The organism is Acidobacteriota bacterium (genome assembly GCA_016184105.1).
Taxonomy (GTDB): domain Bacteria; phylum Acidobacteriota; class Vicinamibacteria; order Vicinamibacterales; family 2-12-FULL-66-21; genus JACPDI01.
In genome coordinates this window covers 1-57,671 of sequence record JACPDI010000057.1, presented here as the reverse complement: position 1 = coordinate 57,671, position 57,671 = coordinate 1, and the positions used below count along the sequence as shown (strand labels likewise).

At 68.4% G+C, this 57,671-nt stretch carries 49 protein-coding genes (1 of these 49 running past the window's edge); 30 read left to right on the top strand and 19 right to left on the bottom strand.

Annotation, left to right across the window (positions count from 1 at the left end; translation table 11 throughout):
* A protein-coding gene (locus HYU53_18275; protein MBI2223140.1) for a HAMP domain-containing protein crosses the window boundary here: on the bottom strand, positions 1 to 3,021 show its 5' portion. Its footprint begins 786 nt before the window's first position; 3,021 of the gene's 3,807 nt are visible here — the first part of the coding sequence; its start codon is at positions 3,019 to 3,021; the stop codon falls past the left edge of the window.
* On the opposite strand from HYU53_18275, the gene HYU53_18270 reads away from it, so the two are divergent.
* Positions 2,974 to 4,140 (top strand): hypothetical protein, encoded by a 1,167-nt coding sequence (locus tag HYU53_18270; GenBank protein ID MBI2223139.1) that lies wholly within the window; start codon positions 2,974 to 2,976, stop codon positions 4,138 to 4,140. The genes HYU53_18275 and HYU53_18270 overlap by 48 nt on opposite strands.
* Positions 4,137 to 5,393: a PLP-dependent aminotransferase family protein gene (locus HYU53_18265; protein ID MBI2223138.1), complete on the top strand. Its 1,257-nt coding sequence runs from the start codon at positions 4,137 to 4,139 to the stop codon at positions 5,391 to 5,393. The genes HYU53_18270 and HYU53_18265 overlap by 4 nt, the downstream gene beginning before the upstream one ends.
* Here HYU53_18265 and HYU53_18260 read toward each other — a convergent pair.
* Positions 5,305 to 6,426: a PQQ-binding-like beta-propeller repeat protein gene (locus HYU53_18260; protein ID MBI2223137.1), complete on the bottom strand. Its 1,122-nt coding sequence runs from the start codon at positions 6,424 to 6,426 to the stop codon at positions 5,305 to 5,307. The genes HYU53_18265 and HYU53_18260 overlap by 89 nt on opposite strands.
* An 82-nt stretch (positions 6,427 to 6,508) precedes the next feature.
* On the opposite strand from HYU53_18260, the gene guaA reads away from it, so the two are divergent.
* The 15 genes from guaA to HYU53_18185 all read left to right on the top strand — a co-directional run bounded on the left by guaA (position 6,509) and on the right by HYU53_18185 (position 24,022).
* Entirely contained in the window at positions 6,509 to 8,047 is a 1,539-nt protein-coding gene (guaA, locus tag HYU53_18255) for a glutamine-hydrolyzing GMP synthase (GenBank protein ID MBI2223136.1), read from the top strand.
* 11 nt (positions 8,048 to 8,058) lie between these two features.
* On the top strand, positions 8,059 to 11,556 hold the full coding sequence (dnaE, locus tag HYU53_18250; GenBank protein ID MBI2223135.1) for a DNA polymerase III subunit alpha: 3,498 nt from the start codon (positions 8,059 to 8,061) through the stop codon (positions 11,554 to 11,556).
* Positions 11,557 to 11,558: 2 nt separating this feature from the next.
* On the top strand, positions 11,559 to 12,557 hold the full coding sequence (locus HYU53_18245; protein MBI2223134.1) for an acetyl-CoA carboxylase carboxyltransferase subunit alpha: 999 nt from the start codon (positions 11,559 to 11,561) through the stop codon (positions 12,555 to 12,557).
* Position 12,558: 1 nt separating this feature from the next.
* Positions 12,559 to 14,328, top strand: a complete 1,770-nt coding sequence (gene recJ / locus HYU53_18240) for a single-stranded-DNA-specific exonuclease RecJ (GenBank protein ID MBI2223133.1) — start codon at positions 12,559 to 12,561, stop codon at positions 14,326 to 14,328.
* Positions 14,329 to 14,381: 53 nt separating this feature from the next.
* Entirely contained in the window at positions 14,382 to 16,046 is a 1,665-nt protein-coding gene (locus HYU53_18235) for a hypothetical protein (GenBank protein MBI2223132.1), read from the top strand.
* Positions 16,031 to 16,501 (top strand): hypothetical protein, encoded by a 471-nt coding sequence (locus HYU53_18230; protein ID MBI2223131.1) that lies wholly within the window; start codon positions 16,031 to 16,033, stop codon positions 16,499 to 16,501. The genes HYU53_18235 and HYU53_18230 overlap by 16 nt, the downstream gene beginning before the upstream one ends.
* Complete coding sequence (gene lptB / locus HYU53_18225) at positions 16,502 to 17,227, top strand: LPS export ABC transporter ATP-binding protein (protein ID MBI2223130.1); 726 nt, start codon at positions 16,502 to 16,504, stop codon at positions 17,225 to 17,227.
* Between the two features lie 16 nt (positions 17,228 to 17,243).
* Positions 17,244 to 18,671, top strand: coding sequence for an RNA polymerase factor sigma-54 (gene rpoN, locus HYU53_18220; protein ID MBI2223129.1), 1,428 nt, complete (start codon positions 17,244 to 17,246; stop codon positions 18,669 to 18,671).
* Between the two features lie 22 nt (positions 18,672 to 18,693).
* Positions 18,694 to 19,236: a ribosome-associated translation inhibitor RaiA gene (gene raiA / locus HYU53_18215; protein ID MBI2223128.1), complete on the top strand. Its 543-nt coding sequence runs from the start codon at positions 18,694 to 18,696 to the stop codon at positions 19,234 to 19,236.
* Positions 19,237 to 19,262: 26 nt separating this feature from the next.
* Entirely contained in the window at positions 19,263 to 20,246 is a 984-nt protein-coding gene (gene hprK, locus HYU53_18210) for an HPr(Ser) kinase/phosphatase (GenBank protein ID MBI2223127.1), read from the top strand.
* Positions 20,243 to 21,184, top strand: a complete 942-nt coding sequence (gene rapZ, locus HYU53_18205; GenBank protein MBI2223126.1) for an RNase adapter RapZ — start codon at positions 20,243 to 20,245, stop codon at positions 21,182 to 21,184. Before hprK ends, rapZ begins: the two co-directional genes overlap by 4 nt.
* Positions 21,185 to 21,265: 81 nt before the next feature.
* On the top strand, positions 21,266 to 21,676 hold the full coding sequence (locus HYU53_18200) for a PTS sugar transporter subunit IIA (GenBank protein MBI2223125.1): 411 nt from the start codon (positions 21,266 to 21,268) through the stop codon (positions 21,674 to 21,676).
* Positions 21,676 to 21,948, top strand: a complete 273-nt coding sequence (locus HYU53_18195; GenBank protein ID MBI2223124.1) for an HPr family phosphocarrier protein — start codon at positions 21,676 to 21,678, stop codon at positions 21,946 to 21,948. The genes HYU53_18200 and HYU53_18195 overlap by 1 nt, the downstream gene beginning before the upstream one ends.
* Entirely contained in the window at positions 21,939 to 23,669 is a 1,731-nt protein-coding gene (ptsP, locus tag HYU53_18190; protein MBI2223123.1) for a phosphoenolpyruvate--protein phosphotransferase, read from the top strand. Before HYU53_18195 ends, ptsP begins: the two co-directional genes overlap by 10 nt.
* The gene (locus tag HYU53_18185) at positions 23,666 to 24,022 is read left to right on the top strand and encodes a cupin domain-containing protein (protein MBI2223122.1); all 357 of its coding nucleotides are present in this window, start codon (positions 23,666 to 23,668) and stop codon (positions 24,020 to 24,022) included. The genes ptsP and HYU53_18185 overlap by 4 nt, the downstream gene beginning before the upstream one ends.
* Positions 24,023 to 24,101: 79 nt before the next feature.
* On the opposite strand, the gene HYU53_18180 is transcribed toward HYU53_18185, so the two are convergent.
* From HYU53_18180 to HYU53_18150, 7 genes are all read right to left on the bottom strand, one after another.
* Entirely contained in the window at positions 24,102 to 24,536 is a 435-nt protein-coding gene (locus tag HYU53_18180) for a single-stranded DNA-binding protein (GenBank protein ID MBI2223121.1), read from the bottom strand.
* A gap of 26 nt (positions 24,537 to 24,562) precedes the next feature.
* Positions 24,563 to 25,372, bottom strand: a complete 810-nt coding sequence (gene ybgF / locus HYU53_18175) for a tol-pal system protein YbgF (protein MBI2223120.1) — start codon at positions 25,370 to 25,372, stop codon at positions 24,563 to 24,565.
* Between the two features lie 11 nt (positions 25,373 to 25,383).
* Entirely contained in the window at positions 25,384 to 25,959 is a 576-nt protein-coding gene (pal, locus tag HYU53_18170) for a peptidoglycan-associated lipoprotein Pal (protein MBI2223119.1), read from the bottom strand.
* A gap of 9 nt (positions 25,960 to 25,968) precedes the next feature.
* Complete coding sequence (gene tolB / locus HYU53_18165) at positions 25,969 to 27,345, bottom strand: Tol-Pal system beta propeller repeat protein TolB (GenBank protein MBI2223118.1); 1,377 nt, start codon at positions 27,343 to 27,345, stop codon at positions 25,969 to 25,971.
* On the bottom strand, positions 27,342 to 28,124 hold the full coding sequence (locus HYU53_18160) for a TonB C-terminal domain-containing protein (GenBank protein MBI2223117.1): 783 nt from the start codon (positions 28,122 to 28,124) through the stop codon (positions 27,342 to 27,344). Before HYU53_18160 ends, tolB begins: the two co-directional genes overlap by 4 nt.
* A gap of 75 nt (positions 28,125 to 28,199) precedes the next feature.
* Positions 28,200 to 28,661 carry an ExbD/TolR family protein gene (locus tag HYU53_18155; protein ID MBI2223116.1) on the bottom strand — a complete coding sequence of 154 codons (462 nt, stop codon included), beginning with the start codon at positions 28,659 to 28,661 and terminating at the stop codon, positions 28,200 to 28,202.
* Positions 28,662 to 28,664: 3 nt separating this feature from the next.
* On the bottom strand, positions 28,665 to 29,360 hold the full coding sequence (locus HYU53_18150) for a MotA/TolQ/ExbB proton channel family protein (GenBank protein ID MBI2223115.1): 696 nt from the start codon (positions 29,358 to 29,360) through the stop codon (positions 28,665 to 28,667).
* A 158-nt stretch (positions 29,361 to 29,518) separates the two neighbouring features.
* Here HYU53_18150 and recN point away from each other — a divergent pair, with 158 nt between their 5' ends.
* The 6 genes from recN to HYU53_18120 all read left to right on the top strand — a co-directional run bounded on the left by recN (position 29,519) and on the right by HYU53_18120 (position 37,399).
* A complete protein-coding gene (recN, locus tag HYU53_18145; GenBank protein MBI2223114.1) occupies positions 29,519 to 31,174 on the top strand; it encodes a DNA repair protein RecN in 1,656 nt (551 codons plus the stop codon).
* 27 nt (positions 31,175 to 31,201) lie between these two features.
* Positions 31,202 to 32,596 (top strand): tRNA (N6-isopentenyl adenosine(37)-C2)-methylthiotransferase MiaB, encoded by a 1,395-nt coding sequence (miaB, locus tag HYU53_18140; GenBank protein MBI2223113.1) that lies wholly within the window; start codon positions 31,202 to 31,204, stop codon positions 32,594 to 32,596.
* Complete coding sequence (locus tag HYU53_18135) at positions 32,586 to 33,074, top strand: bifunctional nuclease family protein (protein ID MBI2223112.1); 489 nt, start codon at positions 32,586 to 32,588, stop codon at positions 33,072 to 33,074. The genes miaB and HYU53_18135 overlap by 11 nt, the downstream gene beginning before the upstream one ends.
* Positions 33,075 to 33,183: 109 nt before the next feature.
* Positions 33,184 to 33,939 (top strand): ParA family protein, encoded by a 756-nt coding sequence (locus HYU53_18130; protein ID MBI2223111.1) that lies wholly within the window; start codon positions 33,184 to 33,186, stop codon positions 33,937 to 33,939.
* 25 nt (positions 33,940 to 33,964) lie between these two features.
* Positions 33,965 to 34,762, top strand: coding sequence for a ParB/RepB/Spo0J family partition protein (locus tag HYU53_18125; protein MBI2223110.1), 798 nt, complete (start codon positions 33,965 to 33,967; stop codon positions 34,760 to 34,762).
* A 300-nt stretch (positions 34,763 to 35,062) separates the two neighbouring features.
* On the top strand, positions 35,063 to 37,399 hold the full coding sequence (locus HYU53_18120; GenBank protein MBI2223109.1) for an LptF/LptG family permease: 2,337 nt from the start codon (positions 35,063 to 35,065) through the stop codon (positions 37,397 to 37,399).
* 73 nt (positions 37,400 to 37,472) lie between these two features.
* On the opposite strand, the gene HYU53_18115 is transcribed toward HYU53_18120, so the two are convergent.
* From HYU53_18115 to xerD, 3 genes are read right to left on the bottom strand one after another with little or no spacing between them, the layout of a single operon-like run.
* Complete coding sequence (locus tag HYU53_18115) at positions 37,473 to 39,119, bottom strand: CehA/McbA family metallohydrolase (protein MBI2223108.1); 1,647 nt, start codon at positions 39,117 to 39,119, stop codon at positions 37,473 to 37,475.
* A gap of 23 nt (positions 39,120 to 39,142) precedes the next feature.
* Complete coding sequence (locus HYU53_18110) at positions 39,143 to 40,294, bottom strand: methionine adenosyltransferase (GenBank protein MBI2223107.1); 1,152 nt, start codon at positions 40,292 to 40,294, stop codon at positions 39,143 to 39,145.
* Positions 40,295 to 40,337: 43 nt separating this feature from the next.
* A complete protein-coding gene (gene xerD, locus HYU53_18105) occupies positions 40,338 to 41,222 on the bottom strand; it encodes a site-specific tyrosine recombinase XerD (GenBank protein ID MBI2223106.1) in 885 nt (294 codons plus the stop codon).
* Between the two features lie 84 nt (positions 41,223 to 41,306).
* Between xerD and murQ the strand changes: the two genes are divergently transcribed.
* Positions 41,307 to 42,287, top strand: coding sequence for an N-acetylmuramic acid 6-phosphate etherase (gene murQ / locus HYU53_18100; GenBank protein MBI2223105.1), 981 nt, complete (start codon positions 41,307 to 41,309; stop codon positions 42,285 to 42,287).
* On the opposite strand, the gene nagB is transcribed toward murQ, so the two are convergent.
* From nagB to HYU53_18085, 3 genes are all read right to left on the bottom strand, one after another.
* Positions 42,230 to 42,964 (bottom strand): glucosamine-6-phosphate deaminase, encoded by a 735-nt coding sequence (gene nagB / locus HYU53_18095; protein MBI2223104.1) that lies wholly within the window; start codon positions 42,962 to 42,964, stop codon positions 42,230 to 42,232. The two genes, murQ and nagB, sit on opposite strands and share 58 nt — an antisense overlap.
* Positions 42,965 to 43,024: 60 nt before the next feature.
* Positions 43,025 to 43,972 carry an ATPase gene (locus tag HYU53_18090; protein MBI2223103.1) on the bottom strand — a complete coding sequence of 316 codons (948 nt, stop codon included), beginning with the start codon at positions 43,970 to 43,972 and terminating at the stop codon, positions 43,025 to 43,027.
* A gap of 81 nt (positions 43,973 to 44,053) precedes the next feature.
* A complete protein-coding gene (locus HYU53_18085) occupies positions 44,054 to 47,350 on the bottom strand; it encodes a TonB-dependent receptor (protein ID MBI2223102.1) in 3,297 nt (1,098 codons plus the stop codon).
* 131 nt (positions 47,351 to 47,481) lie between these two features.
* Between HYU53_18085 and HYU53_18080 the strand changes: the two genes are divergently transcribed.
* The 4 genes from HYU53_18080 to HYU53_18065 all read left to right on the top strand — a co-directional run bounded on the left by HYU53_18080 (position 47,482) and on the right by HYU53_18065 (position 53,359).
* A complete protein-coding gene (locus tag HYU53_18080; protein ID MBI2223101.1) occupies positions 47,482 to 48,780 on the top strand; it encodes a family 10 glycosylhydrolase in 1,299 nt (432 codons plus the stop codon).
* A 4-nt stretch (positions 48,781 to 48,784) separates the two neighbouring features.
* Positions 48,785 to 50,293: a sodium/solute symporter gene (locus HYU53_18075; GenBank protein MBI2223100.1), complete on the top strand. Its 1,509-nt coding sequence runs from the start codon at positions 48,785 to 48,787 to the stop codon at positions 50,291 to 50,293.
* A complete protein-coding gene (locus HYU53_18070; protein MBI2223099.1) occupies positions 50,290 to 51,348 on the top strand; it encodes a beta-lactamase family protein in 1,059 nt (352 codons plus the stop codon). The genes HYU53_18075 and HYU53_18070 overlap by 4 nt, the downstream gene beginning before the upstream one ends.
* A gap of 229 nt (positions 51,349 to 51,577) precedes the next feature.
* Positions 51,578 to 53,359 (top strand): Na+:solute symporter, encoded by a 1,782-nt coding sequence (locus tag HYU53_18065; GenBank protein MBI2223098.1) that lies wholly within the window; start codon positions 51,578 to 51,580, stop codon positions 53,357 to 53,359.
* 36 nt (positions 53,360 to 53,395) lie between these two features.
* On the opposite strand, the gene HYU53_18060 is transcribed toward HYU53_18065, so the two are convergent.
* Positions 53,396 to 54,010 (bottom strand): hypothetical protein, encoded by a 615-nt coding sequence (locus tag HYU53_18060; protein ID MBI2223097.1) that lies wholly within the window; start codon positions 54,008 to 54,010, stop codon positions 53,396 to 53,398.
* A 121-nt stretch (positions 54,011 to 54,131) separates the two neighbouring features.
* Here HYU53_18060 and HYU53_18055 point away from each other — a divergent pair, with 121 nt between their 5' ends.
* Both HYU53_18055 and HYU53_18050 read left to right on the top strand, forming a co-directional pair.
* Positions 54,132 to 55,406 (top strand): PKD domain-containing protein, encoded by a 1,275-nt coding sequence (locus HYU53_18055; GenBank protein ID MBI2223096.1) that lies wholly within the window; start codon positions 54,132 to 54,134, stop codon positions 55,404 to 55,406.
* 173 nt (positions 55,407 to 55,579) lie between these two features.
* A complete protein-coding gene (locus HYU53_18050) occupies positions 55,580 to 56,122 on the top strand; it encodes a Uma2 family endonuclease (protein ID MBI2223095.1) in 543 nt (180 codons plus the stop codon).
* Between the two features lie 27 nt (positions 56,123 to 56,149).
* Here the strand turns inward: HYU53_18050 and HYU53_18045 are convergent, their stop codons facing one another.
* The 3 genes from HYU53_18045 to HYU53_18035 form a co-directional block, all read right to left on the bottom strand.
* Positions 56,150 to 56,548 carry a prepilin-type N-terminal cleavage/methylation domain-containing protein gene (locus HYU53_18045; GenBank protein MBI2223094.1) on the bottom strand — a complete coding sequence of 133 codons (399 nt, stop codon included), beginning with the start codon at positions 56,546 to 56,548 and terminating at the stop codon, positions 56,150 to 56,152.
* Entirely contained in the window at positions 56,548 to 57,015 is a 468-nt protein-coding gene (locus HYU53_18040) for a prepilin-type N-terminal cleavage/methylation domain-containing protein (protein ID MBI2223093.1), read from the bottom strand. Before HYU53_18040 ends, HYU53_18045 begins: the two co-directional genes overlap by 1 nt.
* Positions 57,012 to 57,671 (bottom strand): hypothetical protein (locus HYU53_18035; GenBank protein ID MBI2223092.1); only part of this gene is annotated, 660 nt, incomplete at its 5' end. The genes HYU53_18040 and HYU53_18035, both read right to left, overlap by 4 nt.

Sequence of the window (57,671 nt, the reverse complement as noted above, 5' to 3'; positions counted from 1 at the left end):
ATCCCCCCTCGCGATCCGGTGGGCGGCGCGCGTCAGCCGGCGGATCGGATCGGCGATGCGCTCGGCCGTCGGCAGGCCGATGGCCGCCCCGACGATGATGAAGACCAGCACCGCGAGCAGCAGGCCCCGATCGAGCTCTTCGATCTCGCGCTCGATCTCCTGCTGGCGCGACGCCAGCGGCACCGTCACGACGGCGTCGCGTCCCGTGGCGCGGACGGGCGCCGCCGCCACCAGGTACCGCAGATCGCCCACGGTATCCTCGCCCACGAACGTGGGGCGGCGCTGGAGGACGAGTTCGCGGTACACGTCCTCCGGCGTGCGCGTGGGCAGCAGGCCTGAGGCGAAGAGATCGCGCTGGCTGGTGGCCAGCAGCGACGCCCCTTCGAACACGTTGACGTCGCGCCCGATCATCTGGCTCACCTCGACCATCAGGTCGTCGTTGATGGGTGGAGCCGACAGCCCGGCCAGGCGCAGCAGCGCGGCCAGCTCCTCGAGCGCGTGCTGCGCGATGGTCGCCGTCCGCGCCGCCTCCGCGTTGACGTCCACGCGGAGCCGGGTCGCGAAATACGTGCGGATCACGAGCGCGAGCGAGAGAACGGGGATGACCGACGCGGCCACGAACGCGATCAGCAGCTTGCGATAGAAGCTTGCGCGGATGTCGCGCAGCAGCGCGCGTCGCGTCCACGCGCGGCCGCGCGCGACGCGGTTGAACACCCCCATCGCCGCCAGCCCCAGCAGGTAGAACGCCGCGGCCAGCATCGCCAGCTCGGCGAGGTGCACCAGGTGATCGAAGGAACTGAGCGCCGGGTACCCGACGGCGTAAATGCCCGACCGATCGTTGGCGAAGTACACGTGCCACGTCTCGTCGCGCCCCCCCAGGCTCGCCCAGAAGCCCGCGCGCGACCGGTACGATCGCTCGAACAGCGCGTCGTCCAGGGCCCAGACCTGGACCCCGGAGGTATAGACCGGCAACAGGCTCCAGCCGTAGATCACGAGTGCGATCTGCCGCGGATGCCCGGGCTCGCGTGACGGCCGCTCCGCCCGGAAGACCGCGCGATACGGGCTCTCGGGCGAGATGAACGGCAACGCGCTGTAGTCCAGCATCACGTGGAGGACAATGGCGCCGGCAGCCTTCCCGCCGGCATCGCAGAGCGCACGTTCCGCATGCAGGGCGGCCCGCTCCTCCGCGCCAAACGGCCGCGCCTCGCCGAACAGGCGCCAGGTGCAGCTCTCGCTCCGCGTCGTCTGCGCGCTGGCCTCGTACTCGGGGAAGTTGAGCGCGAAGCGGCTCACAAGGCGGCCGTCCGCGGCGTACAGCTCCACCGACGACGTGAGGCGCCGCCGCGCGAGCGCGGTCTCGCTCCAGACGACGAACGCGGGCTCGGTGCTCACGCCCGGCACGTCCGCGCGGACGAGCCCCGGCAGGTTCGGGATGCGATCGATCTCGCGCTCCGCTTGCTCGAGCGTGCCGAGCAGCGCCTCGCGGTGGCGCAGCGCCTCCAGCGAATATTGCGTCTCCACGAGCTTCCGCGTCATCGCCTGCGAGCTGTCGAGCAGCGCGGGATAGACGACCAGCGCCGGCACGAGGAACGCCGGCGCAAAGGCGAGCAGGCGTGCGGACGGCCCGGCGCGGCGGTACCGGGTGGTCACGCGGGGTGCGAGCAGGCCTGCGAGGCCGGCAATCGCGAGGCTCAGGAAGAACGACAGGGACAGGCGCGCGCCCTCCTGAAGCGCGAACAAGGCGACGGCGATCGCAGCTGCGAGCCACAAGGCGATCGGCACCAACGCCGGCCGCGAGCGGCGGGCAACACGCCACGGCGCGAGCGACAGCGCGAGGGTCACCGCGGCCAGCCAGAGCGCCGCGGTCTGCAGGAGAATCACGCCGAAGAGCGACACGAATCGCTCGCCGGACCACGGATGCAGGGACAGGCTCAGAGAGTCGATGCCGGTCAGCACGACGCTGCGGGCCAGCAGCGTGTCGCACGCCGCCAGCACCCCCGCCGCCACGGCACCGGCCGCCACCTGCTGGAGCGCGAACCGGCCGCGCCACTCCGCCGGGCTCCGCCGCGCCGGGCGAAATGCCGTGCGAGCCCGGCCGGCAAGGCTTCCGGCGAGCGCGGCGATGGCGAGCAGGAGCGCGGCCGTCAGCCAGAGATCCAGCGGCGACCGCAGAACGAGCGCGAACGCGCCTTCGACGGTCGTCGTACCGGTCTCCAGCCGAGGCAGGGCCGGCCACAGAAGGAGCCGGGCAAGCACGAGCACGCCGGCAGCCGCGAGGGCCGAGGTCACCGCGGCGCGCCGCGTCCGGGCGAGCGCGAGCGCGTCGGCCAGCCGGCCGGTCGCAAGCACCAGGACGGCGGCCATGACGACGAGCAACGTGCCCCATGCCGCGCGCGTGTCGGCCGCGATGGCGCGGGCGAGATCCTGCCGGCTCGCCGATGCGACGATCAGCGGCTCGCCGTCGGGGTTCGCCACCGTGAAGGACAGATCCCCGACCTCCGCGTGGGCGGGCCGCGCCGGGCGCAGCGTGACGTCGCCGGCGGGAGTCGAGAAGCGGAAGGCATCGGAGACGAGACTGCCGACGCGCGAGTCGGAGATGACCTGCTCGACGACCACCGTTCCGAGACGGCGGCGCGTGGCCGCGTCGACGATCGGTTCGAACCGGACGATGCGGAAGCCAAGGGCGGTCGCGGTGGCCGCCGTGCCGGCGGGGGAGATCGTGGCAACCGCGCCCAGCTCCGAGGCACGGCCGTGCCAGGCGCGCGCGGCGCCGGAGGCGTCGAGGATGGTGATGGCGAGCGAGGGAGCGGGGTGATAGACGCGCTGCTCGATCGCCCGAAACAGTTCCTGCGGCTCCTCCGCGCGCACGAGCAGCCCGCGGGCGACGTCGCCACGGCGCGCGAGCGCGGCCGCCGCTTCCGACGTCGCGGAAAAGGCCGCGCCGAGCCGCGCGCGGACGTCGCGCTCGATGCGGTGCCAGCGCGTGTCCGGCGTCCGGCCCGCCACGACGAGCGGGCGCACCCCGGCGGCGAGCGTCGAGGCGAGTACGACGGCGACAAGCGCGATGAACGCGCCGCGCGCAGCCGTGCGGCGCGCAGGCGGAACGGCGGTCCGCGTCACTGGAAGCTCGATACTCCGAGTATACTGGCTTGTCTGGGTCTGAAGCCTACGCTCAAGCGCGGCGCGCTGCTCGCAGCGGCAAACTGGCCGCTCATCATCGTCCAGTTCATCGCCGACTCGATCTTCAAGATCGCGCTCGCCGTTCCCGTCATCGGCGGCGTCCTGATGGTCGGGCTGATGCTCGGCGGGGACGTCTCGGACCTGATGGCGGGCGATCTCCGCGAGCGCGTCACCGGCGTGGCCGCCGAACTGCTCGCCACGCCCGTCGCGCTCGTGCTCTTCCTGCTGGCGTTCGGCGTGGTCCTGATTGGCGGCTCAGCGCTGGTATTCCTGGTGAAGGGAGGCACGGTCACCGTGCTCGCGCTCGCGGAGCGCGGGGCCGGGCCGATCGAGGACGGGACGGTCGACCTGGACCTGGTGGCCCGCGCGCGCCGCTTCAGCATCGAACGGTTCATCGAAGGGTGCGAGCGGTTGTTCCGCCGGTACTTCCGGCTGGGGCTGTCGCTGATCGTGGTGTACGGCGTGACCGGCGGCGCGTACCTCCTCGTCGTGCTCGGCGGGTACCGCTTCGCAGGCAATCCGGGGATGTTCGTGGGCTGGACGGTCGTCGCGACGCTGTTTTCCGGCGCGCTGCTGGTCTGGATCACGATCGTCAATCTCTTTTACCTGCTGCTGCAGATGATCATCGCCGTCGATGATGTCAGCGTCCGGACCGCGTTCGGCCGCGTCATCCATTTCCTCGGCGGCGCGTTCCGCGAGGTCGCGGGCGTGTTCGGTGTCGTCCTCCTGCTGGTGCTGGCCGCGACCGCCGTCTCGATCGTCGCGGCCGCGGGGCTTGGTCTCATCGCGTTCGTGCCGTTTGCCAGCGTCATCGTCGTCCCGCTGCAGCTCGTCGCGTGGCTGCTGCGCGGTCTCATCTTCGAGTTCATCGGGCTGACCGCTCTCGGCGCCTACCTCACACGGTATCGCCGCTTCGCGGGCCACGCGCCGGCCCACCCACAGTGGATCCGAACCGCATGATTGACTACGACACGTTCCTGTCGCGTGCCTCCCTGGGCATGAGGGAGTCCGCGATCCGCAAGATGGGCACCGTGCTGGCGCAGGCGCGCGACATCATCTCGTTCGCGCCGGGCTATCCGGATCCGGCCGTCTTCGCGTGGGAGGAATTCCGCGCCATCAACGCCGAGTTGCTCAGCGGCAGGGACGGCAGCGTGCTGCAGTACGGGCCGACGCGCGGGCACAAGCCGCTGCTGGAGGCCCTCATCGAGATCCTCGCGACGCGGAGCATCACGACCAGCATCGAGACGCTGCTCGTCACGACCGGTTCGCAGCAGGGCCTGGACCTGGTCGCGCGCGTGCTGCTCGACCCGGGCGACGTGGCCCTCGTGGAACTGCCGGCCTACACGGGAGCGATCACCGCGTTCCGCAACATGCAGGCAGAGCTCGTGGGGGTCAAGCAGCAGGATGACGGCATCGACCTCGAGGATCTCGCCGCCGTCCTGCACCGGCTCCGCTCGGCAGGCCGGCGCGTGCGATTCCTGTACGTCGTGCCGAACTTCCAGAACCCGACCGGGCTGCTCATGGCCCCGGCCAAGCGGCGTCAGCTGCTCGAATGGGCCGCCCGCGAAAACATGCTCATCGTGGAGGACGATCCGTACCGGGAGATCTTCTTCAACCAGAGCGCCGGAGACGGCGTCATTCGTCCAATCAAGGCGGACGACACCGACGGCCGCGTGATTTACCTGAGCAGCTTCTCAAAAACGCTCGCGCCCGGATTCCGCGTGGCGTGGATCACCGCGCCCCCTGCGATCGCGGCCCGGCTGGAGATCGCGAAGCAGGCGGCGGACCTCTGCACGGGCGGGCTGGATCAGCGCATCGTGTTCGAAACGTGGAAGCGCGGCATCCTCCAGCGGCAGATTCCGGTGTTGCGCGCGCACTATCGCCAGAAGCACGACGTCATGGCGGAGGCCCTGCGCAGCGAGCTGGCCGGCGCCGTCACGTGGCCGGATCCCCAGGGTGGATTCTTCCTCTGGCTGACGCTCCCGAACCAGATGGACGCCGACCTGCTGCTGCACCGATGCGTGCAGCACGGCGTGATCTACGTGGCGGGCGCGGCGTTCTACGTCGACGGCGCGGGGGCGGAGACCGTCCGGCTGTCGTTCTCCGCGCCGACACACGACCGGATCAGGGAAGGCGTGAAGCGCCTGGCAACGGCGATCCGGGAGGAAATGGCGGAGCGTCGGGAGACAGCGGCCGGCCGGGTATTTCCGTGAGCGGCACCGGCGCCGGCTCGGGCAGTCGCATCAGGCCGTAGACCCGCCAGTCGCCGGTCGTCGCGCCGGTGACGATGACGGCGCGCGCGCCCGAATCGGCCGGCGCGAAAACCGCGGGCGCGGCCAGCTCCGCCGGGGCCGTGAAGCGCCCCGCCAGCGTGCCGTCACGCGGGCGCACGGCGCGCAGTTCGTTGCTCGCCGACACCACGAGCAGATCCTGATCCAGCACGGGGCCGCGCAGCGGCCGCGTCTCCATCGGGTGCCGCCATCGCTGCACGCCCGAACCCAGGTCGAGCGCCCGGACGATGTTGTCGAGCGAGGCGAAGTAGACGCGCGAGCCGTCCTGCACGGCCGGCGACATCACGTCGGCGTTCGTGCGCCATCTCCAGCGTCGGTCACCATCGCGCGCGTCGAGCGAATACAAGAAATTGTCCACGCACCCGGCAAACAGGCGGTCTGCGACCGCGGTGATGGGGCCGCAGGCGGCCGGAAGCGTGACGCGCCAGGCGATCGTGCCGTCGCGGATGTCCAGCGCGACGATCGAGCCGTCGACGAGCGGCGCGTACGCGCGATCGCCGTCGATGCTGAACGGGGCGCGGGGCGCGGCGGGCAAGGTGCGGCGCCACACGACGCGCCCATCCGACGCGCGCAACGCCAGGACGTCGGGACCGGCGGCGGCCACGACCCAGCCGGCGCGCGCCGAGGGGATCGCCACGACGTCTCGCGCGAACACTCGCCAGATCACCCGGCCGGTGGTCGCGTCCAGCGCGAGCACTTCGTCGGCGGTCGCGGTAAACACGCGCCCGGCGTCCACCGAGACGCCGCGGGTGAGCGGCAGCAGGGCGGACCACAGTTCCTGCCCGTCAGCGAGGGAGAGCGCGAGAACGCGGCCGGCGCGCAGCGGGAGATAGACGCGGAGCGAGTCGGCGGCAGGCGCGGCGAGCAACGGGCTGGCGAGTCGCGCCGACCATCCAATGCCAAGCGAGAGGAAGTCGCTGCCACCCTGGGCGGCAAGCGGCAATGCGGTCAGCAAAACGATCGCCGCCCCACATATTGTGGTTCGGCCGTAGCGCAGCACACCTTATAATAACGGGATACCGTTCGGTCCCAGCCCAGTGTCCCATCAAACGATCGTCGTTCTCGATTTCGGCTCGCAGTACACCCAGCTCATCGCCCGGCGCCTGCGCGAGCTGTCCGTGTATTCGGAAATCCTTCCGTACGACACGCCGCTCGACGTCATCCGTGCGAGGAAACCCGCCGGGATCATCCTGTCCGGCGGCCCCAAGAGCGTATCGGAGCCCGGCGCGCCGAAATGCGACGCGAGGGTCCTCGACGCTGGCGTGCCGGTGCTCGGAATCTGCTACGGGATGCAGCTGATGACGTCGACCCTCGGCGGCGGCGTGGCCTCGGCGCCGCACAGGGAGTTCGGTCACGCCACGATCCAGGTGAACGCGGCGGACGCCGCGCTGTTTGCCGCCGTGCCCGACGAGCTGAAGGTGTGGGCGAGCCACGGCGACTACGTGACGACCGCGCCGTCGGGCTTCACCGTGATTGCGACCAGCGCCAACGCGCCCGTCGCCGCGATGCAGGACGCCTCGCGGGGCCTCTACGCGCTGTTGTTTCACCCCGAGGTCGCCCACACCGAGAGCGGGACGGAGATCCTCCGCAACTTCGTGTACCACGTGTGCGGATGCCGCGGCGACTGGACGATGACGTCCTTCGTGGACGAGGCGATCGGGCGGATCCGCGCCGAGGTGGGGCAGGGGAGCGTCATCTGCGCGTTGAGCGGCGGCGTGGACTCGACCGTCGCCGCGATCATCCTCCATCGCGCCATCGGTGACCGCCTGACGTGCGTGTTCGTGGACAACGGCGTTCTGCGGCTGGACGAGGCGAAGCAGGTGCTGCAGCGCTTCGAGCGTCTCCGGCTGCCGGTGGTCTTCGTCGATGCCGGGAGGGAATTTCTGGGCAGGCTTGCCGGCGTCGCCGATCCCGAGAAGAAGCGCAAGATCATCGGCGCCACCTTCATCGACGTGTTCGAGCGCAAGGCGCGCGAGCTCGGGCGCTTCGACTACCTGGCGCAGGGAACGCTGTACCCGGATGTCATCGAGAGCGTGTCGGTCGTCGGCCCGTCGCACGTCATCAAGAGCCACCACAACGTCGGCGGCCTTCCCGAGCGAATGCAGTTCACGCTCGTCGAGCCGTTGCGCCAGCTGTTCAAGGATGAAGTTCGCCTGCTTGGCAAGGAACTCGGGCTCGACGACGAGTTCGTCTGGCGCCAGCCGTTTCCCGGGCCCGGCCTGGCGGTGCGCGTGCTCGGCGACCTCACCGAGGAGCGGCTCGATCTGGTGCGCCGCGCGGACGCCATCATCGCCGACGAGGTGCGGCGCGCGGGCTGGTACCGCCGCCTGTGGCAGTCGTTCGCCGTGCTGCTGCCGGTCCAGAGCGTCGGCGTAATGGGCGACGCGCGGACCTACGAGTTCACCGTGGCGGTTCGCGCGGTCGAGAGCCGCGACGGCATGACGGCCGACTGGGCGCGGCTGCCGCACGACCTGCTCGCCACGATCTCCTCGCGCATCGTCAACGAGGTCAAGGGAATCAACCGCGTCGTGTTCGACATCAGCTCGAAGCCGCCGGCGACCATCGAATGGGAATAGCGGCCTGATTCATGTCTGAATTCGTCCACCTTCACCTCCACACCGAGTACTCGCTGCTCGACGGCGCGTGCCGGATCGAGGAACTGCTCGACCGCGCGGCGGACCTGAAGATGCCGGCGCTCGCCGTCACCGAGCACGGGAACATGTTCTCGTCGGTCGTGTTTCACGATGCCGCACGGAAGCGCGGGGTGAAACCCATCCTCGGCTGCGAGGTCTACGTCGCGCCGGAGAGCCGCCTGACGAAGAGCGGCACCCCCGGGGAGACCGCCAGCCACCTGGTGCTGCTCGCGGAAACGCTGGAGGGGTATCACAACCTCATCAAGCTGGTCTCCGCCGGCTACACCGAGGGCTTCTACTACAAACCGCGGATTGACAAGGATCTGCTCGCGCGGCACGCCCGGGGCCTCATCGGGCTTTCGAGCTGCCTGAAGGGGGAGGTCGCCACCGGAATCCGGACGGAGAAGATGGACCGCGCGATCCGTGCCGCGGCCACGTATCGCGACATTCTCGGCCCGGGGAACTTCTTCCTCGAGATGCAGTTCCAGGGGATCGAGGAGCAGCGGGTCGTCAACAACGGGCTGTTGCCGATCGCGGCGGACCTCGACATGCCGCTGGTGGTGACCAACGACGTTCACTACCTGAAGCGGACGGACCACACGCCCCACGACATCCTGCTCTGCATCGGCACGGGCAAAGTCGTCAATGACACGGAGCGGCTGCGGTACCACGGCGACCAGTTCTTCCTGAAGACGCCCGCGGAGATGTGGCAGGTCTTCGGAGACTATCCAGAGGCGTTGAGAAACACCGTGCGCATCGCCGAGCGGTGCGACGTGACGCTGCCGAGCGGCGAGAACTTCCTCCCGAACTTCGACGTGCCGGCTCCTTTCACGCTGGATGATTATTTCGAGCACATGACGCGCCAGGGGTTCGCCGAGCGCCTGCCGCGGCTGCGCGCGCGCGCGCAGCGCGGCGTCCTGCGACACACGATCGACGAGTACGAAGCGCGCCTCACGTACGAGATCGAGATGATCAAGAAGATGAAGTACCCCGGGTACTTCCTGATCGTCTGGGATTTCATCCGCTACGCGCGCGAGCGCGGCATCCCCGTGGGGCCCGGGCGGGGCTCGGCCGCGGGAAGCCTCGTCGCGTACTGCCTGCGCATCACCGACGTCGACCCCCTCGAGTACGACCTCATCTTCGAGCGCTTCCTGAACCCCGAGCGCGTGTCGCTGCCCGACATCGACATCGACTTCTGCGAGCGGCGCCGCGGCGAGGTGATCGAGTACGTCACGCGGAAGTACGGCCGCGAGAACGTGGCGCAGATCATCACGTTCGGGACGATGAAGGCGAGGGCGGTGGTGCGCGACGTGGGCCGCGCCCTCGACATGCCGTTCGCGGACGTGGACAAGATCGCGAAGCTCATTCCGCCGGCGCTCGACATGACGCTGGACAAGGCGCTCGAGGAAACCGCGGCGCTCAAGGAGCTGTCGCAGAAGGACGAGCGCGTCGGGAGCCTGCTCGAGGCGGCGAAGCGCCTCGAGGGGATGACGCGCCACGCGTCGGTCCACGCGGCGGGAGTGGTGATTGCGCCCAGGCCGATCGTCGAGTTCGCGCCGCTCTACAAGAGCCAGAAGGATGAAATCACCACCCAGTGGGCCATGAAGGAGGTCGAGCGCGTCGGCCTCCTCAAGATGGACTTCCTGGGGCTGAGCACGCTCACGCTGCTCTTCGACGCGGTGGCGGAAATCAAGCGCACCACCGGCCAGGAGCTGGCGCTCGAGGATATTCCGCTCGACGACGAGAAGACGTACCAGCTGTTCTGTGAAGGGCTCACGAACGGCGTGTTCCAGTTCGAGAGCTCGGGGATGAAAGACACGCTGCGGAAGGCGAAGCCGCAGTGCCTGGAGGACCTCATCGCGCTGAACGCGCTCTACCGGCCTGGCCCGCTCCGCGGCGGGGTCGTGGACGACTACATCGCGCGCAAGCACGGTCGCGTCGAAATCAAGTACGAGCTGCCGAAGCTCGAGCCGATCCTCAAGGACACCTACGGCGTCATCGCGTACCAGGAACAGGTCATGCGGATCGCCAGCGACGTGGCGGGCTTCACCATGGGCGAAGCCGACATGCTGCGCAAGGCGATGGGCAAGAAGAACGCCGCGGTCATGCAGGCGCAGCGCCAGCGTTTCGTCGACGGGGCGCAGGCGCGTGGCGTCAACACGAAGAAGGCCACGAAGCTCTTCGACCTGATGGAGTACTTCGCCGGGTACGGCTTCAACAAGTCGCACTCGACGACCTACGCGTACCTGGCATACCAGACCGCGTATCTGAAGGCGAACTATCCCCGGCACTTCATGGCAGCGCTGCTCACCATCGAGGCGCAGAACACGGACAAGCTCGCGATGTACCTCGCGGAGTGCCGCGAGCTGGGCGTGCCGATGCTGCAGCCCGACGTGAACGCGAGCGAGCTGGCGTTCACGGTCACGCCCGAAGGGGTCCGCTACGGGCTGATGGCGGTGAGGAACGTCGGGGAAGGGGCGATCGAATCGATCCTCGGCGTCCGGCGCGAGCTGGGGCGCATCGAGTCGATCTTCACGCTGTGCGAGCATGTGGACCTGCGGCTGGTCAACAAGCGCGTGCTCGAGAGCCTCGTCAAGGCAGGCGCGCTGGATTCGCTCGTCGAGCCGGGCGCGGGGCCGGGTTTGGCAAGACCAGCAACTCGCGCGCGGCTGTTCGGCGCCGTCGACCGCGCGCTCGAGCACGGCAACCGCCGCCAGAGGGACCGCGACAAGGGGCAGTCGGATCTGTTCGGCGCCGGCGCGGCGGGCGAGGGGCCCGCCGAGCAGATTCCGCTGCCGGACGTCGCGTCGTGGAACGACATCCAGCAGCTGGCGGGTGAAAAGGAATCGCTCGGCTTCTACATGAGCGGCCACCCCATCGAGCGCCACGCCGAAGACCTCCGCGAGTTCGGCGCGAAGCCGATCGCCGAGATGACGGCGTCGGAAGCCGACGTCTGGGTCGGCGGCATCGTGTCCGGCTTGCGTCCGCTGAAGACCCGAAAGGGAGACCGGATGTGCGTCTTCATGCTCGAAGACATCGCGGGGTCGCTCGAGACGGTCGTCTTTCCGGAAACGTTCTCCCGGTTCGGCCACCTGGCGGAGGCCGACGCGATGCTGGTCGTTCGCGGCAAGTTCGAAAAGGACGATGAATCGGCGCGGCTGGTGGCGACCGAAATCCTGCCGATTGCCGCGCTCAAGGAGCGCGTGGCCCGCGAGGTGGCCATTCGCGTGTCGATGCCCCCGCACGGCCGCGACACGCTCGAAGCGCTCGCCGAGGTGCTCGCGAGGCACCGCGGGGACCGGCGGGTCAGCATCGAGCTGGAGATGAAGAACGGCGGCGGCCGGGCGCTGCGCGTCCGCGCCGACGTGGGTCAGATGCGGGTGCGGCCGTCCGAGCGCCTGGTGGCCGATGTCGAGCGGCTCTGCGGCAGTGGTAGCATCACCTTGCGCTGATCATGCCTACAGACCTGTTCCTCGAGTTCGAAGAGCCCGTGGCGGTGCTCCACAAGGAGATCGAGGCGCTCACCATGCTGCCGCGGACGCCGGAGCGCGACCGCTCGATCGAGAGCCTGCGCGCGCGCGCCCAGTCCATCCGCGGCGAAATTTACGCGAACCTGACGCCGTGGCAGCGCGTGCTCGTGGCGCGCCATCCGAACCGCCCGAACACGCTGGATTACGTCGAGCTGCTGTTCACCGACTGGCTCGAGCTGCACGGCGACCGCCGGTTCGCCGACGACCACGCGATGGTGGCCGGCCTCGCCCGCTACAAGGGGCAGCCGGTCTGCGTGATCGGCCACCAGAAGGGGAGCGCCGACACGAAACAGAAGATCTACCGGAACTTCGGCTACTCGCGCCCGGAGGGCTATCGCAAGGCGCTCCGCGTCATGAAGTTCGCCGAAAAATTCAAGCGTCCCATCATCGTTTTCGTGGATACGCCCGCCGCGTATCCGGGCATCGAGTCCGAGGAGCGCGGCGTGGCGGAAGCCATCGCTTTCAACCTGCGCGAGATGGCGGTGCTGCAGACGCCGATCGTCATCATCGTCTCGGGTGAGGGGGGCAGCGGGGGCGCGCTCGGCATCGCGATCGGAGACCGCGTCCTGATGCAGGAGTTTGCCGTCTACAGCGTCATCCCGCCGGAGGGATGCGCGGCGATCTTGTGGCGCGACGCGAACCGGAAGATCGAGGCCGCCGAGGCGCTCAAGATCACGGCGCCCGACCTGTTGCAGCTCGACATCATCGACGAGATCGTCCCCGAGCCGGTGGGCGGCGCCCATCTCGATGCCGGGGCGGCGGCGGCGCTGCTCGACAGCTCGCTCGAGCGCACTCTGCGCGAGCTTCGCGAGACCCCGGTTGAGGTCTGCGTGGAGCAGCGGTACCAGAAATTCCGCCGCATGGGACGCCTCGGCCAGGCGTTCGCGGACGAGTCGGCCGGCGAGCCGGCCGGCGCGGAGTAGCGTGGCCGCCGCCAAGCCGCTGATCTGGGAGCAGCACCCGCACGACGCGGCACGCAGCGCGCGGCTCGCCGCCGCGCTGGGAGTGCATCCCGTCATCGCGCGCCTGCTGTGCGCTCGCGGGCTCGCTGACCCGGACGCCGCCGCGCACTTCCTCCAGCCCACGCTCGCCGACCTGCACGATCCGATGCTGCTCGCGGGACTCCCGGCGGCGGTCGCCCGGCTCGAAGAGGCGGTCGCGCGGAAGGAGCCGATCGCGATTCACGGCGACTACGACGTCGACGGCATCACCGCCACCGTGATCGTGCGTCGCGCGCTGGAGCTGCTGGGCGGCCGCGTCACCCATTTCATCCCCGAGCGAATGAAGCACGGCTACGGGCTGCAGGCGGACGCCATCGAGCGGCTTGCCGCCGAGGGGGTTCGCGTCGTCCTGTCGGTGGATTGCGGCATCCGCGGCGCGGACGCCGCGCGGCGCGCGCGCGAGCTGGGCGTGGACCTGATCATCACCGATCATCACGAGCCGGAGGATGCGCTGCCGGATGCCCTCGCGGTCGTCAATCCCAAGCGCCACGACTGCGCGTATCCGTACAAGGACCTGGCGGGCGTCGGCGTGGCGCTCAAGCTGGTGCAGGCGCTCTGCGAGCGGGCGGGACGCGGACGCTGGCTTCCCGCGTTCGTGAAGATCGCGGCGCTCGGCACGCTCGCCGACGTCGTGCCGCTCACCGGCGAGAACCGCGTCATCGCGCGCGTCGGCCTGGACGGCCTCACGCGCGGGCCGCACACGGTAGGCATTCGCGCGCTCCTCGAGGCGGCCGGCCTGACCGGCAAGCGGCTGGACAGCTTTCACGTCGGCTTCGTGCTCGCGCCGCGCATCAACGCCGCGGGACGCATGAGCACGGCCGAGATCGCCACGCGCCTGCTCCTGGCCACCGACGAGAGTCTCGCCGCCGAGGCCCGGGACCTGGCCGCGCAGCTGGAGTCGGAAAACCAGCGGCGGCAGCAGGAAGAAGCGTCCATCGTCGCCGAGGCGCGCAAGGCGATCGAGAGCGATCCGGCGATCGGCGCGCACAACGTGCTGGTCGTCGCCGGCGAGGGGTGGCATCGCGGCGTCATCGGGATCGTCGCGTCGAAGCTGGTGGAGACGTTCAGCAAACCGGCCATCGTGCTCTCGGTGGAGGGCGAGGTGGCGCACGGGTCGTGCCGGAGCATTCCCGCATTCAACATGCTCGGCGCGCTGGAGCAGGTGCACGACGTGTTCGTCCGGTTCGGCGGGCACCGCCAGGCCGCAGGGCTCACGATGGAAGCCGGGCGCGTCGCGGAGTTCCGATCGCGCATCAACGCCATCGCCGACCAGCGGCTCGAGCCCGGCGATCTGGTGCCGCGGCTGCGCATCGACGCGCCGCTGTCGCTCAAGGCCATCGGGAAGGAATTGCTGGACGGCCTGCAGGCGATGGAGCCGTTCGGGCTGTGCAACGCGCGGCCGGTGTTCTCGGCCGCGCCGGTGGAGCTGGCCGACGCGCCGCGGATCATGAAGGAACGGCATCTCAGCATGACGGTCCGGCAGGACGGACGGGTCTTTCGTGCCGTCGCGTGGCGTGCGGCCGAGCGAGCCGCGCTGCTCCAGGAGCACCGTCAGAACCTCGCGCTGGCCTTCTCGCTCGATCGCAACGAGTACCAGGGCGAGACGTACGTCCAGCTGACCGTCTGCGACATCCGGCCGATGGAAGCGCTCCAGTGGCGCGAGCCCTGCGGGCTCGCGCGGGCGAACCCGTAGGGCTCGCCCCACGGGTGACGCCGGTCGGCGTGCGATAATTCGCTGATAATCCAATGTCTTGGCAGCGGTGGCTCCGGACGGCCCTCGGCCTGTTTCTCGTGGCGCTCGTGCTCGTCGTGGCGCTCACGATGCGCCGGCGCGCGCCCCAGCCCGCGGTAGACACCGTCAAGCGAATCGATCCGAGCGCCGCGGTCGAACTCCCGCAAGGGGCCGACATCGTCTGGACCGAGAAGGGGCGTGAAGTCTTCACCCTCACGTTCCAGCGCGCGCTCACGTATCCGGACGGCCGGTCGGTGTTCAGCGGGGCCGACGTCCGCATCCCGGATCGCGGCGGCCGCACCGTCTCGGTGAGCGCCACTGACGCGGAAGTGCGCAACGCTCCGGGGCAGCCGCGAAGCGTCGTGCTCCGCGGCAACGTCGTCCTCAGGTCGAGCGACGGGCTGACGCTCAACAGCCGGGACGCGACGTACTCCGAGCAGGATCGCATCCTCCGCATCCCGGGGGCCTTCACCTTCACGCGGGCGCGCACCAGCGGCAGCGGCACCGGCGCGACCTACGATCAGAACGCGGCCGTCTTCGTCGTGAGGCAGGACGCGCGGATGAAGATCGAGCCGGACGCGGACGGCAGCGATGCGATGGAGATCGCAGCGGGCTCGGCGACCATGGATCGCACGCAGCACCTGGTCAGGTTCGAGCAGCACGCGACCGTGCTCGCCGGGACGCAGACGACCGAGGCGGAGACGCTCGTCGCCTACCTGACCGGCGATGACGAGCGCCTGACGCGGGTGGAACTGCGCGGCGGATCGCGCGTGCGCGATGAGAGCGCGGCCGCCGGCGGGCTGCGCGCCATGGAAGCGCGCGACATCAACCTGGCCTACGCACCTGACGGCCGGACCGTCCAGCGCGCCGAGCTGCGCGGGCAGTCCGTCCTGGAGCTTGCGGGAAGCGGTGGGGCCGGCCGGCGCCTTGCGGCGGAGACCATCGATGCGGATCTTGGCGCCGACGGCCGGACGCTGCAGCAGCTCACCGCGAGCGAGCGCGTGCAGCTCGACCTTCCGCAGGAGGACGACGCACCCGCCCGCCGCATCCGATCCCGCTCGCTCAGCGGAGCGGGAGACACGGGCGGGCTTCGAAACGTCACGTTCATCGGATCCGTCGAGTACCACGAGTCGCGCGCCGCACGCGGCAGGACGGCCGCCGTCGATCGCACGGCGCGCTCCGATCGGCTGGACGCGACGCTGAAACCCGGCTTTGGCGCACCCGAGCACGCGATCTTCCGCGGGCGCGCGGCGATTCGCGACGGGCAGACGACCGGCGAAGCCGGCGTGGCTGACTACGCGCCCGGCCGCAATCTGATGACACTGGAAACGCCCGCGGGGATCCCCGGACCCGCGCCGCGGGTGGCCGACGATCAGGTCTCGCGCCGCGCAGGCTGCACGCGAAGGGTGATGTGCGGAGCATTATTTCATCAGGGCACAAGGAGAAGGGGAACAGGCAAGACGCCGAGAACGCGCGCCGCCGCCCGGCGATGCTCAACGACAGCGATCCGATCAACGTCACGGCGCAGGAGCTTCAGTATGACGCGGACGCGTCGCGCGGCACCTACACCGGCACTGCGCGCCTCTGGCAGGCGGACACGACGCTCCAGGGGGACACGCTCGTCCTCGACGACAAGGCCGGCAACCTCTCGGCGAGCAAGCGGGTGCGCACGCGCATGATGCTGGAGCAGGTGGACGACAAGACCAGGGAGAAGAAGCCGATCGAGTCGATCGGGTCCTCCGACGAGTTCGCGTACGAGGACGCGGCGCGACGGGCCACGTACACGGGCGCCGCGCACCTGACCGGCCCGCAGGGAGACATCACCGCGAAGAAGATCGAGCTGTTGCTCGACGCCGATGGCCGGACGCTCGACCGCGCCGACGCGTACGACGAGGTGGTTGCGCGGCTCGAGGGAGGGCAGCGCGCGTCCGGCACACGGCTCACGTATTTCAGCGGAGACGGACGTTACGTGATGACTGGAACGCCGGTGAAAATCCTCGAAACCGTCGAGGGCGGATGCCGCGAAACGCTCGGCGCGGCTTTGACTTTCGTCAGATCGACTGATACGATCAGCGTCGTCGGAACCGAGGGAAATCGCAGCCGGACGATGCCAGGACGTTGCGCGGAACGCTGAATGGCGACGCTTCGCGCACAGGATCTGACGAAGTCGTACGGCGGACGCACGGTGGTTCGAGGCGTGGGCCTCGAGGTGGCGTCCGGTGAAGTCGTCGGGTTGCTCGGTCCGAACGGCGCGGGTAAGACGACGACGTTTTCGATGGTCGTCGGGCTGACGGCGCCCGACTCGGGACGCGTGACGCTGAACGGCGCGGACGTCACCGGCGACCCGATGTACGTGAGGGCGCGGAAGGGGATCGGCTACCTTCCGCAGGAACCGTCGGTCTTTCGCGGCCTGACGGTCGAGCAGAACATCCTCGCGATCCTCGAGACCCTCGATCTCGACGGTTCCTCACGCCGCGCGCGGCTGCGCGAGCTGCTGGCCGAGTTGAACCTCACGCCGCTCGCCAGGGCACGCGCGTACACGCTCTCAGGGGGCGAGCGTCGTCGCGTGGAGATCACGAGGGCCCTGGTGATCTCGCCGCAGTTCATCCTGCTCGACGAGCCCTTTGCGGGCATCGATCCCATCGCCGTCGCGGATATCCAGAAGATCATTTTTCATTTGAAAGCGCGCGGAATCGGGGTACTGATTACAGACCACAACGTGCGGGAGACCTTGAAGATTACCGACAGGGCATATATCGTGCATGACGGAGCGATTTTCAGGAGCGGCACGCCGGATTCGCTGGCGGCCGACGAGGACGTGAAACGCATCTATCTGGGCGCGGATTTCCGGTTGGACTGACTGACCCAAGGGGCTCATGGCGATTCAGCAGAAACTGCACACGAAGCTCGTTCAGAAGCTCATCCTGACGCCGTCGCTGCAGCAGGCGATCAAGCTGCTGCCGATGTCGACGCTCGAGCTCGCTGATCTGCTGAACCAGGAGATGGTCGAGAATCCGCTGCTCGAGGAAGTGCCGACCGAGGATCTCCAGCCCGCCGAACAGACCCAGGAGAAGGCGCAGGCCGAAGAAAAGCCGCAAACCGAAAAGGGCGACGTCTGGGATGACGCCGACTACGACTACTTTTTCGGCGATTATCTCGACGAAGGGTACCGCCCGCGCACGCCGACCGAAGTCAAGGAACTGCCGCCGATCGAGAACACGCTCTCGACCGCGGCGTCGCTCGCCGACCACCTGGAATGGCAGCTCTCGCTCCAGACCGACGACCTGCTGCTCAAGCAGATCGGCGAGGCGATCGTCGGCAATCTCGACGACGACGGCTACCTGGTGGCGTCGGTGGACGAGATCGCGGCGATGGGGGAGTGGAGCGTCGCGGACGTGGAGCGCGCCCTGCAGCACGTGCAGACGTTCGATCCGATCGGCGTTGCCGCGCGCGACCTGCAGGAGTGCCTGACGCTGCAGCTGCGGCACCTCGGGCTGGGCGGCACGATCACGGAGAAGATCGTCACCGACCACCTGAAGCTCCTGCAGAACCACCAGGTGCCCGAGATCGCACGAAGGCTGGGCGTGACGGTCGACGAGCTGAAAGAGCACATCGAGGTCGTACGCAACCTCGACCCGAAGCCCGGAAGCCGCTACAACCCGACGCAGTCGCAGTACGTCATCCCGGACGTCTACGTCGTGAAGGTCGAAGACCATTACGAGGTGTTCCTGAACGAGGAAGGGCTGCCGCAGCTCCGGATCAGTCCCGTCTACCGCCGGCTGCTCGACAAGAACAGCGACAACAGCGCCGAGACGCGGGCGTACGTGAAGGACAAGTTCCGGTCCGCGCTGTGGCTGATCAAGTCGGTGGACCAGCGGCAGAAGACGATTCACAAGGTCGCGACCAGCATCGTCAATTTCCAGAAGGAGTTCCTCGATCACGGCATCGAGTACCTGCGTCCTCTCGTGTTGCGCGACGTGGCGAACGACATCGGCATGCACGAATCGACGGTGAGCCGCGTCGTGAACAACAAGTACATGCACACGCCCCAGGGCGTGTTCGAGATGAAGTTTTTCTTCCACAGCGGCATCAGCAGTTCCTACGGCGAGAGCGTGTCATCGGTGACGATCAAGCAGCGGATCCGGAAGATCATCGAGAACGAGGATCCGCGCAAGCCGCTCAGCGACTCGAAGATCGTCAGCATCCTCCAGAAGGAAGGGCTCATCCTGGCCCGCCGCACGATCGCGAAGTATCGCGAGGAGCTGAAGATCCCGACCTCGAACCAGAGGAAGCTGCTGTACTGACGCACTCGGAGCGCGACGAATCATGCGACTCGAGCTCACCGGACATCACGTGGACATCACGCCGCCGCTTCGCCAGCTGGTCGAGCGGCGCGTCGCCAAGTTCGAGCGGATGCTGAACAGCGCAGCCCTCTCGGCGCACGTCGTCTGCAAGGCGGACAAGTACCGGCGCGTGATCGAGATGACCATCCACGCGCGCGCGGATCACATGCTCCACGGGCAGGGGCAGGGATCGACGTGGCAGGCGGCGATGAAACAGGCCGCGGAGAAGGTCGAAAAGCAGGCGCGCGACCTCAAGGACCGCTGGAAGGAGCGCAAGCGGCACGCGATCGGCGCGCGAAAGCTCGCCGCCGCCGAGATCACCGGCGTGAGCCGCGCCGACGTGCCGCCGCGCGTGGTCCGCGCCGCCAGCTACGCCGTGCCGTCGCTCTCGGTGCACGACGCGGCGCAGCGGCTGAACGACACGACCGACGGCTTCCTCGTGTTCCGCAACAACGACTCGGACGAACTCAACGTCATGTACCGACGGAAGGACGGGCGCTTCGGCCTGATCGAGCCGGAAGCCTAGCTGCGTTGAGCGCACATCCCGCAGGCGTGACGGTCGGGGCGGTGCTCAGCGAACGCGGGGATGGCCCCGATATCGACCTGACTCTCCTGGCCGGCGCCGCCGGCCTGTCGCGCCCGGTCAGCAGTCCGCACATCCAGAAAACCGGTCTCGCGCTCGCGGGCTTCGAGCAGTTCCTGCGCCCGGGGCGCGTGCTGATCTTCGGCGAGAGCGAGCTGCGGTACCTCGAGGCGCTGCCACCGGCGGCGCGTCACGAGGTGGCCGCGCGCGTGCTGGCCCGCGACATCCCGTGCGTGGTGATCACCGGCGGCTTCGAGCCGGCCCGGGAGCTCAGCGAGGAAGCCGCGCGCGCCGGCGTGCCGCTGATCCAGACGCCGCTGCCGACGCCGACCGCGATCGCGAAGCTGACGGCCAGGCTCGAAAGCCACCTGGCCGTGCGCGGCATGGTGCACGGCGTCCTCATGGACGTCCTCGGCCTGGGCGTCCTGGTGATGGGGGAGAGCGGCATCGGAAAGAGCGAGTGCGCGCTCGATCTGATCGTGCGCGGGCATCGCCTCGTCGCCGACGACACGGTCGAGCTCCGCCGGCGCGGCGAAGGGGTCGTGCTCGGCAGCTGCCCCGATCTGACGCGCTACCACATGGAGATCCGCGGCCTGGGCGTGATCAACATCCGCGACCTGTTCGGCGTGGCCGCCACGCGTTCGTCGAAGCGGGTGGAGCTGGTCGTGCACCTCGAACGATGGGATCCCGTGCGGGAGTACGACCGCCTCGGGCTCGACGACGAGCGCCACGACGTGCTCGGGGTGTCGGTGCCGATGATCCGCATGCCCGTCGCGCCCGGACGGAACCTCGCGATCCTGGTGGAGGTCGCGGCGCGGAACCAGCTCCTGCGCGCGCGCGGTCACCATGCGGCGCGCGAGCTGGCCGAGCGGCTCGCCCGCGAGCTGGAACGGCCGGCGGCGGTCGAGGAGGAGCACGGCGAGGACGATCCTGAGCGGGGGAACGGCGGGTGAAGCGCGCGCAGCTCGAACGGGGAACGCCGGCGGCCGGCGAGCGGCGAGGCGAGCGGCGCCGCGGCCGCCTCGCGAACCGCTTCGTCGTGATCACGGGCCTGTCTGGCGCGGGCAAGTCGCAGGCGATCCGCGCGCTCGAGGACCTCGGCTACTTCTGCGTGGACAACCTGCCGATCACGCTGATACCTACCCTCGCGCAGTTCACGCTGCGCGCCGGCAGCGACATCGCGAAAGCCGCGGTGGTCGTCGACATCCGCGAGCGCACGCTGCTCTCGCAGTTCCCGCGCATCTACAGCCGGCTGCAGGACACGCCGGGGCTGAACCCGCGGTTGATCTTCCTCGAGGCCACCGACGCGGCGCTCGTCCGGCGCTTCAGCGAGACACGCCGCCCGCATCCGCTCGCGCCCGACCGGTCCGCCGCGGAAGGCATCCGCGAGGAGCGCCGGCGCCTGCAGCAGATCCGCCGCATGGCGGACCAGATTCTCGACACCAGCGCGATGACGGTCCACGATCTGCGCCGCGCGTTCCTCGGCCTGTCCCGGGAAGGCTCGGCCCAGGCGCCGCTCGTGGTCACGATCCTCAGCTTCGGCTTCAAGCACGGCATCCCGGTCGATTCCGATTTGCTGTTCGACGTGCGGTTCCTGCCGAACCCGCACTTCGTGCCGGGGCTGCGCCCCTACTCGGGCAAGGACCGCCCGGTGATGCGGTTTTTGGAGCAGGCCGAAGGCACCCACGAGTTTCTCGATCGCACGACGAACCTCCTGGCCTTCCTGCTGCCGCAGTACATCAGCGAGGGGAAGTCGTATCTGACGATCGGAATCGGATGCACCGGCGGGCGCCATCGCTCCGTCGCGATCGCCGAAGCCCTGCGGAAGAGCCTGTCGAAGCTCGAACACGTGAAGGTGCGCGTGAGGCACCGGGATATCAACAATGAATAGGCGTCAGGCACGAGGCACGGGGCACAAGGCCGATCGCACAGCCTTGGCTCGTGCCTCGTGCCCCGTGCCTTGTGCCTGCTTATGTCCATAGGCGTCGTCGTCGTCACCCACGGGCAGCTCGCCACCGAGTTGCTGAACGCCGCGGAAATGATCGTCGGCGATCTCCCGCAATTCGTCGCCGTGTCCATCGGCTGGCACGACGACGTGGAGGTCGCGCGGGAGGCGATCGCACGCGCCCTGGGGCGCGTGCGCAGCCAGGACGGCGTGCTGATCCTCACCGACATGTTTGGCGGCACGCCGGCGAACCTCGGGGTGACATTCCTCGAGCCCGACAAGGTGGAAGTGATTACCGGCGTCAACCTGCCGATGCTCATCAAGCTGGCTCGCGTGCAGAAGACGGGCGGGCTCCTTGAGGTCGCCCGCGATATGCGGGAGCACGGCCGCAACGCCATCTGGGTGGCGACTGACCTGCTCGAGACGAGGACACCCTGATGCTGTCGCGCCAGGTGACGGTGGGCAACGTGCTCGGCCTCCACGCCCGGGCCGCCGCGCGGTTCGTGCACACTGCGGGGACGTTTGCCGCGCGCGTGCGGGTCTCGCGCGACGGGCGCGAGATGGACGGCAAGAGCATCCTCGGCCTGCTCCTGCTCGCGGCCGGCCGCGGCGCGGTACTCACGATTACCACCGATGGTCCCGACGAGGCCGGCGCGATGGAATCGCTCGTGCGCCTGGTGGAAGAAGGGTTCGGCGAGCCATGCGTCTGACCGGAATCGGGGTTTCGCCAGGCACGGCAACCGGGCGCGCGCTGCTGCTCACGCGGGGCGCCCTCGAGCTCCGCTTTCGCGTGCCGGAGGCGGCGGTCGGGCACGAGCTTGAACGCCTGGAGCAGGCGCGGCGGGTTTCGCGCTCGCAGCTCACCGACATCAAGACGCACATCAGCCGCCTCGCCGGCGCGGAGCACGCCTACCTGTTCGACGCGCAGCTCCTGATGCTGGACGACGCGATGCTCGTGGATCGCGCCGCCTCGCTCATCCGCTCGGACGGGCTGAACGCGGAATGGGCGATGCACCGCGCGTCAGACGAGCTCGTGTCGATCATCGAGAGCGCCGACGATCCCTACCTGCGCGAGCGCAGCGGCGATCTCGCGGACGTGGTCGGCCGGATCGGCATGAACCTGCGGGCGACCAATCGGAACCCGGCCGACGTCCTCGACGACGTGCCCGGCCCGATTGTCATCGTCGCCGACGAGCTGCCGGCGTCGATCGCGGCGCAGATCGACTGGAAACGCGTCAGCGGGTTCGTGACGGACGCCGGCAGCTGGACCTATCACACCGCGATCCTCGCGCGCTCGCTGGGCGTCCCTGGCGTGGCCGGCCTCCGCGACGCGACCACGCGGATCGCGCCGGGCTCGACGATCATCGTGGACGGCGCGACGGGAGACGTGCTCGTCGATCCGCAGCCGGAAGACCTCACCGAGGCGGAGCGGCAGCGCGCCAGGCGCGCCGCCGAGACGGATTCGCTGCGGGAGTTCCGCCACCTGCCCGCCGTGACCATGGACGGCGTGCGGATCGTCATCGACGCCAACATCGAGCGCGTCGAGGACGCCGCCGGCGTGCGCGGGTCCGGCGCCGAGGGGATCGGCCTCTATCGCACGGAATATCTCCTGGGCGGCGGCCTCCCGGAAGAAGACCAGCAGTACGCGACGTATCGAGCGGTGCTCGAGGAAATGAACGGCGGGCGCGTCACGATTCGCACCTTCGATGCCTCCGAGCGGCAGGCGTCGGAGCTGCCGCTGGACGCGGCGGCCGCCGCCGCCGGCGTGCGCGGCGTTCGCATGAGCCTGCGCGAGCCGGAGGTGTTTCGCACCCAGCTCCGCGCCCTGCTGCGCGCCGCGAGACACGGGTCGCTCCGGATCATGTTCCCGTTCGTCACGGGCGTGGAGGAATTGCGCCAGGCGATCGCCCAGCTCGATCAGGCGGCGGGCGAGCTGCGGCTGCGCGGCGAAGACCCGCCGGACGTCCCGATCGGCGCGATGGTCGAGGTGCCGTCAGCGGCGCTCACAGCGGATCTCCTGGCGCGCGAGTGCCACTTCCTGAGCATCGGCACCAACGACCTGATCCAGTACTGCCTTGCCGCGGACCGGATCGACGGGCGCGCCTCGTACCTGTACGAGCCGCTGCACCCCGCGGTGCTGCGGATGCTGCGGTTTGCCGTGCGCGTCGCGCGGCGCCACCGGCGATCGCTGGCGCTCTGCGGCGAGATGGGGGCCGACCAGCGGATGCTGCCGCTGCTCATCGGCCTCGGGATCCGGGAGATCAGTATGCGGCCGGCGGCGATCCCGCAGGCCAAACAGATGATCAGGTCGGTCCGCGCGGACGAGGCCCGGACCCTCGCGGCGCGCGCGATCGCGTGCGCGACGGCGCGCGAGGTCGAGCGGCTGCTCGACACCTTCCTGGCACACACGAGACAGGCCACGCCAAAATGAGCGAACAGATCACACGAGTCGACAAACCCTGGGGTTACGAGCTGCACTGGGCGAAAACCGACCGCTACGTCGGCAAGCTGATTCACGTGAATGCCGGCCATGCGCTCAGCCTCCAGTACCACAACCTGAAGGACGAGACGATCTATCTCTCGTCAGGGCGCCTGCTGTTCGAGATCCAGCAGGGGGACACCCTCACCAAGCGCGAGATGCGGCCCGGCGAGAGCGTCCACATCACGCCCAGGACGATCCACCGCATGACCGCGATCGAAGACAGCGACATCTTCGAGGTGTCCACGCCGGAACTGCACGATGTGGTGAGGCTGGAGGATCGGTACGGGAGGGAAACGAAGTAAGGCACGAGGCACGAGGGAAATTCCCGGCACCCGCATCTCGTGCCTTCCTCGTGCCCTGTGCCTTGTGCCTTCTGCCTGCTCAGAACGGAATGTCGTCCTCGCTGAGCTCCGCGGCGGGTGCCTCGTGCTGGGCCCCTTCGCTGAGGTCGGCCGGCTCGCTCCGCGCATACCCGCCGCGCCCGGCGCCTCCGCCGAGCAGGACGACGCGGTCGCCGCGGATGTCGGTGCTGTAGCGCTCCTTGCCTTCCTTGTCGGTCCACTTGCGCGTCTGCAGCCGCCCCTCGACGTAGATCTGCTTTCCCTTCGTGAGGTATTCCGACAGCGATTCGGCGGTCTTGCCCCAGAGCACCACGCGGTGCCACTCGGTCTTTTCCTGCTTCTGGCCGCTCTTGTCGTTCCAGACCTCGGTCGTGGCCATGTTGATCGTCGCGACCGGCGCGCCACCCGGCGTGTAGCGCAGCTCCGCGTCGCGCCCGAGATTGCCGACGAGGATCACCTTGTTCACACTACCCATTGTCTGTCCTGCCTTCTGACCTCTGGTTACGCGCCCGGCTTGCTCAGGCGCTCGAGCGCCTGCCTGGCGAGCGTCGCCGTGTTGGAGTCCGGGAAGTTCTTGATGACGTACTCGAGCGATTGCCGGGCGCGATCCGCCTGCCCGAGCCGCTCGAACGCGAGCCCCCGCTTGTAGTACGCCTCCGCCACGCTCTCGGTCCCCGGATAGGCCGCGATCAGCTGATCGTATGCCGCAATGGCGTCCTTGAAGCGGCCCGCCGCGTAATGCGCCTGGCCGATGTAGAACGCGGCCTGCGGCGACATCGGCGACTTGGGGTACGCCTTCAGATACGTCTGGAACCCCTGAATGGCGAGATCCCACTGGCCGGCCGTGTAGTCGCCGAACGCCAGGTCGAACAGCTGTTTCGGCGTCGTCCCCGTTGCGGGCGGCGCGTTGGGATCGACCGGGGCCAGCGGGTCGGCGGCCGGCGCGGGCGCCGGCTGGCTCAGGGCCGTCGTGCGCAGGCTCTCGACTTCCTGCGAGAGAGTGGCGATCCGCACGTTGGTCTCGTCCGCCTTCTCGCGCACGATCCGCACGTTCTCGCCGAGCGTGTCGATGACGAGCCGCTGGTCGGCGAACGCCTTGCGCGTCACGCCCGACTGCTCATCGATCTTCGCGTTCAGGGCCTTGAGCGTATCGTTCAGGCCGTTGAGCGCCTGCTGGAGCTGCTGCGTCTGTTCCTGGAGCATCCGGAGCTCCGCCATGATGATCCGGTGCTCGCGATCGGCCGCGAACAGCGGGGTCGCGGCCGACCAGGCCAGGACGCACGCGACGACACCTGCGAGGGTCCGCTGCATGGCTCTCTCCCTCACTTCGCCGTGACGACGAAGTGCGCCCGGCGGTTCTTCGCCCAGGCCTCTTCATTGTGCCCCGGATCGAAGGGGAATTCCTTGCCATAACTGATCGTGCGCAGCCGGTCGGCCGTGATCCCCAGCGAGACGAGGTAATTGCGGGCCGAGAGCGCCCGGCGCTCGCCAAGCGCCAGGTTGTACTCCGCCGTGCCCCGCTCGTCGGCGTGCCCTTCGATCGTGATGGTCCAGCTCGCGTACTTCTTCAGCAGCTCGGCATTCTGGTTGAGGGTCGCCTGCGCGCCCGAGTCGATCTCCGAGCTGTCGAAACCAAAGAACACCGGCTGGAACGGCGACTCGCGGTTGAGCGTGTCCAGGTCCTTCGTGTTCAGATCGGTCTCGTCCACCGACGGCTCGGGGGGAATCGTCGGCTCCTGGGTCGGCGCCGGCGGAGCCGGCGGCGGGGGAGCCGTCGCCGGCTCGGACGGCGGCGGCGGTGTCGGCCGCGCGACCGGCGGCTGCTTCTTGCCGCGGCACGCGACGCCGCCCGCCAGGACGACGACCAGCACTAGGAACAGCAGCGCTTTCACTCGCATTGCGATCTCCTATTGTGACCAGCCGGGGAACCGGTTGTTTCCCGAGTTTGTGATCTGCCTCAGGTCGCGGCCGTCGCGCGCGATCGTGAACACCTGGGTCTTGCCGTTGCGCGTGGAGGTGAACGCCAGGTGGCGGCCGTTGGGGGCGAACGCGGGGCTCTCGTTGGATCCCTCGCCGAACGTGATCTGCCTGGAGGTCCCGGTCGCCACGTCGTACACCTTGATGTCGTATCCGCCGCCCGACCGGCAGGTGTACGCGATCTCGTTGAACGGCGCAACCGACCACGTCGCGCGGTCGCAGTACGACTCGGCGGTAATCCGGCGCAACCCGACCCCGTCGACGCCGACGATGTAGATCTGCGGCGAGCCGCTGCGGTCCGACGTAAACGCGACCTGCTGCGCCGTGGGGGACCAGGTCGGCGTGCTGTCGATCGCCGGGTGGTTGGTCAGGCGGCGGAGGCCCGAGCCGTCCGCGTTCGCGACGTAGATCTCGGAGTTGCCGTCGCGGTTCGACGTGAAGGCGAGCCGCGCCCCGTCGGGCGACCACGCCGGCAGGAAGTTGTGGATGCGATCGGTGCCGTTGGCCGGGCGCTCGAGCTTGCCCTGGTAGATGAACGACACGAACACGTCGGGGAACCCGCGGCGGTAAGAGGTGTACGCGATCGCGCGGCCGTCCGGCGACCACACCGGGGTGATGTTGAGCGTCCGGTTCACCGTGACCCGGCGCTGGTTCGCGCCGTCGTAGTCGGCGATGTAGATCTCCTGGATCGATCGATTCTCGATCGGCCCGCCGAGCCGCTCGCCGTCGCGGTCCGACGAGAAGGTCAGCTTCGTGCGCGCCACGCCGCGCAGCGCGCGCTGGTGCTGGTGGATCTCGTCCGCGACGGTGTGCGCGTACTGCCGAGGGTTGGCGGCGCTCCCGCTGTACTCGCGCGCCAGCACCGACTGCCGCGTGCGCACGTTGTACAGCTTCACGCGCACCTGCAGGCCGCCGCTGGCGCTGCGCTGCACCGAGCCGAGCACCAGCGCGTCCGCGCCGAGCTCCAGCCACCGGTCGAACGGCGGCGTGTCGATCGAGGCGGCCGCCGGAATCGAGCGGTACGTGTCCCGCGGGATCAGGTAGAACTCGCGCTCGAACTCCAGGTCCTTGAAGAGCACGTCGGCGACCGTCCGCGCGGCCTCCACCGTTTCGCGGTCGGAGGACAGCGCCAGGAATTCCGGCACGCCGTACTTCGGCGGGCCGCCGGTCGGGCCGGAGATCACGAGCTGCACTTCGGTCTGCTGCGGCGGCGGGGGCGGAGGCACGGGCTGCGGCGGCTGCACCTGGTGGGCGGCCACGCCCGCCGCGGCCGCCAGCACGGTCGAGAGGAGGATTCGAAGTTTCATCGGCGCTGATACTGAAAAATGAGATGCACCGTCAGGTGATTCTCCGTGAACTGGCGCGGCAGCGGCGGCAGCCGCTTCGTGACGAGCACGGACCGCTGGGCCTCGCGATCGAGCGCGAAATAGCCGCTCGGCTTCTCGAGCTCGACCTGCGTGAGCGTGCCGTCCCGCAGGATCGTGAACTTCACCTGCGACTGGCCCGACACCTCCTGCTTGCCGTTCCAGTTCGCCTGGATCAACTGCAGCATCGTCTGCAGGTACTCGGGGCAGCAGAAGTTGCCGACATCCAGGTATCCGCCGGTGCCGGATCCGCCGCCCGTGGTCAGCCCGAAATTGTTGCCCCTCCCGCCGGTCTCGACCCTCGCGCTCCCTTCCTGGATCTCGGTGCCGAACGCGGGACGCCGCGCCTTCGCCTGGTCGGAACCGGCCGCGACCGTTGGAGGCGGCGTCGTGCGGGCGGCCGGCTTCTGCTGCGGCAGCACCATCTCGGGCGCCTTCGGCGCAGGGGGCGCCGGCGGCTGCGGCTTCGCCTGCGGCGGCGCGACCTCCTGCACCGCGCGGCCGCCGATCGCGGTCATCCCGCCGGTGCGCGGGCCGGGAGTGCCGCCGAGCGAGATCATCATCGGCGCGGCCTGGCGCGCCGGCTCGTGCCAGTCCCGCGGCATCAGCGCCAGCGCGACGAGCACCGCGACGTGCGCGGCGATCGACACGGGCAGCGCCCGCGCGAGGCCGTCCCCCTGGCGCGCCCGCTGGACGAGGATGTCGGTGACGAGTTCGTGCATATCACAGTGGTCGGTGGCCAGTGGTCGGTGGCCAGACAGAACCTACTGACCACCGATCGCTGTCCGCTACAACTTTCACCTGAGCGGCTGCGAGACGATGCCCACCTTCTCGACGCCCCCCTCCTTGAGCTTGTCCAGCACCTGCATCAGCTCCTGCAGCGTCACCCCGCCATCGCCGCGCAGGAACACGGACTTGTCCGACCGCGCGAGCAGCGCCTGCCGCACGCGCTCGTTCAACACGTCGACGCGAATCGTGTCCTTTTCCATCTGCACGCGCCCGTCGCGGCGGTAGGAGAGCGGCACCGTGATGTAGATCGGCTCGGCCGTCACCGGCTGCGCCCGCCGCGCCTGCGGCAGGTTCACCGAGAGCCCCTGCTGCATCATGGGCGCGGTCACCATGAAGATGATCAGCAGCACCAGCATGACGTCGACGAGCGGCACGACGTTGATCTCGGCGAGCGTGGTCGCCACGCGGCCGCCTCGCGCCCGCCGGCCGGGGCGCGGCGCCGAGCCACTCGTATCGTGAACCTTCGGCATGGCCTACGTGAAGTTCCGCTCGGCGATGTTCAGGAACTCGAGGGCGAAGTCGTCCATCTCGGTGGCGAACTTCTTCACCCGGTTCGTAAAGGCGTTGTAGAAGTAGACGGCAGGGATCGCCGCCGCCAGCCCCGCCGCCGTGGCAATCAGCGCTTCGGCGATGCCGGGCGCCACCACGCCGAGGCTCGTCGCGCCCGCCGCGCCGATGCGCTGGAACGCGGTCATGATGCCCCACACCGTGCCGAACAGCCCGATGAACGGCGTGATGCTTGCCGTCGTCGCGAGGAACGGAACGCGACGCTCCAGCTTTTCGAGCTCGATGGCCGACGCGCGCAGCAGCGCGCGGTCGACCGCGTCCAGGCTCTTGAGTGTAGGACGCGCCGCGGCGGGCTGCGGCCGGACGTCATGGCCCGCGCCCGCGCCGTGCGACTGCTGGCGCAGTTGCAGGTTCAGCTCCGCGTAGCCCGCCTGGAACAGCCCCACGAGCGGGCTGTCGTTGAGCGTCCGGCAGACCGCCTGCACCTCGGAGAACTTCGCGCTCTTGCGGAAGATGTCCAGGAAACTCGACGAGTGCCGATCCGCCCGCCGGTACTGCCAGTACTTGTAGAGGACAATGGCCCACGACAGGGCCGAGAAAACGAAGAGGCTGATCAGAACGACCTTGGCGAGGGGGCTGGACCGGAGGACGAGGCCAAGGATGTCGGTCGAGAGCTCTTCAGGAGTCTGAGACAAGCCGCTGCCTGCCGCCTGCAGCGCAAAGGCGTAGTATCCAACCGTGCGCAAACGCTCCTCCGCACATTAGACCTGCGCCGCTGGGACAGCGCGAATGGGTAAGTGTATCATGGGTTTAGCCCCTCATGCTGCGGTTCCTGGCCATCCGCCGGCTGGCCGTCATCGACGCCCTCGAAGTGGAATTCGGCTCCGGCTTCAACGTCCTGACAGGCGAGACGGGCGCGGGCAAGTCCATGCTCGTCGAAGCCGTCGGACTGCTGATTGGCGGCCGGGCGTCGCCTGACCTGGTGCGCACCGGCGAAGAGACCGCCACGATCCAGGCGGTGTTCGAGCCCGGCGACGGCAGGGAGCTCGTCGTGCGCCGCGAGATCTCGGCCCAGGGACGCAGCCGCGCGTTCATCGACGATGCGCTCTGCACGACGGCGGCGCTGCGCGAGCAGTGCGGCGGTCTCGTCGATCTCCACGGCCAGCACGAGCACCAGCGCCTGCTCGATCCGGCCACGCACCTCGAGGTCGTGGACGAGCACGCGAAGCTGCACATCGAGCGCGCGGCTGTCGCCGACGCGTTCGCGGGGTGGACGCGCGTGCGCGGCCTGGTGGAGGAACTGCGGCGCGCGGAACGGGACAAGGCGTCGAGGCTGGACCTCATCACGTTCCAGCTCGGCGAGATCGAGAAGGTCGCCCCGCTGCCAGGCGAAGACGAGCAGCTGGCCGCCGCCCGCCACGTGCTCGCCAACGCCGACAGGTTGAGCCGCTTGTGCGCCGACGCGTACGACGCGCTGTACGAAGGGGAGCACGCGGCGCTCGCAGCGCTCGCGGCGGCATGGAAGAAGGTGGCCGAACTCGCCGCGCTCGATCCGACGTTCCAGCCCTACGTCGACGCGCGTGACGGGATCAAGTCGCAGCTGGAGGATCTCGCGTACTTCCTGCGGTCGTACTCGGCGGACATCGATGCCTCGCCGGAACGCCTCCAGGAGGTCGAGGATCGCCTCGCCACGCTCGAGCGCCTGAAGAAGAAGCACGGCGGATCGCTCCAGGAAGTCATCGAGAGGAGGCGCGCGCTCGCCCGCGAACGGGAGCTGATGGAAACATCCGCAGACCGCGCGGCGACGCTCGAGGCGGAGCTGGCCGCCGCGCGCGAGCGCTACGTGACCGCGGCCACCACGCTGTCGCGCGCGCGGCACGCTCACGGCGAACGGCTCTGCCGCGCGATCGAAAAGGCGCTGGGGGAGCTCGCGATGCCGCGCACGCGCTGCGAGCTGCGGCTGAACGCGAGCCAGTCGGAAGAGGCGTGGACGGAGCGCGGCTTCGACAGCGGCGAGTTCTACCTGTCGCCGAATCCCGGCGAGGACGTCAGGCCGCTCGCGCGCATCGCATCCGGCGGCGAGCTGTCACGCGTCATGCTCGCGCTGAAGAACCTGGCGGCGACCGATGCCCCCGGCAAGACCCTCGTCTTCGACGAGGTGGACGCGGGGATCGGCGGGGCAGTGGCGGATATCGTGGGCGCGAGGCTGCGCGGGCTCGCCGACCGCTACCAGGTGCTGTGCATCACGCACCTGCCCCAGATTGCCGCCTACGGCACGTCCCATTACGTGATTGAAAAAGGCGTGAAGAGCGGCCGTACAATCACCACCGTCGAGGAAGTCAGCGGGCCGGATCGCGAGGCAGAGCTTGCGCGAATGATTGGCGGCACCGACATTGGATCGGCGGTCCTCGCCTCGGCGAAGGCGCTGCTCAGCGCGCGCCAGGACGCCGGCGCACCCAGGCGAAAGAACCGGTAAGTCGACTTTAGACGAATTTATACGATTTTGACCAAGAAATACCTGATCGAGACGTTCGGCTGCCAGATGAACTTCCACGACTCCGAGCGTATGGCCGGCCTGTTGGAGCAGGCGGGCTACGAAGCGACGGAGGAGTCGCAGGAAGCAGATCTGGTCGTGCTCAACACCTGCAGCGTGCGCGAGCGCGCCGAGGACAAGCTCTATTCGCGCCTGGGGGAACTGCGCGTGAAGGCCGCCGAAGTGGGGCGCAGGCCCGTGCTGGCGGTCACCGGCTGCGTGGCGCAGCAGGAAGGGCCCGCGCTTCGCAAGCGCTCGCGCGACATCGACGTTATCGTGGGCACGCAAAGCCTGAAGATGCTTCCCATGCTGGTGGAGCGGGCCGAGAAAAAGGGGTCGGGAGCCTTTTTCGGGCCTGCATCGGCGAAAAAGGCTCCCGACCCCTTTTACATCGACATCAACCCCCACGAGGACGTCTCGTTTCCGCTGGGCCTCACGCGCCGGGGAGACCCGGTAAAGGCGTACGTGACGATCGTCGAAGGGTGCAACGACTTCTGCGCCTTCTGCGTGGTGCCGTACACGCGGGGGCACGAGCGCATGCGACCCGTTGCGGAAATCGTCGCGGAGGTCCGGGAGGCGGCGGACTCGGGGCGGAAGGAAATCCAGCTGCTCGGACAGATCGTGAACCACTACCAGGCGCCGGACGATGCCGCGTGCGATTTCGCCGAGCTCCTGGAACGTGTGAGCCGGGTGCCCGGGGTCGAGCGCATCCGGTTTGCGAGCCCGCATCCGCGGCATGTCGGGCCGCGTCTCATCGAAGCAGTACGCGACATCCCGCAGGTCTGCAAGCACCTGCACCTGCCGGTGCAGTCAGGCTCTTCGTCGATTCTGAAAGCCATGCGGCGTCGCTATACGCGCGACAGCTACCTGGACCTGGTTCGCCGCGTCAGGGAGGCGGTGCCGGACATCGCGCTTTCGACCGATATGATCGTCGGGTTCCCGGGTGAAACCGGGCCGGACTTTGCGGAAACGCTTTCGCTCGTCGAGGCGGTGCGCTTCCACAGCATGTTCTCGTTCAAGTACTCGTCGCGGCCGAACACGCTGGCGGAGAAGCGGTTGCCCGATGACGTCAGCGAGAGCACCAAGAGCGAACGGCTGTCGATCCTCCAGGGGCTCCAGAAACGGATCCAGATCGAGCTGCACGAGGCTGCGGTTGGACGGTCCTTCGAGGTACTGGTCGACGCGACGAGCCGCAAGCGCCGCTGGGAGCTTTCCGGCCGGACGACGGGGAACACGGTTGTTAATTTCCCGCTGCCCGCGCCGGCCACCGAACCGGCCGAGTGGGTCGGGCGGACGGTGCAGGTGACCATCACGGAGGCGGGGCCGAACAGCCTACGCGGTCAGGCAGGTTCTCATGCAGATTGACATGTCGATCAAGGGGCTGATGGTCGATCCCATCACCAACATGCCGATCATCATCCTGCGCGACAAGGACGGGCAGCGCGTCCTGCCTATCTGGGTGGGAGTGTTCGAGGCGAACGCGATCGCGCTGCAAATCGAGAACGTGACGACGCCGCGGCCAATGACCCACGACCTTCTGAAGAACGTCATCGAGGACCTGAAGGCCACCGTCCGGAAGATCGTCGTGTCGGAGCTGAAGGAGAACACTTTCTACGCGCTGATTTACCTCGAGGCCGGCGCCGAGGGCATCGTCGCGGTGGACGCCCGCCCGAGCGATGCGATCGCGCTGGCGCTCAGGACCAAGGCCCCGATTTTTGTCGAGGAGGCGGTCATCGACAACGCGAAGACCCAGGAGATCGCCCCCGACAAATCGGACACGGAACGGCTTCAGCGCTGGCTCGAAAGCCTCGATCCGGATGACCTGGGCAAGTACAAGATGTAGCTGTCCTTGACACGCGGCACACCGCTGCTAGAATGGCAGCGATTCCGACCTACCTGGCTCCCACAGACGAGGTTTCCGGGCGCGGCCGCCGTCGCGACCGCCAGCAACGATGATTGTCGCGATTGCCAACCAGAAAGGTGGCGTCGGGAAGACCACGACGGCCATCAACCTTGCGGCGGCCCTGGCCATGCGCGGCAAGCCGACGCTGCTCATCGACCTCGATCCTCAGTCCAACAGCACGATGTCGTACCTCGACGTTGCCGTCGTCGGCAAGAGCGTGTACGACGCGATCACGGACGACAAGGTCAGCTTCGCCGACGTGATGCACCGGTCCACGCAGGACAACCTGTGGATCGCGCCGTCTCGGATCGCGCTCGCGAAGCTCGAGAGCAAGCTGGTGGGGGAGATCGACGCGCACTTCCGCTTGAAGGACCGCCTGGCGCCAATCCGGCAGAAGTTCCCTTACATCGTCATTGATTGCCCGCCGGCGCTGGGGCTGCTGACCGTCAACGCGCTTGTGGCGGCCACGCATCTGTTGATTCCGATCCAGTCGTCCTACTTCGCGCTCGAGGGGACCGACGACCTTCTCGAGACCGTCGAAAAGGTCCGCGCCCGCGCCAACCCGGGCCTGCGCATCCTCGGAGTGGTCATCACGATGCACGACAAGCGGACCGCGCTCGCGCGCGATATCCGAGCGCAGATCGACAAGGTGTTCGGCGGCAAGGTGTTCAAGACCGTGATCACCAAGAGCGTACGGCTCGAGGAGAGTCCGGCGTACAAGGAATCAATCTTCAGTTTTGCTCCCGAATCGTCAGGGGCGACCGAGTATTACCGGCTGTGCGAGGAGGTCATGGATCGTGCCTAAGCGAGGTCTGCCGGCGACGGTGAAAATGCGCCACGACGAGCACTACGTGGAGGCGCTGTCGTTCTCCTCGGGCTCGCCGGTCGGGCGCATGGCGCCGATCGACCAGATCGACCCAAACCCGCACCAGCCGCGGCAGGTCATGGGGGATCTGTCGGAGCTGATGGCCTCCATCGCCGAGAAGGGAGTCATCGAGCCGCTGGTCGTGCGCCAGCGTCGCGGTCGCTACCAGATCATTGCGGGTGAGCGCCGCTACCAGGCGGCGATCCAGGTCGGCCTGCGCGAACTGCCCGTCGTCGTGCGCGACGTGGACGACACCGAGGTGATCGAGCTTGCGCTGGTCGAGAACCTCCAGCGCAAGGACCTCACGCCGTTTGAAGAGGCGGAGGCGCTCCACGCGCGCGCGGAAAAGTGCGGCTACACGCACGAGGACCTGGCGCGCAAGCTGGGGAAGTCCCGCACGTCGGTCACCGAGTCGCTCGCGCTGAACCACATGCCCGACGAGGTGAAAAACCTTTGTCGGCTGGCCGACATCAACTCTAAATCATTGCTATTACAGATAGTTAGGCAATCGGATCCCAAGAAAATGGTCGCGCTGATAGAAAGGATGACGCGCGACGGACTCAGCACCCGCGAGGAACTCCGAAAGGCTGCCACGCCCGCGAAAGCCAAGCCGGGCCGGCCGCGCAGCTACGTATTCAACTACCGGGCTCCGTCGAAGGATTTCAATCTGAAGCTGCAGTTCAAGAAGTCCCAGGTCGAGCGCGAGGAGGTCATCGCCACGCTGCTCGCGATCATCGAAGAGCTCAGGACGTCCAAGCAGTAGGTCTCGCTGCCAAACCTCCGAAGCCACCGGGCGCGCGGAATGCCTTTGCGCTGCTGCGGCGGCCCCGCTTCCTCCTTATAAGTTAACATAACATATCTTATCAGACTCACTTGAAATGCCTAGATAAACCGCCCTGTGGAAGCTTTGTGCGTGGTTTTCTAAGGCGCCCGCCCCATAACCCGTCGCCAGACCCTCTCGGCCGAACCCCCGGCTGAACTCTCCCGCAGAACCACCGCGCAGAACCTCTCGTGCGGAACCACCGTGCAGAACCCTTCGTGCTAATCTCAACCCACGTCCCGCATGTTCCGCACCCTCGACCGCTATCTCATCCGCGAGATCCTGCCCCCGTTCTTCCTCGCCCTCCTGGTCTTCACCTTCATCCTCCAGATCCCGCCGATCATGGACCAGGCCGAGAGCCTCATCGCCAAGGGGGTGCCGTGGATGACGGTCGGCCGGCTCCTTGCGCTGCTCCTGCCGCAGGCGCTGGGGTTGACGATTCCGATGGCGCTGCTCGTCGGGCTGCTCATTGCCTTCGGGCGGCTCTCGGGCGACCGCGAGATGGTGGCCGTCCTGGCGTGTGGCGTCAGCCTCTACCGGTTCCTGCTGCCGGTCATGCTGCTATCGGGCGTTGCCGCCGGCGTCACGATGTGGGTGCTCATCGTCGGCATCCCGGACGCGAACCAGACGTTCCGCGAGATCACGTTCGACATCGTTACGGCGCGCGTGGAAAACGACGTCAAGCCGCGGGTGTTCTTCGAGGATTTCCCGAACCGCGTGCTCTACGTCCGTGACAGCGCGGCCCCCGAGCCCGGGTGGCGCAAGGTTTTCCTGGCCGATACGTCGACGCCGGGACGACCGGTGATCTTCCTGGCCTCCAGGGGGCGCCTGCTGTTGGATCGCGCCGCCCGCCGGGTCGAACTCGTCCTGCACGACGGCGCCCGCTACGCGCCTGGGGAGAAGCCTGGGGAGTACGAGGTGTACCGGTTCAACGGCCGAGACCTCATCATCTCGCTCGATCCGAACAGCGTCTTCCCCACCACGACGCCTCCCAAGGGGATCACCGAGCTGCGCATCGCGGAGTTGCGCGAGCAGATTGCGCTCAAGCAGCGCCAGGGGCTGTCGCCGCACAACGAGATCATGCAGATCCAGCAGAAGTTCTCGATCCCGTTCGCGTGCCTGATCTTCGGCGTGCTCGGGATCGCGCTGGGGGTGACCGCGCGCAAGGACGGCAAGCTCGCGGGGTTCGTGATCGGAATCGGCGTCATCTTCGGCTACTACGTCCTCATGTACCTGGCCGAGTCGATGGCCAAGGGACACATGCTCCCCGCGGCGATCGCGCGCTGGGTGCCCAACCTTCTCCTCGCGCCGCTGGCGATCATGGCCCTCGTCTGGCGCGCGCGGTGGGCCGACGCCGGGCTCTCGATCCCCTGGCTGCGCGGCGCGCCCGCGGCGCCGGAGACTGAGACGGGCGAGACGCCCCTCGCGGCCGCGGCGCCGGCGCAGCCCCGCCGCGGCCGCGTGGTCATCGTGCTGAAGATTCCCCGGGTCTGGTATCCGCGGCCCACCCTGCTCGACGGCTACGTGGCGCGCATGTACATCCGCGTCGCGGGGCTCGCCTTTGCCGCCATGATGGGCATCTTCTACATCGCGACCTTCATTGACCTGTCCGACAAGCTGTTCAAGAAGCAGGCGACCGGCGCGATGCTCCTCGAGTTCTTCTGGTACTCGACGCCGCAGTACATCTACTACGTCGTGCCGCTGTCGGTGCTCCTGGGCGCGCTCGTCACGATCGGGCTGCTCACCAGGACGAGCGAATTGACCGTGATGAAGGCCTGCGGCATCTCGATCTATCGCATCGCGCTGCCGCTTGTGGCCGTCGCGATGGCCGGCAGCCTGGCGCTCTTCTCGCTCGAGGAGCGGGTGCTGGCGCACGCCAACCGCCGCGCGCACGCGCTGAACGCGCGCATCCGCGGCTTCACGCCGCGCACCTTCAACGCGCTCAACCGCCAGTGGGTCGCCGGCCGCGGCAACCGCGTGTACCATTACGCGCTCTTCGATCCGAACCGCCGCGAGCTGCTCGCTCTCTCGCTCTACACGCTCGACGAGAAGCAGTGGCGGCTCGCCCGCCACGTCTTCGTGGAGCGCGCCGCGTTCTCGGGGGGCAACTGGACCGGCCGCGCGGGCTGGGACGTGACGTTTCCCGGCGGGGGGCGCGCGCCCTGGCAGCCGTTCGCTGAGCGGGCGCTGAACGTGGAGCCGCCGGAGTACTTCGAGGCCGAGCAGCCGGACGCCGAGCTGATGACGTACTCCGAGCTGCAACGGCACGTCCGCGATCTCCGCGCCAGCGGCTTCAACGTCGTCCCGCTGCTGGTGGCGCTGCAACGGAAGATCGCGTTTCCGCTCGTCACGGTCGTGATGACGCTGATCGCCGTCCCGTTCGGCGCGACGACGGGCCGGCGAGGCGCGCTGTACGGAGTCGGGCTCGCGATCGCGCTGGCGATGCTGTACTGGGTGCTGCTGAGCGTCTTTGCCGCGATTGGCAGCGCGGGCATGCTGCCGGCCGCGCTCGCCGCGTGGGCGCCCAATCTCCTCTTCGGCGCCGGGGCCGTCTACCTGCTGCTGACCGTCCGAACGTGAATAAGTGGGACAGAATAAGTGGGACAGTCACACTTTTCCGTCAGGTTCCGGAGGAAAAGTGTGACTGTCCCACTTATTCCCTCCACTCGACGTCTCTCAGCGCGAGCCGGCCCGAGGATCCCGGGTCTGCGTTCACGGTGTCGGCGACAAACAGCAGCGAATCGGCGCCAGCCCGATCGACTGCCGGCGCAGCACCTCGAATGGCGCGGAACTCCTCGAGCCGGATCGCGATCCGCCGCCCGGCCGGCCCGACGAAGATCGACCGGCGCCACCGCTGCCCTGCCCCGCCGCCGGCCGGCGAGCGCAACTGCACGGAGATGCGCATCGGCCGATCCGCGCGGGCACCGAAGGACAGCCACCTGGCTGCGGCTGGCACCGCGACGGCGTGAACCAGTGCCGCGTACGGGCTGGTTCCGATCGGTCCGAGGTGGTAGTCGAACTCCACGCCTTCGGGCGACACGCTGACCGCGCCGCCACTTCCTTCCGCATGCTCCATGCTCCAGTCGTTGCCGACCGGGGCGGTCGCCGCGCCCGGCTGGGGCTCGAGCGGACCAACGGGCGCAACGCCGACATAGATTGGGCTGGACACGATCCACGGCACTGGCGGGGTGCCGGGCGCGCCGGGAACGTGGACCTCGACGCGGTAGGCGCCCGGAGCGGCGACCATCCGGCTGGCCAGACCGGGCGCCGGCGCGCGCGCGCGCTCGGCGCCGTTGTGCAGCAGAACGATCGTCGCGCCGGGCGGCCCGCCGGCCTGCACCTCGAAATCAACCGGCCCTGCCGGAATCAGCCGATCCCCGATGGCCGCGCTCGCCGACCCGCTCGTTGCGCGGAACATCAGCCGCGCCGGCCGGGCGACACCGTCGATGCCGGTGAACACGCGGCCGCGCTTCAGCGCCCGCACGAGCACCGGTGCATCAGCCTCCGCGTCCCCCGTCAGCGCCCGGTCAAGCGCGACGTGCACGGCGAAGGTCTCGAACAGAGCGCGGTAGGTCGGCAGTGGGATCCCCCGGCGGCCGTAGTCCTCCGGGCCTCCCCGAGCGATCCTGCCGTGCGCGTCGTGTCCGGCGACATACGCGAGCGCCCGGCGCGCCGCCAACTCATCGGCGCGGGCCAGCGCCGATGATGGCCCGTCAAACGTTCGCGCGATTGCCGCCGCGGGCCTGAGCCAGTAGCCCAGCACCGCGCGCGCCAGCGACGCGCCGCTCTCGTCGCGCCACTCGCTGTCCGCGTTCAGCCATTCGATGCCGTCGATGGGCGCTTCCCAGGCGGACCACGCGAGCGCCTCTTTCGGCGACGCGGGGTGCGCGGCGACAGCCATGCCCCCCAGGCGCTGGACATCCTCCACCACGTCGCGCGCCTCGCCGGCCAGCGGATACTCCGCCTCCTTCAGGCCGATGGCGACCACGTGCCCCTGGTCCGTGCTGATCTCGGCTCCGTCGATGCAGAGCACGCCCCGGCGATAGGACGGAGGCTGGAGACCACGGCCGTCGCCGTGATCGGTGATGACGAGGAACGTCAACCCGGCCGCCGCAGCGGCCGCCGCGACCTCGTCCATGGTGCCGCCGCCGTCGGACTTGACCGTGTGAACGTGGAGCGCGCCCTTGAGCGTGAGGGGATCGACAGCCGCCGAATGCGTGACGGCCCGCGGGGATGGGGGGAGCGCCAGCGCGATCAAAACAACAACGGCGGCCACGAGGGCCGCCGCTGTGCGTCTCACGAGGATTCGCGCCGTCAAGGCTCCTACAGCCCGGCGTCTGCGCGCAGCGCGTTCGCCTTGTCGGTGCGCTCCCAGGTGAACTCCGGCTCCTGACGGCCGAAGTGCCCGAAGGCCGCCGTCTTCTTGTAGATCGGGCGGCGAAGGTTGAGCGTCTCCATGATCCCGCGCGGCGTCAGCTTGAAATGCGCGCGCACGATCTCGCCGATCTTCAGATCGTTCGCGCGGCCGGTGCCGTGGGTGTCCACCAGGACGGAGACCGGGTCAGCCACGCCGATCGCGTACGCCAGCTGCACGGTCGCCCGCTCGGCGAGCCCGGCCGCGACGATGTTTTTCGCGACATACCGCGCCATGTAGCACGCCGACCGGTCCACCTTCGTGGGGTCCTTGCCCGAGAACGCTCCCCCGCCGTGCGGCGCGGCCCCGCCGTAGGTGTCCACGATGATCTTGCGCCCGGTCACGCCGGCGTCTCCCTGCGGGCCGCCGATCACGAAGCGGCCGGTCGGGTTGATGTAGAACTTCGTGTTCTTGTCCATCATCGACGCGGGCACGACCTTGTGCACGATCTTCTCGATGATGTCCTCGCGCAGCGTCTCGTTCGACACGGCGGGGCTGTGCTGCGTCGAGACGACCACCGCGTCGACCCGAACCGGCTTGTCGCCGTTGTACTCAATCGTCACCTGCGACTTGCCGTCGGGGCGCAGGTACTCGAGCTCTCCCTTGCGGCGCGACTCGGACAGGCCGCGGCACAGCTTGTGGGCGAGCATGATCGGCAGCGGCATGAGCTCCTCGGTCTCGGTGCACGCGTACCCGAACATGAGTCCCTGGTCGCCGGCGCCCCCCGTATCGACGCCCATCGCGATGTCGGGCGACTGGGCGTGGATGGACGAGAGCACGGCGCAGGTCTCGTAATCGAACCCGTACTTCGCGCGGGTGTAACCGACATCCCGGATCGTGTCCCGCACGATCTCCGGAAAATCGACGTAGCAGCTGGTGGTGATCTCGCCGGCGATGATGGCCAGGCCGGTGGTCACCAGGGTCTCGCACGCCACGCGGCCGACCGGGTCCTGCGCGAGAATCGCGTCGAGGATGCTGTCGGAAATCTGGTCGGCGATCTTGTCGGGGTGTCCCTCGGTGACCGACTCGGAGGTGAACAGGTGACGGCCCGTACGGCCCATAGCGCTCCTTGTGGATGAAAACAAACAGTTCACTGTAGCAAATTCAGGCGCGCGGGTGAAACTTTTCGTAGACGGCCCGCAGCCGCTCTTCGAGGACGTGCGTGTAGATCTGCGTCGTGGACAGATCGGCGTGGCCCAGCATCATCTGAATCGCGCGCAGGTCGGCGCCGCGCGCGAGCAGGTGCGTCGCAAAGGAATGCCGCAGCACGTGCGGGCTCAGGTCGCGGCTGACGCCCGCGCCGCGGCCGTAGGCCTTGAGGATCTTCCAGAACCCGACGCGCGTGAGCCGACCGCCGCGCGCGTTGGCGAACAGCCAGGGGGCGGGCTTCTGCCGGAGCAGCACCGGCCGCCCTTCAGCGACATAGCGCCTCACCCATGATACCGCCTCGTCTCCCAGCGGGACGACGCGCTGCTTGCTGCCTTTGCCCGTGCAGGTGAGGTACCCGGCGTCGAGATGGAGATCCGGCACGCGCAGCGCGACGAGCTCGGACACGCGCAGCCCGGTCGCGTACAGCACTTCGATCAGCGCGCGGTCGCGCAATCCCCGCGGCTCGGCCACGTCCGGCTGCGCGATCAGGCGGTCCACTTCCTCGGCAGTGAGGTACCGCGGGAGCGCGGCCCACGCGCGGGGTCCCGTGAGGTCGGCGGCCGGATCCACGGCGATCAGCCGGTCGAGGACGAGGAACTTGTAGAACCCCCGCACGCACGCCACGGCACGCGCCACCGATCGCGGCGCCAGGCCGCCGGTCAGCAGGCCGCGGACGAACGCCTCGAGATCCTGCCGTCCGAGCGAGGCGGGCGCGCGCCCGGTCTCGTGCGCGAAGCGGGCCAGCATCGCCAGGTCGCGCGCGTAGCTCTCCAGCGTGTTCCCGGCGAGCCGCCGCGACACGCGCAGGTGGTCGAGATACGCGTCGATCGGATCGGACATTGGCGGCTGTGCTCCACGCGCGCGCATTGACACCCCCCGCCCCGAGGAGTAGTGTACTCCGCCTGTTCCGTTTCGTTAGCCCCGATGCCCAGCCAATCGAAGTGGCAGTACCTGCCAACCGAAGCGATCAACCCGAACACCCTCGCGCTCGACAAGACACCCGTCCCTGACATCATCGACCTCGTCGTCAACGAGGACCGCCGGGTCGTGGCGGCCGTGCAGAAGGAAAAAGAGGCGATCGCCCACGGGATCGAGATCATCACCAAGGCGCTGCGCAAGGGTGGGCGCCTCGTGTTTGTCGGCGCCGGCACGTCGGGGCGCCTCGGCGTCGTCGAGGCGGCGGAGATGCCTCCCACCTTCGGGACGTCGGCCGATCTGGTCCAGGCCATCATGGCCGGCGGGCAGCCGGCGGTGTTCCAGGCCAAGGAAGGCGTCGAGGACAACTACGAGGAAGGGTCGCGTGCGATCGCGCGGCTGCGCATGGGCAAGAAGGACGTGGTCATCGGCGTGTCGGCGAGCGGCGTGACCCCCTTCGTGCGCGGCGCGCTCACGCGCGCGCGCAAGGCGGGCGCGAAGATCATCTTCGTCACCTGCTGGCCGGGTTCCGAGCTGAAGACCTTCGTCGACCTGCTGATCGCCCCGGCGGTCGGCCCCGAGATCATCGCCGGCTCGACCCGCCTCAAGGCGGGCACCGCCACGAAGATGGTCCTCAACATGCTGACCACCATCTCGATGGTGAAGGTGGGCAAGACCTATGGCAACCTGATGGTGGACGTGCGCACCGGGTCCGAGAAGCTGAAGGACCGCGCGCGGCGCATCATCATGATCGTCACCGGGCTCGAGTACGACGAAGCCGACAGGCTGCTGCGCCGCTCGCGCTGGAACGTCAAGGTCGCGATTGTCATGCAGAAGGGCGCCGTGTCGTACAGCGAAGCCCTGAAGCGGCTGCGCAAGGCGGACCAGTCGATCCGCGACGCGATCGGCGAGGACATCGAGCCGCGGCTGCGTCAGCTGCTCAACCTGGACGCCGCCCCTTCGTCCAGGACCAGCTCCACGCGCGGGTGAAGCTGCAGGAATGACGCGGGCACCCGCGTCGTGATCGGCCCGTTCACCACCCGTTCGATGCACCCCGCCTTGCTCTTGCCCATCGCGAGGAGCGTGAGGTCCCGCGCGTTCAGGATCGTCGCCATCCCCATCGACAGCGCGGAGCGTGGCACGGCCTCCACGTCGTGCCCGAACAGCGTTGCGTTCGCGCGACGCGTGGACTGGTGCAGCGCCACGCGGTGCGTCCGCGCGTGCAGCTCCCGCGCCGGCTCGTTGAACCCCACGTGGCCATTGGTCCCGATCCCGAGCAGCACCAGATCGATGCCGCCGGATGCGGCGATCGCGCGCTCGTACCGAGCGCACTCCGCTTCGGCGTTGTCCGCGAGCCCATCGAGGAAGTTCATGCGGTCCGGCGGCACGTTGATGTGCCCGAACAGGTGCTCGCGCATGAACTGCCGGTACGAGCCGGGATGGTCGCCGGCGATGCCGTAGAACTCGTCGAGATTGAAGGTGGTGACGCGGGCGAAATCGACTTCGCCGGCCTTGAAGAGCGCGACCAGCTGCCGATAGAGGGGAACCGGGGTGCGCCCGGTCGGGAGCCCGAGCGTCGCATCGGGCTTCCCGGCAATCCGCGACGCGATCTGCCGCGCGACGGCCGCCGCCGCGGCTCTCTCGGAGGGATAGACGGAGATCTTCATGCAGCGGCCACGATCGTCCCGATCCCTGAAACCTGGCCTCTCACCTCTGACCTCTGACCTCTAGTCATGAATGTAGGCGGGAATCCTCGCGCCCCCCTTCGCCTCGGCCAGCGCGAGCCGGACCGCCCCTTCGGCAGGCTCGCGATCGAGCTGACGCGCGGTGACGTTCGGCGCGTCGTCGCGAACGCGCGCCGGCAGTTCGCTCACGAGCCAGTGCAGCCCGCGGAAGATGCCGCCCGACAACAGGAGCGTGAACGCCTCGTCCACCATGTGGAGCCGCCGTGCCACCGAGATCACGTAGCCGGCGAGCTCGCGCGCCGTGCCGTCCATGATCCCGGCCGCCACCTCGTCGCCCCGCTCGAACGCGTGCTGGACGTAGGGCGCGAGCGCCGCGATCTCGGGCGGCTTCACGCCGCGGTAGTAGACGGCGTGCAGCAGGTCCTGCGGCCGCCTGACCTCGAAGTGCTTGAGCAGCAGGTCGGTGAGCAGCGTATGGGCTCCGCGTCGATCCTGCTCGCGGAGCACGGCACGAATCGCCGCGCGGCCGATCCAGTATCCGCTGCCCTCGTCGCCGAGGACGTAGCCCCAGCCGCCGGCGCGCGCCGCCTGCCCTTCGACGTTGCGGCCGTACGCGATCGATCCCGTCCCGGAAATCACGACGATGCCGGGGCCCTCGCCGGTGCCGGCCTGCAGCGCAATCAACGCGTCGTTGACGACGACGAGCCGCGCCTTGTAGCCGATCCGCCGCATGATGCTCCAGACCACGCGCGAATCGTCCTCGCGATCGACGCCCGCCATGCCGAGGCAGATCGCCGCCGGCATGGCGCGGCGCGCGACCGTCTCGAGCGCGCGCTCCATGACCTCGTGAAGGACCTTTTCGACCTGGAGCTCGCCGGCCGCCTGGAGGTTGGCGCCCGGCCCCCGCGTTTCGGTGACGAGGCGCCCGTGGTCGTCCGCGAGCTGGCACACGGTCTTCGTGCCGCCAGCGTCTATGCCGATGACGTGCATGGCAAGGTCAGGAGTCAGAAGACAGAAGGCAGGCGCCAGGGTTCGGGAAGAATCTCCCGAAGCCTGACGCCTGAAGCCTGTCTAGAACGTCAGCTTGACGCCCATCTGAATCATGCGGGGATCGCCCGCCGACGTCAGCCGCCCGAACGTAGGTGTCCCGAGAACCGTCCCCACGCCGGTGAAGTTGGTTTCGTTGAACACGTTGAACGCCTCGAGCCTGAACTGCATCCTCACACGGTCGGTGACGACGAAGTTCTTGAAGAGCGCGAGGTCCGTCCAGTGCCTCCACGGCCCGCGCACGACGCTGCGCGGCGCGTTTCCGAACGTGTTCGGCGCCGCGTTAGCAAAGGCGGCCGTGTTGAACCACTGTTCGACGGTCTTCGGCCCCTCAGGCTCGCCGATAAGGTCCGGACGGCGGGTGACGTTGCCGAACGAGTTCGAGGTATTCGCCGACGTCGTGATCGTCAACGGAGTGCCGCTCGCCAGCTGTGTCGCGCCGCTGATCTCCCACCCCCCCAGCAGGTTGTATTTCACCCGGTCGGAGCGATCGTTGAAGAACGGCAACGCGTACACGTAATTGGCGCCGAAGATATGCGTGCGGTCGTAATTCGTCACCGCCCGCTCCGCATCCAGGTTGCTAATGTCCTGCACGAGGTCAGACCGGTCTGATGACGAGTCAGACTCGGCCTTCGACAACGTGTAGTTCACGTTGATCTGGAGCCCCTGCTGCCAGCGCCGCTGCACCGCCACCTGCAACGAATTGTAGATGGAGGTGGCGTCGGTCGCCCTCAGCGTGATGTTGCCCCATCCGCGGTACGGCCGCGCAGCGTTGCTCGCGCCAGTCGTCCCCGGAGGCGTCTGATTGACGTCGTACGCGCGCAGCAAGTTGCGCCCGGCGCTGCCGACGTACGCGATGTCGAGATTGAACCTGTACGGCAGCTCGCGCTGCATCCCGATGCTCCACTGGTGCGTGGTCGGGATCTTGAAGTCGGGGCTCATCGCGATCAGGTTCGGAATGATCACCTCGTTGTTCCGCTGCGCGCCAGCCGTCGGGCTCTGCAGCGTCGGCCCTGAACCGCCCGTCGCGCTGAACACCGCGCTCGAGGCGAACGGCGGATTGACGAAGGCATTCTGCAGCGCAATCCCGACGAGGGTCCGGTCGAAGTACATGCCGTACCCGCCGCGAATTGCCGTCGAGCCGTCACCGCGCGGATCCCAGGCGAAGCCGGCCCGCGGGCCGAAGTTGAACCACCGCGTCTCCGTTACGCGACGCCCGTAGGGGGAGTTCTGTCCCGCGACAATGATGCCGTTCAGCGGGTCCCCCGTGCCGGGGACGCGGACGTTGGCGGAGCTGATCTGGTATGCCTTCGACGGGTCGAATGCGGCCGGATCGAAGTTGGTCAACAGGTCTTCCGTGTCATACGGCTGCACGATCGCGGACCAGCGGACACCCAGGTTGAGCGCCAGATTCGGCCGCACTTTCCAGTCGTCCTGGAGGAACGCTTCGTACATCTGGAAGCGCAGGTGCGAGGCGATATCGATGTTCGTCTCGCTGTACGAGGACGCGCGGCCGAGCAGGAAGTCCGCAAAGGCGTCTCCGGTCGATCGGAAGGCGGCCGAAGAAGTGCCCGGAAACACGAAGGCCCCGTTGGTCCCGCTGGCCGCGTTCTCGTTCTTGAACTCCCACGAGAGGAGCACGCCGCCCTTGATCGAGTGATCGCCGACCATGAGCGTCAGCGTGTCCTTGATCCGGTGCGAGCCGTACGTGTTGTCGTATGGGCCGAAGAAGTTCCAGCCTCCATAGCCCCCGCTCCCGAAGCTCACGCCTGGCAGGACCGCGTCGCCCGGAGCGCCGGTGAACACCTTCGGGATCGAGACATCGCGCTTCGACAGGTTCGACGTGATCTCGCTGACGATCGCGCCGCGGCTATAGTTGTACGACGCCTCGTTCAGGAGGTTCGGCCCGACGATCCAGTTCCACGTGCCGACGAAGCTGCGGCCGGGGTTGTTCGTCTTGGTGTTGGCGATGCCGGGAAAGGCCGCGTTGAAGCTGCCGAAGATCTCGCCGAACGGTTCTTCGGACGGGATCGAGTCGTGGATGAACCGCCCATACACGAGGTGGTTCGGCGAAAACTGGTAATCGACGCGAACGAGCTCCTCGCGGAAGTCGCGCACCTGGGGCGTCGCGGCGCTGAAATTGCGATTGCCGCCGAGCACGGCCGGATCCGCGTTCGGAGTCGGGAACCGGTCGAGCAACGCCTTCGCGAACGGATCGATCCGGCTGGCCGGAATCTGGTTGTTTGGAAACGGGAGCCCCGTGGTTGGGTCCACGATGACCGTGGAAAACTCGGAGAAATCACCACTGCGCTGGCGGGCGGTCGCGACGCGGGTGTTGGCGACGCCGCCACCGCGGACCTGCTCAATGTTCCTGAACTCCTGGCCCCAGAAGAAGAACAGCCTGTTCTTCATGACTGGCCCGCCGATCGTGCCGCCGTAGTTGTGGTACTGCAGGGGCGCCGGATCACGCTGACCGTCGCGATCGAAATCGAGCGTGCTGAAATAATTGATCGCGTCAAATTTGTCGTCGCGGTAGAACTCGTACACCGAGCCATGCAGCTCGTTCGTGCCCGACTTCGTCACGACGTTCACCTGGCCACCGCCGCTGCGCCCGAACTCGGCGCTGTAGTTCGAGCGGAGGATCTTCACCTCGCTCACCGAGTCGACGCTGACGTAGTTGATCAGCGCGAGGTTGGACCCGACGTCGTTGTTGTCGGCCCCGTCGATCATCCAGTTGTTCTGGCTGGCGCGGTTCCCGTTCACGAACACGCTCGTCAGATTCCCCAGCCCCACGAACATCTGGCTGCCCAGGGTGGTCGAAACACCCGGCTGCATCGCCACGAGCTGAACGAGGTTCCGACCGTTCAGCGGCATCTGCATGACCTGGGTGTTGTTGATGAGCGTGCTGACCTCGGAGCTCTCCGTCTTGACGATGGGGGTTTCAGCCACCACTTCCACCGTCTCGGCGACGTTTCCGGCCCGCAGCGTGACGTCAATTCTGAGGCGGTCGTTGACGTGAAGCTCGATGCCGCTCCGAACCGTCTTGCGGAAGCCGCTCAGCTCCGCGCTGACTTCGTACGTGCCAACAGGAAGAAGCGGAGCCGCATAGGTGCCGGTTTCTGTGCTGACCAAATCCCACGTGCGTCCGGTCTCGACGTTCTTGACCACCACCGCCACCCCCGGCAGCACCGCGCCGGTCTCATCGGTGACCACGCCGGTGATCGTGCCGGTTGTTTCCTGCGCCGCGACCGGCGTCGCCGCGCCGCCGACCAGGGCTACCGACAGCGCCAACGCCGTAAGCAACCGCAAGCAGACTCGCATTCCGACTCTCCTTTGTGCCGTGAACTGTTCGTGCGGCCACAGCCTACTGCAAATCGGCCTATGACACCACTCGCTCACGGCCGGCCGAGGATTGACAGGCTGAGCCTTAACCTGTTAATTTTGGCCACTTTATGTCGATTTCAATGGCGCGGCTGCGATGGCCGCGCCTCGCAGTCCCCGCGGCCGCGGCCGCGCTGGCGCTGCTCTGCGCAATCCCGCTGAAAGGTGACGATCTCCCCGCCCCGCGCACCGAGCCTCTCGAAGTGCGCGGCCTGTGGGTGCTTCGCTCGTCGCTCACCTCGGCTTCCTCAATCACCAGCCTCGTCCGCACGGCGCGCGCGAGCGGGTTCAACACGCTGTTCGTCCAGGTGCGCGGCCGCGGCGAGGCGTTTTACTCGTCGGCAATCGATCCGCGCGCGAGCGACCTGGCGGGGCAACCCGCGGCATTCGACCCGCTCGCGAAGGTGATCGACGCCGCGCGCGCCGCCGGCCTGCGCGTGCACGCCTGGGTCAACGTCAACCTCGTCGCCAGCGCGGCGGATCTGCCCGACGACCGCGGGCACGTCGTTTACCGGCACCCGGACTGGTTGATGGTGCCGCGGGCGATCGTCCAGGAGCTGGCCGCCATTGACGGGCACAGTCCGGCGTACTCGGGCAAGCTGTCGCGGTGGACGCGGACGGTGAACGGCCGCGTCGAGGGACTGTACCTGTCCCCCATGGTGCCCGAGGCGGCCACCTACACGGAATCGGTCGTGGCGGAGCTCGCGGCGCGCTACGACGTGGACGGCGTGCACCTGGATTACCTGCGGTATCCGAACGACGAGTTCGACTACAGCCGCTACGCGGTCGCGGCGTTCCGCGAGGAGGTCGCGCCGTCGCTCGCGCCGGCGGCACGCGCGGCGCTCGATCGCCGCGCCGAGATCGACCCGTTTGCGTACCCGGACGGGCTGCCCGCCGAATGGTCGCAGTTCCGGCGGACGCGCCTGAGTTCTCTCGCCATGCGCCTGCGGAGCGCCGTCAAGCGCTCCCGCCCGTCGGCCGTCGTCACGGCCGCGGTGGTGCCCGACGTGGCCGAGGCCTACAGTGATCGCCTGCAGGACTGGCGCACGTGGCTCGAGTCCGGCATCCTCGATGCCGTGTGCCCGATGGCCTACACGACGGATGCGGCGACCTTCGCGCAGCAGATCGCGGGGGCGCGCGCGGTGGCCGGATCGCGGAGCGTCTGGGCGGGCATCGGCGCGTGGCGCCTGAGCCCGGCGCAGACCCTCGAGCACATCGCGCTGGCGCGCAGGGCCGGCGCGTCGGGCCTCGTGCTCTTCTCCTACGACAGCCTCACGGGTCCCGCGCAGGCCCGCCCCGACTACCTGGACGAGATCGCGCGCACGGCCTTCCACTTGAGCGGGGCGGCTGCCGCCGGCGGGGCGCGCTGAGCCCGTGAGCTGGATCGACTTCGCCGTCCTCGCGGCCTACCTCGCGGGGATCGTCGCGTTCGGGTCGTGGTTCTCGAAATCGCATCGCGACGTCCGCGACTACTTCGTCAGCGGCGGCGCCGTGCCGTGGTGGGCGATCATGGGATCGATCGTCGCCACCGAGACGAGCACCGTCACCTTCATCAGCGTTCCCGGCTACGCCTACACGACGAACTTCACCTTCCTGCAGCTGGTGATGGGCTACATGATCGGCCGGCTCGCGGTGAGCCTGCTGTTCATCCCCGCGTACTTCCGCGGCGAGATCATCACCGTGTACCAGCTGCTCGGGACCCGCTTCGGCACGCCGGTGAAACGCCTCGCCTCGTCGGTGTTCCTGGCTACGCGGACGCTTGCCGACGGCTTCCGTCTCTTCGCGACCGGGCTCGTGCTGGCGGCGCTGCTCGGCGCCACGCCGGCGCTGTCGGGCTATTCGACGCACGCGATTCTCGTCGCGTCGGTCCTCATCATGGGGATCGCCACGATCATCTACACGTACCACGGCGGCATGACCGCGGTGATCTGGACCGACGTCATCCAGCTCGTCGTGTACCTGGTCGGCGCGTTCCTGGCCGCGTACATCCTCATCCTGCGGATCCCGGGCGGCTGGGCCGAGATCACCGCAACGGCGACCTCCGGCGGCAGGCTCCGGGTGTTCGACTTCACGTTCGACCTCACGCGCGGCTACACGTTCTGGTCGGGGGTCGTCGGCGGCGCGTTCCTGACCACGGCCACGCATGGCACCGACCAGCTCATGGTGCAGCGGTACTTCTGCGCGAAGTCGGCGGGGGACGCGCGCAAAGCCCTGCTGTGGAGCGGCGTGGCGGTCTTCGCGCAGTTCGCGCTGTTCCTGCTGATCGGCGCGATGCTCTACGTCTACTACTCCGGCTACGCACCCCAGGAAGCCGCGGCCTTCATGCGCGAGGGGCGCATCCAGAGCGACCGCATCTTTCCGACGTTCATCGTGCACCACCTGCCGACCGGCGCCGTGGGACTCGTCCTCGCGGCGATTTTCGCGGCGGCCATGTCGACGCTGTCTTCGTCGCTGAATTCCTCGTCGGCCGCCGCGCTGGCCGACTTCTATATCCCCGCAACCGGCGGCCGCCGCAGCGACGCGCACTACTTGCGGGTGTCGCGAATCGCCACGCTCGTCTGGGGCGTGCTGCAGATCGTGGTGGCGATCGCGGCGATTTCGCTCTCGTCGCGCGTCGTCGATGAAGTGCTCGGGATCGCGTCGTTCACCAACGGCATCATCCTCGGGGTATTCCTGCTCGGCACACTCACGCGGCGCGTGGGCCAGACGGCGGCGTTCGCCGGCATCCTGGTCGGGGCGGGCGTGATGTTGTGGCTGAAGCTGTTCACGGCGGTGAGCTGGCAGTGGTACGTGCTCGTGGGCGCCACCACGACGTTCGCGGTCGGCGTGCTGGCCAGCCTGACGGTGCCGTCGGCGGCGCCCTCCGGCGCGCCAGAGCCGTGAACCGCTTCGATCACGCGGCGGGGCTGATCGCTGGCGCCGTGGCGTCAGGCGTGACCCCCGCGGCCGTCGCTGAGGTGGGCCGCGCGACGGGTACCCTCTGGCGCGCCCCCTTCGGTCGCCTCACGTACGACGCCGAGGCGCCCGCCACGGCCGACGACACCTTCTTCGATCTCGCATCGCTCACCAAGGTGCTCGCAACCGCCCCCCTCGTGATGCGTGCCGTGGACCGGGGACAACTCCGCCTGGGCGATCCGGTGCGCGGATACCTGCCCCACTGGCGCGGCACCGATCGAGACGACGTGACCATTCGGGATCTGCTGGCCCACTCGTCCGGCCTCACGGCTTACCTGCCTTTCTTCCGCGACTACAGCGGGCGCGCGGAGTTCGAGCGCGCCATCTGCGCGCTGCCGCTGGAGTACGCGCCGCGCACGCGGTCGATCTACAGCGACCTGGGGTTCATGCTGCTCGGCTTCATCCTCGAGGATCTGTTCGGCCGCAGCCTGGCAAGCTGCTTTGATGAACTCGCGCGCGCGATCGCGACCGGCCCGATCGGCTTCAACCCGCCCGCGGCGCTTCGGCCGCGCACGGCCCCGACCGAGGTGGATCCCTGGCGCGGACGGCTGCTCGCGGGCGAGGTGCACGACGAGAATTGCTGGGCGCTCGGCGGCGCGGCCGGCCACGCCGGCCTGTTCGGCACTGCCGCGGCCGTCGGAACCTTCGCCCGTACGGTCCTCGAGGCGTTCCGCCGCGACACGGCGCTCGCCCGCCGGACGACGATGGAGCTGTTCGCACGCAGGACGATCGATGTGCCGGACAGCTCGCGCGCGCTCGGGTGGGACACGATGCTCCCCACCTCGTCATGCGGCACGAAGCTCTCCGCGCGCGCGATCGGCCACACCGGATTCACCGGCACGTCGCTGTGGATCGACCCGGAGCAGGATCTCTACATCGTGCTGCTCACCAATCGCGTCCACCCGACGCGCGAGAACAACCGGCTCAAGGAGCTGCGCGGGAAAATCCACGACGCGGTCCTCTCCGGCATCCTGGGCTCCTGAGTGGCTGGCAGGCGCGCGGGTGTCGCGCGAACTGCGGGCGGCTCTTTTCAGCGCGCCCCGGCGCGCACATCCGGCATGATGTCGCGCGCGAAGTGCCGGCCGAAGCCCAAGGCCCGCTCGCACCCGCCGGCACTTCGCGCGCCCGATCCCGCGGCGGATCTGCAAGATCCACCTCGCACGTCGTGTCCCACGCGTTGGTATAGACTCTGCCCTCGGAGCCGTCCTCCCGATGACACTCTCTGCACTCGATTGGTCCGTTGTTGCCCTCTACTTCCTCCTCTCCCTCGCCGTCGGCTTGTACTACGCGCGGCGGGCGGGCAGCAACATCAGCGAGTACTTCCTCTCCGGCCGCGACCTGCCGTGGTGGCTGGCGGGCACGTCGATGGTCGCGACAACCTTTGCCGCGGACACGCCGCTCGCGGTCACCGAGATGGTGGCGAGAAACGGCGTCGCGGGCAACTGGCTGTGGTGGGCCATGCTGCCGAGCGGCATGCTGACCGTCTTCTTCTTCGCGCGCCTCTGGCGGCGGGCGGAGGTCATGACCGACGTCGAGTTCGTCGAGCTGCGCTACTCCGGCCGGCCCGCCGCGTTTCTGCGCGGCTTCCGGGCCGTCTATCTGGGCCTCGGCGTCAACCTGATCATCATGGGCTGGGTGAACCTCGGGATGGCGAAGATCCTGAGCGGCACGCTCGGCATCGGCAAGTGGGAGGCCCTCACCTTCTGCCTCGGGATCACGTTCCTCTACTCCATCCTCTCCGGTCTCTGGGGCGTCGTCGTCACCGACGCGATCCAGTTCGTGATCGCGATGACCGGATCGATCGCGCTGGCCTGGTTCGGCATTCGTGCGGTGGGCGGACTCGACGCGCTGCAGACGAAGCTGGCGGCCGTCACGCCCGCGGGCAGCAGCGAGCCGTTCGGTGGCGCGGCGGTGAGCCTCTTCCCCGATGGCAGCGCCGTCTGGATGCTGCCGCTCCTGACGCTCGCCGTGTATCTCTGCGTGAACTGGTGGGCGTCGTGGTACCCCGGTGCCGAGCCGGGCGGCGGCGGGTACGTCGCGCAGCGGATCTTCTCCACGCGCAACGAGCGTCACGGCCTGCTGGCGACGCTCTGGTTCAACGTCGCGCACTACGCCCTGCGCCCGTGGCCCTGGATCCTCGTCGCGCTCTGCTCGGTGGCGCTCTACCCGGACGGCGCCGTGAATCCCGAGACAGGCCAGGCCGATCCCGCCTTCGGCTACATCAAGGTCATGACGGATTTCCTGCCGGTGGGCTTCCGCGGCCTCCTGCTCGCGTCGTTCGCCGCCGCCTACATGAGCACGATCGCCACCCAGATGAACTGGGGCGCGAGCTACCTGGTCAACGATTTCTATCGACGCTTCGTGCGGCAGGACGGCACCGAGAAGCACTTCGTGTTCGTCTCGCGCATGGCGACGCTGGTCACCGTGCTGCTCTCGCTCGTCGTGACCTATTTCATGAACCGCATCACGCAGGGATGGGAGCTGCTGCTCACCATCGGCGCCGGTACCGGGCTTGTGTACATCCTGCGCTGGTACTGGTGGCGCGTGAACGCGTGGTCCGAGATCGCCGCGATGACGGCCGCGCTCGTCGTGTCGCTCGCGCTGACCTCGCTGCAGGTGTTCGACAGCTCGCCGCTGGGATTCGCGCAGACGCTGCTCGTGACGGTGGGCGTCACGACGATCGTCTGGCTTGCCGCCACGTTCCTGACCGCCCCGGAACCGGAGCCCGTGCTGGATGCGTTCTACCGGCGGGTCACGCCCGCCGGCCCGGGCTGGGGCGCCGTGTCACGGCGGACGGGCATCGTGTCGCCGGATCCGATTGCGCCGAACATCATCAACTGGATGATGGGAATCGTGATGGTGTACAGCGTTCTCTACGGCCTGGGCGAGGTCTTCTTCGGTAGCGGGTTCAACGTGGCCTGGTCGTTCCTCCTCGCCATCGTGTCCGGCATTGCCGTCTCGCGCAACCTGGCCAGAAGCGGATGGGCGAACTGACGCCGGGCGCCGAGCCATCGGCCGCTCGATGACGTCTTAACTTCCGCCGGGGGGACGCTGCCCGCCGGGGCGAAACGGCCTGCGAGGGCCGCGCTGGTCGGGCCCGCCAGGCCCTTCGCCTGGCCGCACCCGATCGCCGGCACCGCCAGGCCCACCGGTGCCGCCAGGCCGCGGCCGGCCTGCGGGACCACCGGGGCCCGACGCAGCCTGGGCGAAGATGAACGGCCACTGGCTGTACTTGCTGCGCCCCTTGTAGATGCGGATGGAGGTCTCCTCGCTCTGGCTTGCGACCCCCATCAGGCCGCCCATCGGCGAGCTCGCCGGCTGCTGACCCAACTGCGTGCGGCCAGGCTGCTGCTGGATGGCCTGCTGCTGCGCCTGGGCGACCTGTCCGGCGTAAACCGGACGGAAGTCCTTGCCGGTGATGGGGTCCTTGTACTTCTTGCGGAGGAATTTCTGCTGCACCAGCACGTCCACGTTCGGCGGGAAGCTCTGGAACTTCCGGTTGAACAGGCCGATCGCGCGGACGTACTGCTCGCCGCGGAAGACGAGTTCCGCTTCCCGTTCACGGCGCATCTGATGCTGCCAGACGGGCAGCACGGCCGACAGCAGAACCGACATGACGGCCAGCATCGTCAAGAGGGCCGCCATGGCGTAGCCCCCTTCACGTGCGACGTGCCACGTGCCACGTGCGACGTGCCGGGTGCGACGTGCGGCACGCGACAGTTCTTGACCCCGTAAGTGCATGAGATTACTATCTTTAGCTGCCACCATGCTAACACGACCCCTTCGGCGCGCGTCGTTGGTGCTTGTCTTCGGCGCCGCGGCGTTGGCCGCTTCGGCCTGCGACAAGATGCCGCTGGTCGCGCCGACCGGCACGGTGATCACGCTCTTTGCGAACAACACGGTGCTGCCGATCGACGGCTCGATCGAGATCACCGCGATCGCGATTGAGGCGGGCTCGGCCCCCTCGACGGGCACGGGCACGGGCACGGGTACCGGCACGGGAACGTCCACGAGCGCCGGCGCCACCGCGGCGCAGGGCACACCGGTGCACAACGGCACGGTCCTCACGTTTACGACGACGCTGGGGCGGATTGAGCCTCAGGAGGCGCGCACGCACAACGGGCAGGTGACGGTCCGGCTGTTCGCCGGCGGCGCGTCGGGCGTCGCGACCGTGCGTGCGTTCTCCGGCGGCGCGGCCTCGAACGAGCTGAAGCTGAATGTGGGCGCGGCGGCGGCAAAGACGGTGTTCCTCAGCTCGACGCCACAGACGTTGAGCTCCGCGGGGGGCACCGCGCAGATCTCCGCGCGCGTCGTCGACGTGAACGGCACCAACCTCGCGGGCGTCCCGGTCACGTTCACCGCGGACAACGGCACGCTCTCCAATTCGACTGTCCTCACCGATGCGTCCGGTGTGGCGACAACATCGCTGACAACCAGCCGCGAGACGAAGGTCACGGCGACGGTGACGGGAGATGTGAAAGCTGAGATGACGGTCCGGCTGAACCCGCGCGTCAACGTCACCATCACACCGCCAGCAACGCCGCCGACCGCGGGAATTTCGGCCAATTACACGATCGCTGTTGGGGCGAATGCGAACGTGCAGAACGTCCGTGTGAACTGGGGCGATGGCAGCGTTCAGGATTTGGGCGCAATCAGTGGTAGCGTCACTGTGCCGCATCGGTATACCAACGACGGCGATTACACCATCACGGTGACCGCCTTCGATGCTAGTGGCAACACAGAGACGGTAGCGAGCGGCGTGAGCGTGCTGCCGCAGCAGCCACCCGGTGTGCTCCTCGCAGTATCCGACACGACTCCCCAGGTTGGCCAGCAGGTCAACTTCACCGCAACGGTCAGCGGTGCGACGTCCACGATCCTGCGGTACGAATGGGATTTCGGTGACGGCACAACGAAGACGACGACCGGAAATCAGACGAGCCATACCTACGGTGCGGCGGGCACTTTTACGGTCACAGTTACCGCTGTTCAATCGAGCGGGCCGTCAGGTCAGAACAGTACCACCGTCGTCGTCTCCATCTAGGCGCGAACGCTTCGCGGGGCGGCAGAAACTGCCGCCCCGCGGCGCCGTTCGCATCGCACTTTCTTCCACAGGCCTCACGCACTACCCCGCCAATCGCAGGGAAACAGCCGGGCATGCATTTCGCTACAGACGACGTTACAATGGCGCTCGTGGAAAGGGTTGTGCGGCCCAGGGTGAGTTACAGCGACTTGTGCCAGCAGCCGGAGGACGGCCGCCGTTACGAACTGTATGACGGCGAGGTGTTCGTGGTCCCGTCTCCGCTGCCCCTGCACCAGATTGTCGCGATGAACATCGAGGACTGGCTGCGTCATCATCCGCGCACGCGAAGCGGGCTGACGCTGCTGGCGCCGCTCGACGTCGCCTTCTCCGAGTACGACGTCGTCCAGCCGGACCTGTTGTATTTCGAGCCGGAGCGGCTCCCGCTGCTCTCGAACAGGCGCGTCACCCGCGTGGCGCCGGATCTCGCCATCGAGGTGATCTCGCCGGGCACGGCGTCGAACGATCGCGGGCGGAAGATGCGGATGTTCGCGCGCTACGGCGTGCGCGAATACTGGATCGCCGATCCGGAATCAGAACGCGTCGAGGTCTTCTCGTTGGGAGGAGAGATGTTCAGGCTCGTGCAGCAGGCGGCCGGCGACGACGCGATCGTGTCTCCGCTGCTCGGCCCGCTCGGCGGCGAAGTCTCCTCGTTCTTCCGCTCCCCGCTCGCCGGCTGAGATTACCAAATTACCGAATCACCACATTCACCAGTCAGAGTACGCCGTCCCGTCGAGCGCCGTCCCTTCCGCCCCGCTCTTCACGTCGTAGATGCCCGGCTCCGCGGAGGGGTTGGCCGGATCGGGCTCGGCCGGGATTGTCTGCCACGTGTCTGCCGAGCGCGTGATCGGATCTTCGGGGATCTTGCGCAGGTAGCCTTCGCTGACGAGGGCCTCGAGCGAGGCGGGATACTTCGCCTTGTCGGCGTAGTACTGGTCGATGGCGTCGCGCATGCGGAAGAGATCCGTCTTGAGCACCGCCTCGCGCGAGGAGGTGACCGAGTTGCGGTAGTTCGCCACGCCGACGCCCGCCAGGATCGTGATCAGCGCGATGACCACGAGCAGCTCGATGAGCGTCCAGCCGCCGTCCGTACGAAATCTGAGCATTACCAGTCTCTGTACTTCGTGCCGTCGAGCGCGGTGCCCTCCGACAGCGAGTAGACGTCGTACACGTTCTGGCCCCCCCAGGAGGTCGAGCCGGCATCGTCCTGGTAGGCGCGCCTGCCCCACTCCGCCCTGCCGGTCATCGGATCGAGGGGGATGCGGCGCAGGAACTTCAGCTTGCGCCCGCTGGCGTCGTTGGCGGGGCGGACTCCCTCGACGAGGACGTCGAGGTCCTTGGGATACCCTTCGCTTCCGCCGCCCACGTCGATGGTCGCGATCGCGCCGGCGTCCACCGCGTCCTTGAACTTGTCGATCGCCGTACGTACGTCGCGCAGCGCGCGCCGAAGCTCCCCTTCGCGCTGGCGCTGCACGGTGACGCGCGCGAGCGGCAGCGCCGCGGACGCGATCACGAGCAGGAGCGCCGTCACGACCAGCAGCTCGACGAACGTATAACCCGAGGACTTCATCATCGCACCGTGACGGTGACGGGCGAGACGCTCACCGGGATCACATTTCCTTCCGGCGTCGTGGCCGTGCCGCTCAGCGTGAACGTCACGTTGCCGGCCGCCACCGCGTCGAACAGCACCGCCGCCAGCAGGCCGGAGCCTGACGCGCCGGTCGCATCGCTGGTGCGGGCAATGACGATGTCCACGCGGTCGGCGCCCGGGTCGGTGCGCGGCGTGAAGGCGGGGCTCGCGCCCCCCTGCCGCATGAACGAGCCTTCCTGCACGGTGCGCGGGCGGACCACGGCCGGGTTGAACGTGAGCGTCAGGGCGATCGTCGAAAGGCGCGAGACGCCGTTGATCGAGATCGGCACGGTATAGGGGCCGCCGCCCACGCGGAACTCTGTTCCGGGGGGCGTCACGATGAGCTGCGCAGGCCCTGCGGCCGCGACCGGCGCCGGCGCGGGCGCAGTCGGCGCGGCGGGTTCAGCCGGCGGTGTCGTCGCGGCCGGCGGCGTTTCCGTCTGGGGCGCCGGGGTCTGCTGCGAAGGCGGCGGCAACAAGCCTGGCACCGGCGATGTGCCGGGCGGAATGGTTGGCCGAACCGCCTGCGGGACGCCGGGCGCCGCCGCGCCCGCCTGCGGGCCGAGCGGCACGCCGGGCGCGGCACCGGGCTGCGACGT

Bases quoted from the DNA above. Each gene is read 5' to 3' on its own strand.
- HYU53_18120 (MBI2223109.1), top strand. From the start codon at position 35,063: ATGTTCCGCACCCTCGACCGCTATCTCATCCGCGAGATCCTGCCCCCG.
- raiA (MBI2223128.1), top strand. From the start codon at position 18,694: ATGCGACTCGAGCTCACCGGACATCACGTGGACATCACGCCGCCGCTT.
- HYU53_18135 (MBI2223112.1), top strand. From the start codon at position 32,586: ATGCAGATTGACATGTCGATCAAGGGGCTGATGGTCGATCCCATCACC.
- HYU53_18060 (MBI2223097.1), bottom strand. From the start codon at position 54,010: ATGGCGGCCCTCTTGACGATGCTGGCCGTCATGTCGGTTCTGCTGTCG.
- rpoN (MBI2223129.1), top strand. From the start codon at position 17,244: ATGGCGATTCAGCAGAAACTGCACACGAAGCTCGTTCAGAAGCTCATC.
- HYU53_18110 (MBI2223107.1), bottom strand. From the start codon at position 40,294: ATGGGCCGTACGGGCCGTCACCTGTTCACCTCCGAGTCGGTCACCGAG.
- HYU53_18055 (MBI2223096.1), top strand. From the start codon at position 54,132: ATGCTAACACGACCCCTTCGGCGCGCGTCGTTGGTGCTTGTCTTCGGC.
- HYU53_18125 (MBI2223110.1), top strand. From the start codon at position 33,965: ATGCGCCACGACGAGCACTACGTGGAGGCGCTGTCGTTCTCCTCGGGC.
- HYU53_18040 (MBI2223093.1), bottom strand. From the start codon at position 57,015: ATGATGAAGTCCTCGGGTTATACGTTCGTCGAGCTGCTGGTCGTGACG.
- pal (MBI2223119.1), bottom strand. From the start codon at position 25,959: ATGCGAGTGAAAGCGCTGCTGTTCCTAGTGCTGGTCGTCGTCCTGGCG.
- HYU53_18265 (MBI2223138.1), top strand. From the start codon at position 4,137: ATGATTGACTACGACACGTTCCTGTCGCGTGCCTCCCTGGGCATGAGG.
- HYU53_18180 (MBI2223121.1), bottom strand. From the start codon at position 24,536: ATGGGTAGTGTGAACAAGGTGATCCTCGTCGGCAATCTCGGGCGCGAC.
- dnaE (MBI2223135.1), top strand. From the start codon at position 8,059: ATGTCTGAATTCGTCCACCTTCACCTCCACACCGAGTACTCGCTGCTC.
- murQ (MBI2223105.1), top strand. From the start codon at position 41,307: ATGCCCAGCCAATCGAAGTGGCAGTACCTGCCAACCGAAGCGATCAAC.
- lptB (MBI2223130.1), top strand. From the start codon at position 16,502: ATGGCGACGCTTCGCGCACAGGATCTGACGAAGTCGTACGGCGGACGC.
- ptsP (MBI2223123.1), top strand. From the start codon at position 21,939: ATGCGTCTGACCGGAATCGGGGTTTCGCCAGGCACGGCAACCGGGCGC.
- HYU53_18085 (MBI2223102.1), bottom strand. From the start codon at position 47,350: ATGCGAGTCTGCTTGCGGTTGCTTACGGCGTTGGCGCTGTCGGTAGCC.
- HYU53_18065 (MBI2223098.1), top strand. From the start codon at position 51,578: ATGACACTCTCTGCACTCGATTGGTCCGTTGTTGCCCTCTACTTCCTC.
- HYU53_18245 (MBI2223134.1), top strand. From the start codon at position 11,559: ATGCCTACAGACCTGTTCCTCGAGTTCGAAGAGCCCGTGGCGGTGCTC.
- HYU53_18090 (MBI2223103.1), bottom strand. From the start codon at position 43,972: ATGCACGTCATCGGCATAGACGCTGGCGGCACGAAGACCGTGTGCCAG.
- HYU53_18185 (MBI2223122.1), top strand. From the start codon at position 23,666: ATGAGCGAACAGATCACACGAGTCGACAAACCCTGGGGTTACGAGCTG.
- HYU53_18155 (MBI2223116.1), bottom strand. From the start codon at position 28,661: ATGCCGAAGGTTCACGATACGAGTGGCTCGGCGCCGCGCCCCGGCCGG.
- tolB (MBI2223118.1), bottom strand. From the start codon at position 27,345: ATGAAACTTCGAATCCTCCTCTCGACCGTGCTGGCGGCCGCGGCGGGC.
- nagB (MBI2223104.1), bottom strand. From the start codon at position 42,964: ATGAAGATCTCCGTCTATCCCTCCGAGAGAGCCGCGGCGGCGGCCGTC.
- ybgF (MBI2223120.1), bottom strand. From the start codon at position 25,372: ATGCAGCGGACCCTCGCAGGTGTCGTCGCGTGCGTCCTGGCCTGGTCG.
- HYU53_18200 (MBI2223125.1), top strand. From the start codon at position 21,266: ATGTCCATAGGCGTCGTCGTCGTCACCCACGGGCAGCTCGCCACCGAG.
- HYU53_18130 (MBI2223111.1), top strand. From the start codon at position 33,184: ATGATTGTCGCGATTGCCAACCAGAAAGGTGGCGTCGGGAAGACCACG.
- HYU53_18160 (MBI2223117.1), bottom strand. From the start codon at position 28,124: ATGCACGAACTCGTCACCGACATCCTCGTCCAGCGGGCGCGCCAGGGG.
- recN (MBI2223114.1), top strand. From the start codon at position 29,519: ATGCTGCGGTTCCTGGCCATCCGCCGGCTGGCCGTCATCGACGCCCTC.
- HYU53_18080 (MBI2223101.1), top strand. From the start codon at position 47,482: ATGTCGATTTCAATGGCGCGGCTGCGATGGCCGCGCCTCGCAGTCCCC.
- HYU53_18235 (MBI2223132.1), top strand. From the start codon at position 14,382: ATGTCTTGGCAGCGGTGGCTCCGGACGGCCCTCGGCCTGTTTCTCGTG.
- HYU53_18195 (MBI2223124.1), top strand. From the start codon at position 21,676: ATGCTGTCGCGCCAGGTGACGGTGGGCAACGTGCTCGGCCTCCACGCC.
- xerD (MBI2223106.1), bottom strand. From the start codon at position 41,222: ATGTCCGATCCGATCGACGCGTATCTCGACCACCTGCGCGTGTCGCGG.
- HYU53_18045 (MBI2223094.1), bottom strand. From the start codon at position 56,548: ATGCTCAGATTTCGTACGGACGGCGGCTGGACGCTCATCGAGCTGCTC.